Here is a 57,671-nt window from a genome sequence, read left to right as displayed (position 1 = left end):
ATAATAGTCATAGTAGGCATTGACTTTAAGGTGATTTGTCGCTTGGCTGAGGTCTTTTCCCACAGCAAAATCATTGTTATAAATTCCATAAAAGTTATAACTATTTCGGCTGTATTCTACCACTGCAGAAGCCTTTCCTTTCTCGCCATAATGCTTTGCAAAGGCTGCCAAATCGGCATTGTATTGCCCAGAATCCCAATCGTACTGCTTTTTAAGCCCACTGGTCGATAGGTAATGGATATCCCCTCCCAGCTCTATCTTGTTGTCCAGCATTTTGGATATATTTCCGTCCGCCAGCACCTTACCGTAGTTTCCAAAACCGATTCGGAAGTAGTTATTCTGACTTTCTCTCGAGAGCTTTAGGTTTATGTCTGTCCTCTGTATCGTAGATGTCTGGAAATCAGAAACCGAAGGCACATCAATAATATCATACTTCAGATTTAGCGAATCCTCCACCTTTTTTTCCTTAGGCGGATAGTTCTTTTCAAGAGGTGCAGCTGCCTTTTTCTTCTCAATTCTCTTCACTTCAGGCTCTCGTTTTCTTTCGAGTATAAGCTTCTCCTCCTTAATCTGAGAAAATGCCAGTGATGACAAAGCAATGAAAGCAAATGCCAGTATCTTATTCATTAATCTATCGATTTTGTTCTCTAATAATTGGTATAAAAACTTTATTCTGGGACTTTTATTGTATAGCCAATAGACCGCTCCCATTTTTTCCTTAATACAAAAATACATTCTTCCCCTAAATTTCCAAACAGTGCATCAGAGATATATTGATAATCATACTTTCTCCTGTTTTAAAAGATTACAAAAACATTAGAGAGTAAAGTGGCATAGATAATAATCACTCCGCTAATGAGTTTTAGAAAAAAACTTATTTTTGGGGATATTTTAAATGATATAGTGATGAAGACTGACGATAAAAGTGTGATGACAACTAAGGAGTTAATAAAAACCGCAAAAGAAATGGTAGACAGGGGATTTTCTACCGAAAGTCCAAAATATATCATAAAACAGAAGAGAAAAATACTCTTTCATAGTTTTCTAAATTTAGGTTTTGCCAAAAAGTGGTTCAGCTTTATCAGCCAGGAAGAAAACAAATGGCTTACTGAGAGCCGCCCACGACTTTTCTTTAAACCCTTTCGGGTATATCTTTCAACAAAGTGGGATAAAAATAGAAGATTAAAGGTTATCCTTGATTCATATGCCCTTGCAAACACCAATACCTTTCTTAGAAGAGTAGTAAAAAATTCATCTCCCATTAAAATCTCAGAATTTATCCTTAAAGACCAACAAACGAAAGGAGAAATCTATCTCGGCTACAATGAAAGATTCCGAAAAGAAGGTGAATTTGTAGCATCTATTAATTGCGAGCAATTAGGAGGGCTTATCTATGAAGTGGCATTCAGTATAGAGCGGGAAGAAAATGGAAATTATACCTGCCTTATCGGTTGTGTACAGGGCAACAGACTTTCAGCTGTGGAAAACAATGTAAAAGACCTTCAAAAACTGATGTATGGACTGCGACCAAAAGCTCTGGCTATCTTTATTGTTCAGGAAATTGCACGACAACTCGGTTGTTCCCAAATTTTAGGTACTAGTAACCGCATACAAGCCCATAATAAAAAGCACTTCATCCATATTGACTGGTTGCATAAACTGAGTTTTGATTATAACGCTCTTTGGAAAGAGGCAGGAGGAGAGGAATATACCGAAGGTTGGTTTAAACTCCCTACAACGCTCTACCGCAAGCCAATGGAAGAGATAAAAACCCACAAAAGAGCTCTGTATCGCAATAGATATGAGATGTTAGACGAAATTTCTAAACAGATTGCTCATCATCTATATCCTAATCAGGGATAAATTCTCACCATCAATATACTTTATTTATAATATTCATTCCCAAAACAAAAGCAAAAAAGCCCAATATTAGACTTAATACTATATAGAGGAACATTGTAATGACACTCCCCTCTTGCAGAAGGCTAATACTCTCTGCTGAGAATGTAGAAAAAGTAGTAAAACCACCGCAAAAACCTATCATTAAGAGAAGACGGAGAGATGTTGAATTTACATTAATACAAGATGATAGCAATCCCACAATAAAACATCCCAAAATATTTACTACAAGTGTTCCAATAGGGAAATGATGGAGTTGACAAAACTTCTGTGTATAATTAGACAGCCAAAATCTTAACAGACTCCCAACCCCACCTCCTATAAATACATAGATGAGTTGTTTCATTGAGTACAGATTATCTTTTTTCTATGATATAGATTTTTTTTCAATAACCAATTGTTAGCAAGAAGAACCTTGATACAGGTAATATTTCTGCATATAGTGTATTGGTTCTTTCCTTTAAGGATTCATCCTCTATCTATTGGATTTTTCACCTATGAAATCCATTGATTCTCTCCGAAATCGGGCTTTCTTTTTTCGAGGAAAGCATTTCTCCCTTCCTTAGCCTCATCCGTCATATAAGCAAGGCGAGTAGCCTCTCCTGCAAAGACTTGCTGGCCTACCATACCATCATCTGTCAGGTTCATAGCAAACTTAAGCATTCGTATAGAGGTAGGCGATTTTGCCAAAATCTCCTGAGCCCATTCATAGGCTGTGGACTCCAGTTTTTCGTGTGGTACTGTGGCATTTACCATACCCATAGCCTCTGCTTCTTTTGCGGAATAATTCCTCCCAAGGAAGAATATCTCTCGTGCCTTTTTCTGCCCCACCATTTTTGCGAGATATGCCGAACCGTATCCTCCATCAAAGCTGGTTACATCGGCATCTGTCTGTTTAAAAATCGCGTGCTCTTCGCTGGCAAGAGTAAGATCACAGACCACATGAAGCGAATGCCCGCCACCTACAGCCCATCCATTCACCACGGCGATGACTACCTTTGGCATAAATCGGATAAGCCGCTGCACCTCAAGGATATTCAGCCTATGCCTACCATCCTCCCCTACATATCCCTGATGCCCACGAGCCTTCTGATCGCCCCCACTGCAAAAGGCGTGGCCCCCATCTTTCGGGCTCGGGCCCTCCCCTGTGAGGAGAACTACCCCAATTGATGCATCCTCATACGCATCATAAAAAGCATCGTAAAGCTCTGAGGTTGTTTTTGGTCGAAATGCATTTCTCACCTCAGGCCTGTTGATTGCAATCCTCGCCACTCCATTACATTTCTTATAAGTAATGTCTTCGTATTCTTTCGCTGTTTTCCAATTGATGTTCATTATTATAAGTATTAATTAATGCGGTAAATATACTAAGAATTAAATGATTCACAAGGATGGCAAGGTTTATTTTGAAATGTTTATATTTGGGCATTAAACTTAATCTCTAAAAAAATAATCCTATGGAAATAAGATTTTTAGGTCAAAATTGCTTTTTGATTTCTTACAATGGAAAAACAATCATTACCGACCCATTTTATAACTATCAAAAGGAAAAATCGGGCTTTGATATCGCTACTCAGAGAATAGATTTCGTGCTGATTACCCACGCTCACGCAGACCATACCGCAGATGTGCAAGAGGTTTTGCAGCATCACCCCGATGCTTCTCTCATCGCTCAACCTGAAATCTGCGCTTATTTCTCTCATTCTAAATCAATAGACCTCAATATAGGAGGTACGGCTCATCTTGGTGAGCTGATGCTCAGTATGGTACCTGCTGCTCATACTTCTTCCTTTCCAGATGGGAGTTATGGAGGCACTGTGGCAGGTTTTGTATTGAGAATGCCAGAATATAACCTCTACCTCTCGGGAGATACTGGTGCTATCGCCGATATGGGCTTGCTCGAAGGGCTTTATGGAAAGATAAACCTCAGTATTTTGTGCATCGGTGGGCATTATACAATGTCTCCTCAAGAGGCTGCCTTTGCTGCATCAAAACTCATTAAAACTCCAAGAGTTATCGGTGCTCATTTTGATACTTTCCCTCCTATCAGCATAGATCATAAGGCTGCTGTACAGGTTTTTGAAGAGAATGGCGTAGAACTTCTCCTCCCAGAGCTTGGGCAAAGCTTTCATTTCTAATTATCGATAAAATTTTTCTGAAATAATGAAAAGGAAAGTGCTCATTATCTATACAGGAGGGACGATAGGTATGGAAAAGAACTACGAAACAGGTAGCCTTATGCCGTTTGACTTTGAACATATCTTCCGAAAGATTCCCGAAATGAATCTACTTGAGTGCGAAGTCTCTCTTTACTCCTTCCCAGAGCCTCTGGATTCGTCAGATGTAGGTACTGAGGAATGGAAACGCATTGCAGGCTGTATCCAAGAGCGATATGAGGATTACGATGGCTTTCTCATCTTGCACGGTACGGATACAATGTCCTACACCGCCTCTGCTCTTAGTTTTATGCTCAAAAATTTAAAGAAACCTGTGATTTTAACGGGCTCCCAGCTCCCGATCGGAGACCTCCGAACAGATGCTAAGGAGAATCTCCTGACGAGCCTCTACTACGCCAGTCTTTATGATGGTAACGAGGCTGTAATACAGGAGATCGCCCTCTATTTTGAGTATAAACTCCTGCGCGGAAACCGTTCGCTGAAGCATTCTGCCGAGTATTTTGATGCTTATCAAAGCCCAAACTATCCTGTGCTGGGGCAATCGGGGGTACATCTCAATATTGATAAAGAAGTGCTCTACCGCCCCCCTTCGGGTGAGGATTTTTATTGCGACTTCCACCTCTCCACTGATGTTTTATTCGTCCGCATCTTCCCAGGTATGAATCTTAAGCACTTCTCCATCCTTCCTACGGTGAAAGTTCTGGTGCTTCAAGTCTTTGGCTCTGGTACGATATTCAATAACAAAGATACTGAAGACACTTTAATGAAAATTAGAGATAAAGGGATAGAGATTGTCGTTATCAGCCAGTGTGTATCTGGCGGAATAGCCATTGGGAAGTATTCCAATTCAAATATTTTCCATAAAGTTGGGGCCATTAGCGGTCATAATATTACTGCGGAAGCTGCCATTACGAAATCTATGCACATTATGGGCAATCCGAACTATAAAAACCAGCCCTTTGCCAGCTTATTTGAGCGCCCACTCTGCGGTGAGATGGATATCATCAATATATAAGAGATATATAATAAATCTCCACTCAAAAAAACTGAGTGGAGATTCTACAACTATGAAATATAAATTATTTTACATTTTTAATGATTTCTTCTGCCTTTGCAGTAGAAATAAAGATGTTGAGCCCTAAACCAAATTTAATATTGTGGGTATAACCTCCATTACCAAAGCCCGCATTTGCATCATATTTAACAACTCCCTCTAGTCCGATGTTCGGTGTCAAGAAATAAGAGTATCCAGGTCCGAAGCCAAAGCCAAGACCGTTAGCAGAGTTTCCTCCTTTGGAAATTGATTCTCCACCTACGCCTACATTAGCCTCCAAGAACCATCTTCCGTGCTTTAGAAGGTTATCTACGCCACCTTGTCCTGGTGATAAGTAATATCTTCCCAAAGCTCCTACTGTATAAGTGAATTTTGTTTGTCCTCCGTTCGAGCCACTGAAACCTAAGTCTGCATATCCACCGACTGCTACATTATCTTCTACAAAATAAGCTGCTTTCGGTTGAAGATTGAAGTTATATCCTCCACCTTTGTTCAGTCCAAAATTAGCACCGAAGATGTCTCCACCAATTATCAAATTACCTTTTTGGATTTGTGCATTAGCATTGGAGAATAATCCTGCTCCTAATACTATAGCTCCAAGAATAATCTTTCTCATAATTCTGTATTATTAAAAATTTGAGCGGCAAAAGTATAAAATTTCATATAATCCTCCAAATCTAATGTATAATTTATAATTATAGATAGATTCTATAAGGTTTATTTGCATTAATCAGTCTTTGGTTTTGGGTAATATACAGGGCTAAGCATTGGTATGCCCGCTTCTTCGAAGGTTTTAATGAGATTTTCATTAAGGTCGGAGATGATGTAAAACATTCTATCGGGCTGTAGTGTATAGGCATTGAGTTGGTAGACTACATTGGTTTCCAGTATCTTATTTTTAAGGACATAGGGCGCGGGCGAAGGCTCTATTCCCACTGTTTCCAGCGCCGCTTTTATCATTAAATGGTTGATCGTGTGGTATGGGATATCGTGTCTCAGGCTCATTTCTACATTTAATATCAATCCCTTTTCTGGTGTGGAGGAACTGTAATTAATCGTCTTATTTGTGAGAATCATTGAGTTAGGTACGGTAACATCTTCGTTATTTATGGTTCTCAGCCTCGTTACAAGGGCGGTTTTTTCTATCACTTGGCCCGTAATATCGTTCACTTTAATCCAATCGCCCACCTTAAAAGGCCGCATATAGGTGATGATGAAGCCCGCAATGGTATTTGCGATGGCAGAGGACGAACCTAAGGAAAGAATGACCCCAAAAAAGACAGATATTCCCTTAAATGCGCTGGTATCTGCCCCTGGTAGGAAGGGGAAAACCATTATAATGGTGAAGGCAACCAGGAAAATCCTCATCAGTTGGTAAGTTGGCCTTGCCCATTCCGTGTGAAAACCTTTTATTCTCAGCTTTTCTCTCTCTATTTCTATGGTAATAAACCTCAGCAGCTTGTTTAAGTAGTTCCCGACGATAAGGATGATGATAATCCTCAGCATATTGGGAATATATTCCACAAATGAGTCAAAAACCTCCTTCAATGGGGCGGATAGCCAGTGCAAAAGCATCATCATCCAGTGCTCAGTAGCAGGGAAGACGATGAAAATAAGGCTAAGGCTCACGCCAAACAGGAAGATTTTTATGATGATTCTGAGCCATTTCAGGATTCTGACGAGGAATTTCTTCAGCTGGCGGTTGTTCATCACTTGATAGTTTTTCACCTCGAGGCCACCTTCTTTCCTCTCGCAAGAGCGGATGATTTTCCTTATCACAAAACCAAAAAGCCTGTCGGTCAAAAGGGAAAGGAGCACAAACCCCACGACAATGCCCAGCGCTTGCAGCCAACGGCTCACCGTATTCTCAAAAGTATGCGCCTCTCTGCTCGCCTCTACGCTTGTTTGTATGATGTTTAGGTACCTATCTGCAAGCTCTTCCTGAGTAGATTCTTCCCAGAGGGCATCTTCTTCGGAAATACTTGTAATAATATTTCCCGAGTATAGAATATTGATATAATTATGTGCTTTTTGTGCTTTCAGTGAGTCTTTTATATAAATTTTTCCCTCAAAAACTTTTTGTATCTGTTGAGTAGCATTGAGGGCTCTATCTTTTGCTGAGAAAGGTCCCAGACCAGAATATATTTTAAAGAGTATTTTGTGATCAAACTGTACTAAATGTGGCTCCACTTTCTCCCGAAGCCTGTTAATCTCCTCTTTCTCCTGTGCCAATCGCAGAGAATCATCCTCCCGAATCCTTCTAAGCTCTTTTTTATACTTTTCGAGCTCTGCAGACTTGGGTGCAGCCAGATTTGCAAACTCTTCCCTAAGCAAAACTTCTCTCAAAGAGTCTTTTTCCTTTAAAATATTGGTTTTCTTATGTATTTTTTTCAGTTCTACATTCAATGAATCCTCTTGCGCCTTTATCAAACTTCCCCAAAGGGCTCCAAAAATCAATATAAACCTAATTAATTTCATCTTTTTCTGTAAAAAAAATCAAAGTGCAAAAATAAAAAAGCCTCACCCTCCCACCAAACACAAACGGATAGCCTCTGAAGCATTTATCCACTGCACAGAGAGTTTTTATTTAACTAAGAAAATAAGATTATCTATTGATGACTTATTAAAATAGAAGTTTAATTAATTGCCACAATTGCCTACGGTATCTATTTTCATTTTTTATGAAATTAAACTACTTTTGCACCGCAAATAAGAGGAGAAATCGTGAATCAAACCGAACTTATATTCAACCCTGCCGATATTGCTGAAACTCTGAGCGAGCTTCACGCAGATGAGCGCGTACTTGCCTTTTTAAAAGTACCCAAAGAATATAAAGCAGAGGTTTTTTCTCATCTTGCACCAGATTTTCAAGAGGAAACCATTAGGAGAATCGGAAGTGAAGAGGTTTCGGAAATCCTTAATGCGATGACGCCAGACGACCGTACGGCACTCTTTGAAGACTTTCCCGATGAGTTGATAAAATACTCCATCAACCACCTTAATCCTCAGGAAAGGCGGGTTGCCCTCAAACTCTTAGGCTATGATGCCAATTCCATTGCCCGACTGATGACGCCCTACTACATCCAAATCCGAAAGGAATGGACAGTAAAAAGGTGCCTTGAACAAATTAAAAAGGTGGGAAAAAAAGTGGAAACAATGAACCACCTCTATGTGGTTGATGAAAAAAATAGACTGATTGATGACCTTACCATAGGTAATCTCCTCCTCGCTGAGGAAGACGCTTTGGTCTCTGATATTACCGATAACCACTTCGTGGCAATCACTACCACTACAACGAAGGAAGACGCCGTTTCCTACTTTGAGAAATACGACCGCTCTGCACTGCCCATCATCACCGAAGCAGGGGTGCTGGTAGGGATTGTAACCATAGACGACATCCTCGACCAGATAGAACAGCAAAACACCGAAGACATCCAGAAATTCGGGGGTTTGGAAGCTCTCGACCTGCCCTATACCGATACGTCTATCTGGGAAATGGTAAAAAAAAGGGGCTTTTGGCTCGTTATCCTCTTCCTCTCCGAGATGCTCACAGCAACGGCTATGGGCTACTTTGAAAACGAGATTGAAAAAGCAGTGGTACTCGCACTCTTCGTCCCTCTCATCATTTCCAGTGGGGGGAATTCTGGTTCGCAGGCAGCAACACTTATCATCAGGGCAATGGCTCTGCAAGAAATTTCATTAAAAGACTGGTGGTATGTAATGCGCAAAGAGATTATAACAGGCACACTCCTCGGAAGCATATTAGGCGCTATCGGTTTCTTACGAATTGCCCTCTGGCAAGAAGCGGGGCTTATAGATTATGGTCAGTTCTGGGTTTCCATAGGCTTCAGCGTAGGGATTTCTCTGGTGGCTATCGTACTATGGGGAGCGGTTTCTGGCTCTATGGTGCCTTTTATCCTGAAAAAACTGAAACTTGACCCCGCTACCTCATCTGCACCTTTCGTTGCCACTCTTGTAGATGTTACAGGGCTGATTATTTACTTCTCCGTAGCAGGGCTACTACTCTCTGGCAAGCTCCTTTAAAACTAAAACAGCGTTTTTTTATTGATTTAATAACAAAACAAGCAAAAACCCTTTAAATCTTCACGATTTTGATTTCGCAAAAAATTTTTGGAGCATTTTTTTTGTCATTACCCTACATAGAGCTCCCTCAGAGGGCATTTTTCCTATTTTTCTCATTATGCACACACTCTTTTTTGTATTGATAGGCTGTGGAGAGGCAGAATTAAAAAGAAATTTCTCTAATGTATCGAATAGAAAATTCCTGTAAAAAATAATTACTCCCTAAAACAACAGTATTAAAATAAAAATACCTATTTTTGGCGTATGGAAAATTTCATTGTTTCGGCCCGAAAATACCGCCCTCAAGAGTTTGAAACCGTTGTTGGGCAGGCACACATCACTGATACTTTGGAACACGCAATAGAGAATGGGCAGATTGCTCAGGCTCTTTTATTTTGTGGTCCTCGTGGGGTGGGTAAAACTACTTGTGCAAGGATTCTCGCAAGAAAAATCAATGAAAAAGATGGTTCTACATCAGAGGATGGCTTCGCTTATAATATCTATGAGCTCGATGCGGCTTCTAATAACTCGGTAGATGATATTAGAAATCTTATAGACCAGGTTCGTTTTGCTCCACAAGTAGGCAAATACAAAGTCTATATTATAGATGAGGTTCATATGCTTTCTCAGGCAGCATTTAATGCTTTTTTAAAGACATTGGAAGAGCCTCCTGCACACGCTATTTTCATTTTAGCAACTACGGAAAAGCATAAGATTATCCCGACCATTCTTTCCCGCTGCCAAATCTATGATTTCAAAAGAATAGGCATTGAGGATATTCAGAATCACCTTAAAAAAATCGCACAGGAAGAGAATATTCAATACGAAGATGATGCCCTCTACCTCATTGCACAAAAAGCCGATGGCGCTCTAAGAGATGCACTCTCTATATTTGACAGGCTCTCTACCTTTACCCAAAAGAATATCACATTACAACAAGCTGCAGAAGTATTAAATGTGCTGGACTATGACCAGTATTTGAAAATCGCTGATTTAGCCTTTGAAACCAAAATACCAGAGGTTCTCACCGCCTTTAATGAAATCGTAAAAAAGGGATTTGACCCGCATATCTTCATTGCAGGGCTTGGAAGCCATTTCCGAGATTTAATGATGGCTCAGAACCCCAATACGCTGAACTTAATAGAAGTTGGCGAAGTAACAAAAGCTAAATTTGCCGAGCAAAGCAAGAAATGGAAACCTCAACTGTTGATTGATGCCATAGAAATATGCAACGCTGCCGATATTAATTACAAAACCTCCAAAAACCCAAGGCTGACGGTAGAAATTGCATTAATGCAGCTCTCAAGCCTGATGGCAGAAACAGAAGGGCTTAAAAAAAAAAGTTTAGAATAATCGCTCCTTTCTTGGACCAAGCGGAACCTCATCAAGAGAAAACCAAGCCCACTAAAACAGAAAGTGCCCCAAAACCAGCAGCCGACCTCTCAGAGCTTAGAAAAGAAATCTCAATTCCTAAGGCATCAAAGCCGTTGGCGGGGAGCAAATCCGTTGCTTCCAAGTTTAATATACACAACAAGCTCAACAGCGAGGAGAAAACAGAGACTACAGAAACAGCGGTAAGCAACACTCCCCTACCCAATCAACACTTTTCCCAAACCGATTTAGAGACGGAATGGAATAAATTCTTAGAACTTCTGAAAGTGAAAAATATAGTAGTCTATGCGGCTATTAATGGCTTTGTCCTCACCAAAACTGGCGAAAATACAATTGAAATAAAGTATCCATCAGAGACGGCAAAAGATAAATTTGAAGCGATACAGCTTGAGTTCTTTAATGCTTTTAAGCACAAGACCAAGCATTTCAATATCTCTGTAGAATATACGCTTGATGTGAGTACTAAAAGAGAAATTGTAAGTGAAAAAAGTACTTTTGAGAAGTTTTTAGAGATTAATCCTCTACTCAAAAACCTGGATGATTTGGTTAAATTTGATTTCTCATAAGGTCGATCTTCACACTTCCGAAAACTTTATCAATTTCGTTTTTAAGCTGAGTGAGCTTCACGATTTTTAAGTAATCCTCCTCTTTATTTTCCGAATCTTCTAACTTCTTCTTTATCTCGTGTATGAGGCTTACTACATATTCTCGTTTGTGTCTGTAAATACTGTCGCTTATTATTTTAGGAACCACCTCTTCTTCTCGGCTGAAATAGATATTGTACTTTTCCCAATTGCTGGTATGGTATCTCTCTACCGATATATCGGCGATTTTCTTGGTAATATCTTCATCCATCAGGGTGAGAAAAAAGCTATCGGTACGGAGCTCTCCTTCTGCTAAACCCGCCTTAATTTCATTAATAATCATCTGATTTACGGGTGAGATTACCGAATAATCATCTTCATCAAAATAGTTAATAATCTCCTCTACTGCGGTTATTTTGTAGTCATTTCCCTCCTCATCTTTTCTTTGCAGTACATAATTGCCGTATTTGAGCATCAGCTCTACCAATTTTTCTTCAAGGACGAGAAGCGGATTTACCCCCAGCTCCGAACTTTTGGATTTTATAACCTCAAGTTTTATAGTGGGCTGCCTCTGCCTCTCGGCAGAAGAATTCCCTCTGAGTATCTGTTGCTGTACGCTCAATTCATTGAAGAGCGATGGCTCACTAATCTGAAACTTTGTAGAAACCTCCTTTATATAGACTTCCTGTTTCAGGATATTTTCTATATGGGCTATAGATTTTACGATATCCCGAATTGCTTCTGCTTTTTTTATCGGGTCATTATCGGCTTCTTTGAAGAGAATTTCTGCTTTAAAATCGATAAAATCCTGCGAATGCTTATCGATAAACGCCTCTACATAATCCCTTGGATGTTTCCTCGCAAAACTGTCGGGGTCATCACCGTCTGGGAATAGCAAAACTCTAATATTCATCCCCTGTGTAAGGAGTAAATCTATACTTCTGAAGCTGGCTTTTATCCCTGCTTTATCTCCATCAAAGAGAATGGTTACATTCTCAGTAAGCCTTTTAATGAGTTTTATCTGCTCTATGGTAAGGGCGGTTCCCGAGCTCGCGACCACATTTTCTATCCCCGCCTGGTGTAGGGAAATCACATCCATATACCCCTCAACCAAAAGGCATTTGTCATATTTAGAAATCGCTTGCTTGCTTTGGTTCAAGCCATAGAGCACATTGGATTTATGGTAAATTTCCGTCTCTGGCGAGTTAAGGTATTTCGCAGCTTTTGCATTGGACTTTAATATCCTCGCACCAAAACCTAAAACCCTCCCCGAAAAGCTATGAATAGGGAAGATTACCCGCTCGCGGAATCTATCAATCCCACTATTCTCCCTAAAAATAGAAATCCCAGACTTTTCAAGTATCTCTTTTGAATAGCCTTTGGAGAGCGCATATTCGGTAAATGCATCTTTTTTCTCTGGAGAATAGCCCAGCTGAAACTTCTGTATAATCTCGGTTTTCAGTTCCCTTTCCTTAAAGTATGAGAGCCCGATAGCTTTTCCTTCTTCCGTTTCCCAAAGTTGCTCTTGGTAGTAGGCATTGGCAACTTCATTTATTTTATAGAGCAAATCTCTCTCGGAGCGCTGATGTTTCTCCTCTTCGCTGAGTTCCTTTCGGTCTTCCTCTACCTCGATTCCATATTTTTTAGCAACAAATCTCAGTGCTTCGGGATAGCTAAAGCCCTCTATTTCCATAAGGAAAGAAAGTGCTGTCCCCCCCTTTCCAGAGGAGAAATCTTTCCAGATTTGCTTGCTCGGGGAGACTACAAAACTTGGCGACTTCTCATCCTGAAAAGGGCTAAGCCCCTTCAATGTAGTGCCTGCCCTTTTGAGCTGAACATACTCGCCAATAATCTCCTCTATCCGCATTGCAGAGAAAATCTTATCTATCGTAGCCTGTGAAATCATACCACAAATGTAACGGTTTATTCTTCTAAATTCTTACTTTTACGCAATGAAAACAATACAAATAAAAGCACCTGACTTTTTCGAACTCCTAAAACTAAAAGAAACTTCTATGTGGGATATTTTCTCTCAAATGATTGACGGTGAGGAAAAGCATATCATCTTCCTCAACTCCGAAAACACCCCAATTTTCAGCTATACCCTTCCCAAAACTTTGGAAAAACTCCGCAAAGACCGAGAAGTTTTCTCAGCAGAATTTCAAAAAAAGATTCAGCAGAACTAATAAGAAAACATAAAAAAGAGAGAATTTTTCTCTCCTCTCTATTTATTAATAAGTTCTGCTATTTTCAGGGCTACTTTCAGCGCTTCTGTACCGTCTTTTAAGGGGACTTGTATCGGTGTATTCTTTTCTATTGAGTCTGCAAAGGCATTAAGCTCATCGAGTATCGCATTATTAGGCTCTATCTTGGGATACTCAAAGAGAATCTGATTTTTTTCTCCTTCGGCATTTTCTATAATCATATCAAATTCGGAAGGTTCTTTCGGTGCTTCTTTCATTCGGATAACTTCTGCCTTTTTCTCAAAGAAATCAACCGAGATATAAGCATCTTGCTGGAAGAATCTACATTTGCGCATTGCTTTCATCGATATTCTGGAAGTCGTAAGATTCGCTACACAGCCGTTTTTAAATTCTATCCGTGCATTGGCAATATCCGGCGTTTTGCTCACCACACATACTCCGCTGGCGTGTATTTCCTTTATCTCAGATTTTACAATGCTAAGGAGAATATCCAAATCATGAATCATCAGGTCTAATACCACCGAAACATCGGTTCCACGAGGGTTAAACTCCGCCAAACGGTGGATTTCTATAAACATCGGATGGTGGATATAGCCCTTAGTCGCAATAAATGCAGGATTGTACCGCTCCACATGACCTACTTGCGCCTTAATTCCTTTCTCGGAGCTGGATTTCATTATGCTCTCTGCCTGCTCTAAGGTCTGGGTAACGGGCTTTTCTATAAAGAAATGAATACCTCTGTCTATCGCTTTTTGGGCATAATCATAATGATAAATAGTTGGGGTAACGATGTCTATTACCTCCACCTGAGAGAGCAATTCATCAAAATCTTCAAAGAATTTATAGCCAAACTCGGCTTCAAGGCGCTTACCAGTCTCCACATCTTTATCGTGAAAGCCTACAAGTTCATATTTTTCCGATTGATGGAGTAATTTCAGGTGAATTTTCCCTAAATGTCCTGCTCCTACTAATCCTACTCTTAACATTATCGGTGGAGTTAATTAAACCTCTGTATCTAAATCCCAGCTTTCCAAGTAATCATTCACTCTTTTTAGGAATAATCCGCCCAAAGAGCCATCTACCACTCGGTGGTCATAGGAATGAGACATAAACATCAAGTTTCTAATGGCAATTACATCTCCATCTTTGGTTTCAAGGACTGCGGGCTTCTTCACAATAGCCCCTACTGCCAAGATAGCAACCTGTGGCTGAGGAATGATAGGCGTCCCCATCAGATTTCCGAAACTCCCCACATTGGAGATGGTATAAGTAGCGCCTTGCGTATCCTCTGGTTTTAATTTCTTATTTCTTGCTCTATGTGCAAGGTCGTTAATCGCTTTTGCAAGCCCAGAGAGCGAGAGCTGGTCTGCATTTTTAATTACAGGCACGATGAGGTTACCGTCTGGCAGCGCCGTAGCCATACCTATATTGATATTTTTCTTTTTAATAATCTGGTCTCCATTTACAGAGATATTAATCATCGGATAATCTTGGATAGCCCTCACCACTGCTCTCACGAATATCGGCATAAAGGTGAGTTTCTCGCCCTCACGCTTTTCAAACAGCGATTTATTCTTGTTCCTCCATTTTACGACATTGGTTACATCGGTTTCAATAAATGAAGTTACATGCGGAGAAATCTGTTTAGACTTCACCATATTCTCAGCGATGATTTTCCTCATCCTGTCCATTGGGATAATTTCATCTCCAGCACTTGCAGAAAGTGTTTGTACAGTCTGAGTTTGAGGTTTAGCCTCCTCCTTAGGCGTTTCTTTCGTTTCCGTACGAGCTACCTCTGCTTTGGCAGGCTGGGAGCCTCTATTTTTCACAAAGGAGAGGATGTCATCTTTGGTAATTCTACCTTCCAGACCTGTACCTCTTACGCTGGCAAGCTCTGCTTCTGTAATTTTTTCCTGCTGGATGATGGACTTCACCAATGGCGATAAAAACTGCCCTGATTCCCCACTCGCAACTGCTTTGAGTGGCTCTTCCAATGCAGCAACTACCTCTACAGCAGGCACTGATTCTTCTTTCTGAGGTGCTTCTACGGCTTCTGCATCCGCTGTACCCTCTCCTTCAATTTCTAAAATGGCAATAGGCTCTCCTACTTTTGCTATTTCGTCTTTATTTTTTAGAATTTTTACCAATTTCCCAGACACGGGAGTGGGCACATCAGAATCTACCTTATCTGTTGCGATTTCTACTACGCTATCATCTTCATTTACCGTATCGCCCTCATTCACGAGCCAAGTAATTACTGTTGCTTCCATAACGCCCTCGCCCATAGAGGGGAGTAATAATTTATATTCTGCCATTTTCTTAATTTTTGATGATGCACAAATATAAACAAATTTGCGGAATGTATAATATTAAGCTGATTTTTTGAGAAAAATTGAAAATAAAAACGCGAGAAAGTCTATAAGCCGGATTCTGTACCTCGAAACCGAGATGCCTGTTATTTATCTACGCCATACATTGCTGCATAGCTTGAGCTGATTACCCCTCGGCATTCGGAGCGGGCACTCCTATTCTGGCTAAGCCAAAAGAACCGATATACTTATCATTGCTCCGCATAGAGTTTACCTGATTTCACTACAGCCGTACTGTACATTCTTTCTGTTGCACTTGTCCTCGCCTCGCGGCGGACGGATGTTATCCGCTATGCTTCCCTGTGGAGTCCGGACTTTCCTACCCTCCAAAGTGGAGAATCAACAGGCCAACTTTCTCGCGACCGCAAATATACTATTTTGCACCATAGCATACCCTAGCCAATAAAATAACCTCAACATCCCCCCTCCCCCCACCTAGCTAGCGAAGCAACCACTCGCGTGAAGAGCACCCTCCTAGCAGGGGAGGCAACCACTCGCGTGGCAGACGATTAGCCACAGCATAGCAGGCAATTATTTCTAAGTGCTCCCCACGCAGTGGGCTTGGATGAAACTAGAAACGCTCGAATTTTCCTCCAATGAGAAAAATATTGACAAGATTCACGCGAATTTTCCTCCGATGAGAAAAATATTAACAAGATTCACGCGAATTTTCCTCCGATGAGAAAAATATTGACAAGATTCACGCGAATTTTCCTCCGATGAGAAAAATATTGGCAAGATTCACGCGAATTTTCCTCCAATGAGAAAAATATTGGCAAGATTCACGCGAATTTTCCTCCGATGAGAAAAATATTGACAAGATTCACGCGAATTTTCCTCCGATGAGAAAAATATTGACAAGATTCACGCGAATTTTCCTCCGATGAGAAAAATATTGACAAGATTCACGCGAATTTTCCTCCGATGAGAAAAATATTGACAAGATTCACGCGAATTTTCCTCCGATGAGAAAAATATTGACAAGATTCACGCGAATTTTCCTCCGATGAGAAAAATATTGACAAGATTCACGCGAATTTTCCTCCGATGAGAAAAATATTGACAAGATTCACGCGAATTTTCCTCCGATGAGAAAAATATTGACAAGATTCACGCGAATTTTCCTCCGATGAGAAAAATATTGACAAGATTCACGCGAATTTTCCTCCGATGAGAAAAATATTGACAAGATTCACGCGAATTTTCCTCCGATGAGAAAAATATTGACAAGATTCACGCGAATTTTCCTCCGATGAGAAAAATATTGACAAGATTCACGCGAATTTTCCTCCGATGAGAAAAATATTGACAAGATTCACGCGAATTTTCCTCCGATGAGAAAAATATTGACAAGATTCACGCGAATTTTCCTCCGATGAGAAAAATATTGACAAGATTCACGCGAATTTTCCTCCGATGAGAAAAATATTGACAAGATTCACGCGAATTTTCCTCCACACCGTAGCCGGTGGGGCAATTATTTCTAAGTGCTCCCCATAATGAACTCATAAAATAAAAGAGGAAAAGATTAGAAAAAACTCCTTCTCCACGCTAAAAGGATAAGTCCCTCAGCTGGAAGCTGTGCATCACCTGCAAGGTGGGCTATCGCTTGAAACTATGCCTTACGAGAAGGATACCGATGATAAAAAGGAGAAAAGCAAGGAAAAATGGTGCTCCTGGGAAAACAAATGGTGCATTTTCGTGGGTGAAATAATAGAAGAGGTTGGTCATTAAGGGTGGACCAATGATAGAGGTGGCGCTCATCAGCGATGTGAGGGCTCCTTGGAGTGCACCCTGCTCATCGGAAGGTACATTTTTCGTAATTCGGGACTGCAATGACGGCCCGCTAACCCCACCCAAGCAGTAAGGAATGAGGAAGGCAAACATCATCCATCCCTGAGAGGCAAAAGAGAAGAGGAGCATACCTATGGTATACATCATTAATCCGTAGAGAATATTGTTTCGCTCACCAATCCGCCTTGTACTCCATCTGATAAGTACCCCCTGCACCAAACCAACCAGCAGCCCGATGAAACCGAGCGAAAGCCCGACCATTTTCTCCGTCCATCCGAATTGATACATCACGAAATAGCTCCAATTGCTCTGCACAGCGTGGAGGGCGATTTGTATAAGGATTAGAGCAACAACAAGCCGAGAAAGCGTAGGATATTTGGTGAGAAAATGCAACGAACCGACAGGATTAGCTCTCTTCCACTCGAATGGGCGGCGTTTTTCTTTCGGAAGACTTTCAGGGAGCACGAAATACCCATAAAGGAAGTTTAAAAAGCACAAAACCGCAGCAGCATAGAACGGCACCCGCGAGCCATACGCCCCGAGCAAACCTCCGAGCACGGGACCAATGATAAAGCCCAAACCAAATGCCGCACCTATCATCCCAAAATTCTTCGGCCTATTTTCATCATTAGAAATATCAGCGATATAAGCGCTGGCAGTAGTAATACTCGCCCCCGTAACCCCTGCGATAATCCGCCCAATGAAGAGCCACCAGATATTGAGCGAGAGGGCAAGGAAGATATAATCTACCGCAAAGCCAAAAAGCGAAAGCAAGATAATCGGTCGCCTACCATATTTGTCACTGAGATTCCCCACAATAGGCGAGAAAACAAACTGTACAAAAGCATAAGCAAAACTAAGCCATCCGCCATATTTAGCGGCTTGGCTTATATCGCCATTGATGAGTTCTTCTATTAATTTTGGTACTACGGGGATGATGATGCCCCAGCCTGTAATATCAATTAGCAGCGTGATGAAGATAAAGCCCATCGCTGCATTTTTCTGTGTGTTTTTCATAAAAATTGGGGCAAAGATAATCGTTTTCCTCTTATCAATTTTTACTGAAAGCTCTATTTTTGCACGAGAACAAATACGAATTTATGAGCATACTTAGCCTTACCTTCCACTGCCCAGAAGCTGTAATTAAAAACTGGGAAAAATACTTTAATCAGCAACTTCTCCAGTCTATTCAAGGGTTTAAAAGCGTTCATCAACATATCTTCTCCGAAATATATTCTGAAATGATAAACGAAGGCAAAAACTATAACCTCCTCTTATTCTTCAGTACCTCTTCCGACAGGGATGATTTCCTAAACTCTGAGCTCTTGCACCTAAAAGATACAATAGAGACTATATTCTCAGGAGAAGTAATGACTTTCGCTACCCTGCTAAATGCAATAAGTAGCAGTCTTTAAGCAGTAAGGTAATTAGGTTGTAAGTAAATACTCCCTACGCTATTGGGAAATTAAATTGAGGAATTCCTGCTCATCTAAAATCCTAATAGTCCCTATAGCTTGGGCTTTTTTGAGTTTGCTACCAGCCTTCTCTCCTACTACGAGATAGTTGAGATTTTTAGACACTGCAGAGATATTCTTTCCGCCGTGCTTTTCTACCATATCTTCGGCTTGCTCGCGGGTAAATAGACTGAGCTTTCCCGTAAAAAGAAAAGTTTTACCCTTGAGGACATTGCTAAGAGTTTCAGTGGTGCTCTCTTGCTTCTCCATCTGCACGCCATAGGACTTTAGTCGCTCTACGAGTAGGAGATTTTCAGCGTTTTTAAAGAAGCGTATCAGACTTTCGGCAATTTTATCGCCTACATCTTCTACCTGTATGAGTTCATCAAAAGAAGCGGTTCTCAGTGCATCTATATTGGGGAAAGTTTTTACGAGTTTTTTGGCTACGGTCTCCCCGATATGCTTTATACCAAGCCCAAAGAGAACTTTCTCGAAGGGAACTTCCTTAGATTTTTGTATTGCATCTATGATGTTTTGTGCGGATTTCTCTGCCATTCTCTCGAGTGGGAGCAGTTGCTCTTTGGTAAGGGTGTAGAAATCGGCAGGGTTCTCTACCAGCTGATGACGGTAGAGGAGCTCTATGGTTTCTTCACCGAGATTCTCAATATTGAGTGCTTTTCGAGAGACGAAATGTATCATTTTTCCGATGACCTGCGGTGGGCAGTGCATTTCGTTTGGGCAGAAGTGTACTGCTTGGGTAGGTATCTTAATAAGAGGTGTACCGCACTCTGGACAGTTTTTTATATAGCTCAATGGCTGCTGGAGGAGGCTTCGCTTTTCTGTATTTACCCCCACTATTTTGGGGATAATCTCCCCACCTTTCTCTACATAGACAAAGTCATCATTATGCAAATCCAGTTTCTTGATAATATCCTCATTGTGCAAAGAGGCTCGTTTCACGATAGTCCCCGCCAGTAGAACGGGTTTTAGATTTGCCACAGGGGTTATGGCACCCGTACGCCCCACTTGGTAATCTACACTAAGGAGCTCGGTTTCTACCTTTTCGGCTTTGAATTTATACGCCATAGCCCAGCGAGGAGACTTTGCTGTATAGCCGAGTAGCTGCTGATGTTTAAGAGAATTAACCTTAATGACAATACCATCTATTTCAAAAGGGAGATGATGCCTTTCTTTATCCCAATAATTGATAAACTCCTTTATTTCATCTAAATTTCTACAGAGCTTTGCCTGATCTTCTGAAACTTTAAAGCCCCATTCCTTAGCCTTTGCCAGAAGCTCCCAGTGAGTCTTTGCAGGAAATTCTTCCGCGATATACTGATAGAGTACAGCTGAGAGATTGCGCCTGCGAACCTCTGCAGAATCTTGTATTTTAAGACTTCCACTGGCAGTATTTCTCGGGTTCATAAACAAGTCCAAACCTTCTTCTCGCCGGCTTTCATTGAGCTTTTCAAAGTTCTTTTTTGTAAGATAAATCTCTCCACGAATATGGAATTTTTGAGGGAAATCACCCCTTAATACAAGAGGAATATCAGATATAGTACGAACATTTGCTGTAATCTCATCTCCCTGAATACCATCTCCTCTGGTAACGGCTTGGGTGAGTTTTCCATTTTCATAGGTAATGGAGATAGAGGCACCATCGTATTTCAGCTCTGCTACAAATGTAATGGGCTCATCTATCGCTTTTTCAAGGCGATTCTTCCAGTTTTTAAGGTCATCAAAATCGTATGAATTATCCAGAGAATACATCCTATACTGGTGCTGGACTGTAGGAAAATTGCGAGTAATGCCCCCTCCTACCCTCTGTGTGGGCGAATTGGGTGTTGAAAATTCAGGATATTGCTGCTCAAGCTCTTGTAATTCCTTCAACTTGGAATCAAATTCAAAGTCGGAAATCGTAGGCTCATCCAAAATATAATAGTTGTAATTATGCTGATGAAGTTCCTCGGCTAGCTGCTCTATTCGTTGCTTAATATCCATAAAATTCCACTATAATTTTGCAAGCAAATGTACAAAAACAAGGAGAAAACAAAGATGAAGAACCCTATATTTGCGCAAAAGTAAAGAGATGCCAATACATAAAAAAAGGGTTTGGAGCATAGCTCTATTAGTGCAGATTGCATTGTTTTACACATTGTCTAAAATCGGTTCTGCTATATACTTTTTTGAACTCCTTTTTGAAGTTCAGAAAGAAATACACACCAAAATATTTTCATTATTCCCTTTCTCATTTGGAGATACAGCCTACATCTTATTAGGAATTTATATTTTAATACTGATGAGCGGTTTATCAAAGCCTAAGAAGAGGAAGAAATCATTATTAAAACTTCTCATTACCTTAAATATTTTCTACTTTATCTACCAAATATTCTGGGGTATGCTTTACTTTCAAGAACCGATAATCAATAAACTCCCAGAAAAACAAATCACAACCGAAGAGCTGAAACAACTTAGCTTAAAATATCTCGAACTCTGCAAAAAAGAAAGGGAGAGGACAAAAGAGAATACACAAGGTGTCTTCATTATAGAAGATATAAATGCATTAAAATTAGAAATAATAGAGCTACAAAAGAGTCTCCCCAAGAATCTCATAGATAAGAAAGCGATTCAATCACAGAGTATTAAAAACAGCCTGTACTCTCCCATAATGAACTATGCGGGTATTCTCGGGTATTATAATCCTTTTAGTGGAGAGGCACAAATCTGCTCTACCCAACCCGATACCTATATCCCCTTTACCATTGCGCACGAAATGGCTCACCAAAGAGGCTATGCAAGGGAACAGGAAGCACACTTTATCGCATTTCTTACAGGAAAAGAGGCAAAATCAGCCAGTCTTCGTTACAGCACTTATTATTTTATACTGAAAAGCCTTCTGAAAACACTGTATGATAAACATACTGATTTTGTAGAAAGTGTATTGGAAAGCTATTCTCCTGCAATGAAAAGAGATCGGGCATATGAACTTGAATTTAATGCTAAATATGAGGGAAAAGCTGAGAACTTTTTTCGAAAAGCCAATGATATATTCCTAAAAACCAACCAGCAGGAAGGTGTCATCACCTATTCTTACTTCCTCGAGCTCTTTATTAGATACGAGTCTGAACAATAAAAATGGCTCATATTTTACAATATGAGCCCAAAAACACAAATGATGAAAAAAAAATTATTGCTCCTCAAGAATTACTCTTTCAAGCGGAGCAAAATTACAAAAAAAAACTAATGAAGCAAATGTTTATTAGAAAAATACCCACCCCTATAGAATTTTAACAGAATTTAAATAATTTTAAAGATATAAAAAAAATAAACTCCTTAACCTATTAAAAGTTAAGGAGTTTATTATATAGCCTTATTTTTCTTAGTCGAAAATATAATTTAGACCAACACTTAAAACCTGTTCGGATTTCTTTTTTTGGATATTAGGGTCTCCCCCATATTCTGTCATCAAGCCTTTATAAGTGTTAGAAAGTCCCAAATCATATCGTATACTCAGTTCTAACTTCCTTTTATAGCTAAAGCCTACACCTGCTCCAATAGCAAAGTTAAACCCATTAGCCTTCCCATTCGTATCAGAGGAAGTATGATTAGGGTCATAAATATCCTTCGCTGCATCTGTAACTTTTTGATCAATTAAAAAGTTGAATCTTGGACCTATCAATCCAAAAAACTCAGATTCTGCCTCTGAAAAGAAAGCCTTAAAATAAATTGGAATACTAATATAGTTATTAGCATAAAGAGCATTATAGCCATGTTTTCCTTTTGCTGCCTTATCTTTACCCGTTTCCCCAGCACCATAATAGACTATTTCTGGCTGAAAGTAAAACTGGTCATTTTTATCAATAGGAATTAAGGCCAAAGCTCCTGCTTGGAAAGTATATCTTGGCCCAGAAGGATTATGAGCATTCTTCACTCTTGAATAATTCATTCCTCCGATAACACCAAATCTCGTACTGCTAAAGTCTATCTGAGCAGAAAGAGATAAAGATGTAGCAATCCCAAGAACTAAACTAAAAAAAACTTTTTTCATTCTTTAATTTTATCCTAATACTTTAGCTACAGTAGAGCCTATATCGGCAGGAGAATCCACTACATGAATACCATTCTCTCTCATAATTGCCATTTTAGCCTGTGCTGTATCTTCTGCCCCACCTACAATAGCACCAGCATGCCCCATTGTTCTACCTTTAGGAGCAGTTTGCCCTGCGATAAAGCCTACTACTGGCTTAGTAGAGCCACTTGCTTTGTACCATCTTGCTGCTTCAGCTTCTAATGAACCACCAATCTCTCCAATCATTACAACTGCATCGGTTTCTGGGTCATTAATAAATAATTCCAAAGCCTCTTTTGTAGTAGTGCCAATAATTGGGTCGCCTCCAATACCAATGGCCGTAGACACACCAAAGCCAGCTCTTACTACCTGGTCAGCAGCTTCATAAGTAAGAGTTCCTGATTTTGAAACAATACCTATTTTACCTTTTTTGAAAACAAAGCCCGGCATAATACCAATTTTTGCTTCTTCTGATGTAATAATACCTGGGCAGTTAGGACCGATAAGACGGCATTCTTTATCTGCAATATAAGCTTTTACTTTTACCATATCAGCAACTGGAATACCTTCGGTAATACAAACAATAACCTTAATTCCCGCTTCTGCTGCTTCCATCACCGCATCAGCTGCAAATGCTGGTGGTACAAAGATAATAGATACATTAGCTCCAGCCTTTTCTACTGCTTCTGCTACGGTATTAAATACAGGCTTACCAAGATGCTCTGTACCTCCTTTTCCTGGGGTTACACCTCCTACTACATTAGTACCATATTCAATCATCTGGCTTGCGTGGAAAGTTCCTTCATTTCCTGTAAATCCTTGTACGATTACTCTAGAATCTTTGTTTACTAATACTGACATTTTATTTATACTTTTATTATAATTAAAATTTAGATTTTTTACCTGTTAAAAAATTTTGGTAAATGTAAGAATTTTTACTGAATAAGTCTTATGCTTGAGAAATAATATTTTTAAAGCCCATAATTCTGTGATTACAGGCTCTAAAATATACTTTAAAGTTCTTGAAGTTCTACCATTCGCTTAAATCTGTCTGACTTATCTATAAGGTCTTTATAGCTTCCAGAAGCTAATATTTTTCCTTTATCTAATAAATAAATAGTATCTACATTCTTAATTGTGGAAAGTCTGTGAGCTATAATAATCATAGTGAATTTTCCGTGGAGCATATCGATATTATCTTTAATATACTTTTCCGTTTCTGAATCTAAGGCAGATGTAGCTTCATCCATAATGAGGAGCTCCACATCTTTATAAAGCTCCCTTGCAATAGATATTCTTTGCTTTTGGCCTCCCGAAACCAATACTCCATTATTTCCTAATGTAGAATCTTCTTTATACTCCAAATTCTCCACAAAGTCTTTCATCGATACCATATCCATTACTTTATAAAACTTTTCAAGGGTCTGAGGCGTTTTTTCTGCCCAAAAAGTTACATTATTAAATAAAGTATCATTAAATATTACAGGCTCTTGGGTAATATAGCCTATCTTACTCCTATATGAGTTTAAATTAGATGTATAAAGGGATTTATTCTCTACAATTACCTCTCCCCTGTGTGGAATTTGAAGTCCGCAGATTACATTTGCCAAAGTAGTTTTACCAGCACCACTTTCTCCAACAAAAGCTATTGATGTTTTAGGAGGAATATTCATATTCAAGCCTTTTAATACTGGAGTATTTCCAAAAGTAATCTCTAAATCCTTAACTTGTATATCTTCTATCTTATGAATAGGAGTAGAATTTTGAGGTTCTTCATTCTCCTTAAACTCTTTTATAATGGTATCAATAGATTCAATAGCCGTAGAGTTTCTAACAAAACCTGCCCAAGCTCCCTGTAAATTAACCAGATAGCCTAAAGCCCTATAAAACAATAATAAGCTAACCAATATAGAAGCCAAATCCCCATTAAAAATCTTTATCTGAATAATAATAACAAGTGCAATAATCATTATAATCATTGGCTCACGGGCATTGACCATAATGGCCTCCAATTTTGCTATTCTTAAATTATATTCATCATTATCTATTATATTATCTCTTAAGCGATGATTATACTCTTTTGAGCTATTGGTTGCTTTCAGATATTTAAAATTATTTATTGCCTGAATCAGTATTTCATTAAAATTATTACCAAGATTAACTATTTTCCTTGAATATTTCCTAATAAGAGAATTAATATATTTATATATAAAATCAGTGACATAGCCTCCTATAGCAACCATAATGGCAAATTGCCAATTAGAAACCGCAGCTAATGCCAAGTAAGTAAGCAACATCGTGGCAAACTGGATAGAGTTAAGAAACATAGTCATCGCAGTGATTAGCCTACCCGCCTCTCCAAAAATATGATTCTGAATTCTCCCAACACTCATTGTAGTAAAGCCTTCATAAGAGAGTTTTTCTAAACTGTCTACAAGAGTAAATCTGAGTTTCCTTGTGGTAAGAACATTCACTTTTGCTATATAAGCAGTCTTTAAATAATTAATAACTCCCTTTGCTGTAAACAAGAAAATCATCAGCAGAAGCATATTAACAACCGTGAAACTTATTCCCAATGATTTTATAAAGTCTATAACCAATTGCAACTGACCGAGGGATTCATTCGCATTACTGCTGTCCGTAGCCGCTGAAAGTAGTGGAATAAACATCGTAAGGCCGATACCATCTAATATTCCAACAAAAGCGTTCAGTATAATAAAGGAATAGATATGCCAACCAAGGATATTTTTAAAGTACCTGAAATATCCTACTATTGAATGCCTCTTAAATCCGTCGTTTTTGCTCATTATCGCCACTTATTTATTAATCACTCTCCTACCAATACTCTTATAATAGAACCCTGTGCCTTCTACTTGCTCTAATGAGAAAACATTCCTTCCATCAAATATCGCTTTGTTCTTCATTTTTTCTGCCATCAGCTGGAAATTAGGGTTTTTAAACTCCGACCATTCAGTAGCGATGAGCAATGCGTCGGCATTTTCAAGGGCAGAATACATATCTCCCGCATAGCAGATGCTATCTCCGAGTATTTTTCGCACATTTCCCTCTGCTATTCGGTCATACGCGGTTATTTTCGCTCCTTTCCCGAGAAGAATCCTAATATTATCAAGAGAAGAGGCTTCTCTTATGTCATCTGTGTTTGCTTTAAACGCTAAGCCCCATAGTGCGATATTTTTACCATTTAGATCACCATTAAAATAGCTTTCAATATCAGAAATAAGGATGGTTTTCTGTGATTTATTAACATTTTCGGTTGCTTCAAGGAGTTGAAACGAGAAATCCTCTTCCTTACCTGATTTTACGAGGGCTTTCACATCTTTTGGGAAGCAGCTCCCTCCATAGCCAATACCTGGGAACAAAAATCTATTACCAATCCTGTCATCACTCCCCATCCCGAGGCGTACTTTATCTACATCCGCGCCTACTTTCTCGCAGAAGTTCGCTATTTCGTTCATAAAAGTGATCTTTACAGCGAGGAATGAGTTAGATGCATACTTCGTGAGCTCGGATGACTTCTCATCCATAAAGATTATAGGGATTCCTGTGTTAGTAAAGGGCTGATATATCTTCTCCATAACGATTTTTGCCTTTTCTGAGCTACATCCCACCACTACTCTGGCGGGGTTCATCGAGTCTTTTACAGCAAAACCCTCTCTCAGAAACTCAGGGTTGGATACTACATCAAACTCCACCGCCGTTTTAGCAGAAATCACTGCTTTTACCTTGTCGGAAGTGCCTACGGGAACGGTAGATTTGTTCACAATGACTTTATAATCGGTTATAATTTCTCCAATCTGCTCCGCCACATCGAGTACATACGAAAGATCGGCAGAACCATCCTCACCTGGAGGAGTTGGAAGCGCAAGGTAGATAACTTCGCTCTTGTCAACCGCGTCTTTTAAATCGGTTGTGAAAAACAGCCTCTGTGCCTGAATATTTCTTAGGAACATTTCTTCAAGGTTGGGCTCATAAATCGGAACGATACCCTGCTTCATTCGCTCCACTTTCGCTGAATCTATATCCACGCAATAGACTGAGTTCCCGAGCTCCGCGAGTGTAGTCCCCGTTACCAGACCTACATACCCTGTACCCACTATTGTAATATTCATTTGAATAAACTTTAAGAATCAAGTTGCAAAAATAACAATTTTCCAATAAAAGCCCATTGTATAAGGGCGATTAGAGACAAGCAGTAGATGGTAAATACATACTGCTAAACACTTACTCTACGGCTAATACCTGTCAATAAAAAAAGAGGCGATGCCTCTTAAATTCTTTGTATATCCGCGCCAAGGGCTCGTAATCTGCCGTCGATGTTCTCGTAGCCACGGTCTATTTGCTCGATGTTGTGGATGATGGACTTACCCTCAGCGGACAGAGCGGCGATGAGTAGGGCGTTGCCGGCTCGTATGTCGGGAGAAGTCATCGTTGTTCCACGAAGAGGAAACTCGTGGTTGAGCCCTACAACGGTTGCTCGGTGAGGGTCGCAAAGAATGATTTGCGCCCCCATATCGATGAGTTTATCTACGAAAAATAGGCGAGATTCAAACATTTTTTGGTGGATGAGAACGGTTCCTTTCGCCTGCGTAGCAACAACTAAGACGATGGATAGAAGGTCTGGCGTGAAACCAGGCCAAGGAGCATCGGAGACGGTGAGTATGGAGCCATCAATAAACTTCTGTATCCTGTAATTTTCCTGTGCGGGGATGATGATATCGTCACCCTGCTGCTCTAATTCGATACCGAGCTTGCGGAAGGTGGAAGGAATAACGCCCAACTGATTCCAATTGACATCCTTAATGGTAATATTTGATTTCGTCATCGCTGCTAAGCCGATCCAAGAGCCTATTTCCACCATATCGGGGAGCATTGTGTGGTCGGTACCATGCAAATGGCTTACGCCCTCGATGGTGAGCAGGTTAGACCCGATGCCTGAGATGTTCGCGCCCATTCGGTTGAGCATTTTGCAGAGCTGTTGCAGGTAGGGCTCGCAAGCAGCATTGTAAATTCTGGTTTTTCCTTTCGCCAAAACGGCTGCCATTATGATGTTTGCGGTTCCCGTTACGGAAGCCTCTTCTAATAAGATGAACTTCCCGTGGAGTTCCTTTGCTTTAAGGGTGTAGAAGGCGTTATCTTCGTCGTAGGAGAAGTCTGCACCGAGCTCTACAAAGCCCTGAAAGTGAGTATCCAGCCTTCGTCTGCCAATTTTATCGCCCCCAGGGGTAGGCATACAGGCTTCTCCGAATCTGGCAAGCATTGGACCGAGGAGCATTACGGAGCCTCTGAGGCGAGCGCCGTCTTTCTTGAATTCTGGGGATTTAATGTAGTTAAAATTAACTTCATCTGCCTTAAAAGTATAGTCCCTGTGGGCATTTTTGGTTACTTTAACGCCGAAATCGCCTAAAATCTCAATTAATCGGTTTACATCATGGATATCTGGGATGTTTTTTATCCTTACTTCCTCGTCGGTAAGGAGTACGGCGCAGAGAATTTGGAGTGCTTCGTTTTTCGCCCCCTGTGGTGTTATTTCCCCATTGAGTTGCTTCCCTCCCCGTATTACAAAAGTCCCGCTCATTCTGGTTTTCTCTTTTTATTATTGAAGTTTTTGTGCCTATTGTTCTGTGCTTTGTACTTATTATTTGAATTATTCTTGTTCGGATAGTAGATTTTGCTCTTGTCTAATGAACTGATATTGGTTAAATCCAATCTGTTGTCCGAAAGTTCTTTCAAATGGCGGAAAATCACCTCATCAGCCACATGCTCTTTATTATAGACATTGTAAAACTTCTTCATATTATTGGCTATAACGGCTACGAGGGCGTCTTTTTCGTCTCCATTTGCGAGAGAAATCGCTTTTTCTATGAGCTGAAGGATGCTTTTACCGTAAAATTTGTATTCCCCTTGTAGTTTAGGGTATTTCATTCGGTTCGGCTGAACATTGAAGTCCTCCTTTGAGGGAATCGGGTAGGGAGAATCTACATCTAAGTCGTAATCTGCAAGTATAAACAAATGATCCCAGAGTTTGTGCTTATAGTTTTCTGCATCTCGTAGGTGAGGATTGCGCTGTCCCATAAAATGGACAATTGATTTTGCTACTTCATTTCTTTCTTGACGGTCTTGTATGGCTTTGCACTGCTCTACAAGGTTTTGTATGATTCTTCCATACTCAGGGAGGTGGAGGTTGGTCCTCTGTGTGTTGTATTCCATAGTTGCAAATATATAAAAATTGTTTCCAACGGAGTAGAATGGATATGTCTGCGGTTATCATCAATATAAAAAGTGGTAAATATTGATGATGAAATGGTTTTTACGATGAGATAATGGGGCGTTGTTTATGGATTTTTGAAAATCGGTACATTGGAGCAGGCTTCTCCGAACATTAGGGACTTCACTATGGGTTTTAGGGCTTGCACCAGCTCTACATAGGCATTCTCTGGAATTTCTTGCTCGGCACAACCTTTAACCAAGACCCTTTTACCTTTCAGAGAGGTGAAATCGTAGGACAATATAGCGTCGTGCATCAGTAGATTTTCGAGTACTTCCCTCGTTCCAAAGATAATTTTTTCGGCTACCCCTGTGAGCTTTGCTGTTAGCAGGAAATATGCCCAAAGTGGTACGATAGCATCCGCTGAATTAAAGATATAAACGAAAGCTCCTCGGTAGTCCTCTGTAGCTATCTGGCGAATGCTCTCACGGAAGTCTTTTTCTTTAAGTATTAACCCCTGAAAGAGGAAATCTTTAAGGTCTATACCAATTCTTTTACCGGTAGGAATGAGGGTTGAAATATCAAAATTGATAAGTCCGCTCTCCGATACTCGATTTTTTATTTCAAGGTCTTCGCTCATTGCTTAATCCCTTTATTTTTCTTGTCATCTATCTGACAATGTCTCGTCCTTACCTTTTCTTTGATAATCCCCTCCACTTGGAAAAGCTTCAAAATCTGCTGTGGACTGAGAATTGCCTGCATTTCTTTTGCAAATTTCCTCCTGTTGGCAATCAACTGCTCCCCCACGATGAAGCCCTGCTCTATTTTAGCCTGAGCTTCGGCATCACTGAGCTTATGAACATCAAAAACGGGGTTAAAAGTCTTTTTAATCCTTCTATTCTCCTCGTGATATTGTTTATGAATCTGCTTAAAGGCGTCTTGCTTGTCTGGTGCTATGCCCAGCTCATCTATTAAAAGCTGCTCACGGTATTTCCAGAGCTCTTCTTTCCTCTCTTTTGGGTCCTGATTATGAGATCTCTTGTCTGTTTTCTGAGCATTAAGACTCATTGCGAAAAATAACAGAAATATTACAGCTGATTTTTTCATTTTTAATAAAATATATCTAAATATACATCGGGTTCTGACTCATTTACCAACTGATTAATCTCCACATTGGAGTAAGAAGAGATAAGTTCGTCTATATTTTTATCAATATTCTTATGCGTGATAGTATGTAGATTCTGAACAGGGGGATTTGTCTCGGGAATGATAGTTTTTACTACGGTATAATGGATTTTCTCCTCCTCAATTTCGGTATGAGGCTGTACTTCTATAGCCGTATCTTCTTGGTAAGTGAGCAATACCTCCTCTCTGTTTGCTGGTAAGGTTTCCTCTCCTTGATGCTTGAATAAAACAAAGCCTCCAATGCTAAAAATAAGGACAACTGCCGCTGCTACAGCATATTTCCCAAATAGCTCAATGACTTTAGCATTAGAAACACTACTCTTATGGAGCGATAACTGAGAAAATACGCGGGATTGCACCCCTTCAAATAAATGCTCAGGAGTTTGGTATATATTTTCCCTTTTCAGCTTTTCTAAATCCAAGTTTTTCATCTTTCCAAAATTTAAACATCCGAGTTTTGTTTGATGTATTCCTCTATTTTCTGCTTAGCATAGTGATAGTTGGTCTTCAAAGTTCCCACCGACATATTCAGTACCTTGCTTAATTCCTCATACGGCAGCTCATCATAATACCTCATCGTGAATACCAGCTTCTGCTTCTCCGGAAGGCTGTGTATTGCCTTTTGTAGCAAGATTTGTATCTCTTCTGCATCGTGTTTAGCATTATGAGCCACCCTATTCTGCAAATAAAAACTCACATCTCCATCTATTTTTTTCATTTTCTTCATCTTGGCAAGGTATTGAAGGGCTTCATTGGTAGCTATTCTGTATAACCAGGTGTAAAGCTGACTGTCCTGCTTAAACTGATGAAAATTGCGATAAACTTTGATGAAGGTTTCCTGTAAGATATCTTGTGCAGACTCATTTTCTACCACCATACGACGGATATGCCAGTACAAACGCTCCTGATAAGCATCCATTAGCATACGAAATCCCCTGTTGCTCGTCTTTTCCCGACGCATTAAGGAGATGATTTCCTCGTCTCTATGCTTCATACTAAGCTATCGCAAGTTTTGATTTGAGAAAAATGAAAAAGTTAAATAGAACTCTGTTCCTAATCTTGGAAATTTTGAAGTTCTACCAGTTTTTTATAGATACCCTCCTTTTGCAGAAGCTCAGTATGAGTACCCTGCTCTACAATTAGACCTTTTTCCATTACAACAATAAGGTCTGCTTTCTGAATTGTGGATAATCTATGGGCGATAATAAGCGAAGTGCGATTCTCCATCATTCTATCGAGGGCATTCTGAACCATCCTTTCAGATTCTGTATCCAAGGCAGAGGTTGCCTCATCCAAAATCATTACAGGAGGGTTTTTCAGTACAGCTCTGGCAATGGACACCCGTTGTTTTTGTCCTCCCGAGAGCTTGCTTCCATCGTCTCCTATGTTAGTATCATAGCCCTCCGAAAGCTGAGAGATAAACTGGTCAGCATTAGCGATTTTAGCTGCTTCTATCACCTCTTCTCTGGTGGCATCGGGCTTACCCATCAGGATGTTGTTATAAACAGTGTCATTAAACAAAACGGATTCCTGAGTAACCATACCTAAAAGACTTCTGTACTGGGCTAAGTTGAGATCTTTTATATTATTCCCATCAATCAGGATCTGCCCTTGGGAGACATCATAAAACCTTGCCAGAAGGTTGGCAACGGTAGTCTTCCCACTCCCAGACTGTCCCACCAATGCAATGGTTTTACCTTTCGGAATGCTGAGATTAAAATCTCTAAGGATTACATTATCCTTATCATATTGAAAAGTGATGTTTTTAAACTCAATCTTCTCCTTTAAATCTGAAATATAAACTGGGTTTTGAGGCTCTTCTATCTTTAAATCATAGTCTAACACCTCAGAAACCCGTTCCAAACTCGCTACCCCTCCTTGAATAGAAGATACTGCACTGGATAACTTCTTTGCCGGCTCTAATATCTGATAAAACATTCCTATAAATACCAGGAAAGTCTCTGGCTCCATAGATTGTTTCTCTATAATCTGAACCCCTGCAAACCACGCTATAAGGAGCATAGTAACAGAGCCCAAAAACTCACTCATAGGAGATGCCATTTCCCTCCTTCTGCTCATTCCTATGGCGTATTTCTGCCAGTTATCAGTCGTTGTATTAAAACGATTTTTAAGGATTTTATCGGCATTAAATATCTTAATCACTTTTGATGACTTCAAGGTTTCATCTACAAGTGAAAAAAGGTTTCCCAGTTCAGCTTGCGCTTGATGAGCCTGCCTTTTAAGGCTTTTACCTACCCAGGAAATCAGCCAACCCATTATTGGGAATACGATGAGGGAAAATAAGGTAAGATTAGGCGCAAGTAAAAATAGGGTAATAAGCGATGAAATAATCATAAATGGAGAGTTGATCACATCTACAAGGCTAGACATTATCCCACTCTCAACACTCCCTATATCATTTGAGATTCTCGAGAGCATATCCCCTTTTCGCTGTTCGGTAAAGAATGAAACGGGAAGTTTCAAGAACTTATCATACATCGCTGTACGGAGGTCTCGGGTAATCCCCACACGATAATTGACCAATAAAAACGCCCCTATATATCTAAACACATTCCTCAGCAGGAATGCTACTGCCGTTACGCTACACAAGACAGCCAAAACACTCACCGTACCATACTGCTCTATACTCAGCTGGATATGATAATACGCAGAATCTTTCAGATAAGAGAAATACCCACCATAATTTCCATTCCACTGAGGGGGTACAGAGGTATCAACTTTATCTACCGTACCAAACATCAGCCCTAAGATAGGGAGCATAGTACCGACGGAGAAAATATTGAGTACAGAGTATAGAATATTAAAAAACATACTACCCCAGAGGAACTTCTGATGAGGCTTTGCGAATTGTAAGATTCGTTTTGTGTATTTCATCGGGCAAAAGTACAATTTTTAATCTAAGCTCATCCCCATACCGTAAGTAATAGTATCGTTTACAAGGACGGGAATTCTTCCATTAATCGGTTGCTTGCCTTGCATAGATTGGGCAGTTGCCACCATAGAATCATCATTATTCTCATACGAGACCAATACGGTAGAAATAGGAGTGATATCAATATCTTTTAGAGCATAAGGACTACCAAATACATTCAGAATTACCTGATGATTCTCAGCTAAATTTAATAGCATCGCCTTACTCTTATCCGATATTTTATAAGGTTTATAGGCAGTAGAATTATCCTTATGAAGCCCCACAATGAGCTTTGAATTTCTTGGAATACTGGCTATTTCTTTTTCATTTTTAATGATAACGATGGTATTCTCCTTTGCGAGTTCATCAGCAAAGGTTTGATGAGGTGCTTCCTCTAATGGGAGATAATAATAAGTTTCATTTTTCCTGAGGGGGAGCAAATGCTCATCATTCTTTATCAATGTAAGCGCTGCCGAGTAGAGCTTTTGAGCTAAGGCTTTATGTGCTGGCGAGCTCAATTCTCTATCGATATTCTCTGCTGAGAGCGGTGTATACTCCTTATTCAAGCCCAAATAATATTTCGTAAGGAGGATTTTCTTCACGCTTTCTTCCAATCTTTTTTGAGGGATTTCCCCAGCCTCAATCGCTTTCCTGATAAGCCTCTTCCCCTCTGCTACTCCCTGCGAAAAGAGCATAATATCATTCCCTGCCTTAAATGCCATTGCATCGAGTTCCCCTGCTTTATACCTCTTCGCTACGGCTCCCATATTAAGGGCATCGGTAATAATCAGCCCCTTGTAGCCGAGCTTTTTCTTTAATAATCGGGTAACGATATCATAGGAAACCGAAGCAGGAACCCCTTTTTTCTTCTCTAATGCCGGTACATAGAGGTGAGCTACCATAACGCCACCAATACCTTTATTGATTAATGCCTTGAAAGGTGCAAGCTCTACTTCGTTTAATCTTTTGGTCGAATGGCTCACCAGCGGTAAATCCAAATGAGAATCTACATCCGTATCTCCGTGACCAGGGAAATGCTTTATCGCTGCCAGAATATTCTGCTCCTGCAAGCCTTTGGAATAGTGGAGTGCCGACTGCGATACATTCCCCACATCGGAGCCAAAACTCCTATTGCCAATAATCGGATTTTTAGGATTGGTATTTACATCCACCACAGGGGCAAAATCCCAGTGCACACCCACTTTCTTAGCGTCTGCAGCAATCTGTGCAGACATCTCGTAGAGCAATCGCTTGTCCTGAATCGCACCGAGTGTAATTGCCCAAGGGAGTTTATACGCGGTTTTTATCCTTTGGAAAAGCCCCCACTCAGCATCCATACCCACCAAAAGGCGGATTTTTGCCTCCGACTGAAATTCATTCAACAGCTCTATCTCCCGCCGCGCATCATCCTGCATCAGAATAAGCCCACCAATCTTCTCATTTTTTACAATTTTCCTTACCTCGTCTATATGCTCCTCGCCCTTGTTGGTATAGAGCGCGATAATGAACAACTGCCCCAGCCGCTCATCCATAGACAGCTGGCTATAAGTAGAATCTACCCACTTTTTTGCTTCCTTCATCTCCTTACGGCTGTAATTCTTCGGTACAAACTGCCCCCAAACCGCAGTGCTCTGCAATGCCAAACCTCCTACTATCAAAGCCTTGATAATACCTCTCATATCTAAAATTTCTTTTTATTAAGCACACAAAAATACAAATTCCCACCTCAATTAGCTTCTGGCTATTGGCTATTAGCTATTGGCAGTAAGCAGTAGGCGGTGGATGGCAATTGGCTTCTGGCTTTTAGCTACTCGCGGTGGGTGGTTTGTTTGTGGTAAGAGCCTCACCAGCTACGGTGTGCCTGCCGTGCTAATGAAAAGTTCCCAGAGCTATAGGCTCTGGGAACATAGGTAATAATAAAATTTATAAAATGAAAAAATACTATTTCTTAATGATTTTCTCTGTATAAGTGGCTTTTTCAGTGGTGATTTTAAGGATATAAAGCCCTTTTGGTAAGGTGAGTGCAACCGAAAAATACGCCTGTTAGGTCTTTTGCCCAAGTGATATCTCCCCACTGCTGTATCTCTTTAAACTGCTCTTGGGTAGGCTTATTTTCATCTCCATAAGAATTAGTACAGTGCATACTAAATAAAATTGAAGTTTTTATCTATTTTTTATTATAAAAATCGTGGGCAAAAGTAAGAAAAATAAATAGAAAGCAATGCTGACTCTCCAAAACAATGCCCCAAACCATCTCGGTTTAGGGCATCCAACCTTAAAAACATAATAATATGAAAACGAAGGGAACTCGTCCCAAACCAAATTACTTTCTTTTTATTCGTTAAACAGCGCTCTGCCGTCCATTAGTTGATTTACTTTTGTTTTTACTTCGGCTACTATGGTGTCATTATTCAGATTATCTACCACAGTGGAGATAAGCTCGGCTATGGTATCCATATCATTTTCTTTGAGACCGCGAGTGGTAATAGCTGCCGTACCTAACCTGATACCAGAAGTTGTAAATGCCGATTTATCATCAAAAGGAACCATATTTTTGTTGCAGGTAATATCTGCTTTTACGAGTGCTTTTTCGGTTTCCTTACCATTTACACCTTTATTTCTAAGGTCAATGAGCATCAGGTGGTTTTCGGTGCCTCCACTTACGATTTCAAAGCCTCTATCCATCATTGCCTTTGCAAGAGCTTGAGCGTTTTTAATGACTTGCTTTGCATAGATTTCAAATTTATGGTCAAGTGCCTCACCGAAAGATACCGCCTTACCCGCAATGATATGCTCCAAAGGCCCTCCCTGAACACCTGGGAATACCGCCCCATCAAGAACCTGGCTCATCATCTTCAGTTCGCCTTTCGGAGTTTTATGCCCATAGGTATTAACGAAGTCTTTCCCCATAAGAATCATCCCACCACGAGGACCTCTAAGGGTTTTATGAGTAGTAGTAGTTACGATATGGCAATGCTCAAACGGATTATTGAGGAGCTTCTTCGCTACGAGACCAGCAGGGTGAGCGATGTCTGCCCAAAGGGTTGCCCCTACCTCATCTGCCACCTCACGGAATTTCTTATAATCCAAATCTCGGGAGTAGGCAGAAAAACCTGCAATAATCATCTTAGGTTTTACTTCAAGGGCTTTTTGCCTCATCGCTTCGTAGTCTATAAGCCCAGTTTCTCTCTCTACTCCGTAGAACTGAGCATTATACTGAATACCCGAGAAATTCACGAAAGAGCCGTGTGTAAGGTGCCCTCCCATAGATAAATCTAAGCCCAGAACGGTATCACCAGGTTTAAGACAAGCGAGATATACCGCAGCATTTGCCTGAGAGCCAGAGTGTGGCTGTACATTCACATAATCCACCCCGAAAAGCTCCTTTGCCCTGTTGATAGCGAGGGTTTCTACCTCATCTACCACCTCACAACCGCCGTAATATCTCTTACCTGGGTAGCCCTCTGCATACTTATTGGTAAGCACGCTACCCATTGCTCTCATTACATTATCAGAAACGAAATTCTCGGAAGCTATAAGCTCAATCCCGTGAGATTGTCTCTGTCTTTCCTGTTCAATTAAGCTGAAAATAGGATCTTGATTCATATTTACTTTTTTTTAGTTAATAAAATGGTTTTAAAATCTATTGTCTCTTTGATTAATCTTCTTTATCATTAAACTTCTCTTGCCACTGCTGTACCCAGTTAGAGAAAGTCTGCGTACCAAAGGTTTTATTTCTAATTCTGGTAACGGAATAAAGCCCTTTTTCATCTGAAACCAGAAGGATTTCATCTGCCTTTTGAGACTCAAAAGCCGCCATCTCTACCTGATCTACCTCTGCAAGATTCTGGCGATGAAGGAAGGTTACAAAATTCTCCATTAAAGGGGATATTAATGCGCCTTCGGTTTGTTTAGGGACTTTTATCCTCCCCTCTTGTAGGAAAAGGAGGTTCCCAGATATACTCCTCGCGATTCGCTTATTTGCATTGAGCAGAATCACTTCATCCAAATCATTTTCCTCCGCGTAGATGCCTGCATAGATATTCTCCGGGCAGTGCGTCCTTATATTACTGAGGAGGCTGGTATTCACAATAACTTCTTTTATAATGTCTAATGAATACTCACCCTGTATTTTGAGGATATCATCAATCGGGCTCACATCAAAATAATAAGATACATTTCTCTTCTTAAGGAGAGTATCTTCCACATTTCTATAAACGATTAGGTTAATGATTGCATTCTGTACGCCCTTTGCTAAAACTTCGGTATCAAACAAGTCCTGAAAATACTCCAAGGTATAGGTAAGCGGTATTCGCATACGCATCTTTCTCATAGACGCCATAAGGTAGAAGTAGCATTCTTCTGCCATAATGACAGCTCCATTTCTCACAAAAAATGAAACTTTAACGGCATCGCCAAATAAGAAAGCGGTATTAATAGCTGAAAAATCTTCTGATGTATAACTCATCTTCATTTCAATAAATAAAAATATGAACGAAAAAACAATTTCGTTCATTTATCTTAATTATGAGATGCTTAACCAGCACCCAATTTTATTCTCAAATTCTCAATGAGGTTTTCCCAGTAGATTCTGTTTTCTTCTTCATCGTCCTCATCGCAGAAATCAATAATATTAAGGGAAAGGTCTTCTGTAATCTCGTCTATATTTATGGACATCTCAAAGAAGTTCTTCGTGCCTTCGTCTTCTTCCCAACGGAATCTCACAAAACCCTCTGGCTTATATCGTATGAGTGTAGCTCTCTCTGGCTCACTGCCACCCCAAGAAAAATAAAAATCATCTCCTTTCTCTACCACCTCATCTGCAAACCACTCAGAAAGCCCTTCTGCAGTTGCCATATACTCGTACAAAATCTCTGAAAGACAATGCATCGGAAACTCATATTGAACTTTGATTTTCGCCATAATATTCTTCTTTTTTAAGCGGTCGCAATATATAAATTAATTTGATAACTATACAAAAAAGCCTATTATTTTTTTATATTTCTAAAATATCAGAAATCCTCACTGAGTAAATCTGGGCGACGCTCACGGGTTACTCTTAAAGCTTCCTCATACCTCCATTCTTCTATCTTCCCAAAATTACCACTGAGTAAAACTTCTGGAACTTTCAGTCCCTTATACTCCTCTGGTCGGGTGTATATCGGTGGAGAGAGGAGGTTATCTTGGAAACTATCGGTAAGGGCACTCTGCTCGTCATTAAGAACCCCTGGGAGCAGTCTGATAATAGCATCTGCCAGTACGCAAGCGGCAAGCTCCCCACCCGTGAGTACATAATCCCCAATAGAAATCTCCTTCGTGATGTGCAAATCCCGAACCCGCTGGTCTATCCCCTTATAATGCCCGCAAATAAGCATTAAATTCTCCTTTATCGAGAGGGTATTGGCAATTTTCTGATTAAGAGTTTCTCCCTCTGGAGTTAGATAAATGATTTCATCGTAGTTTCTTTGAGATTTAAGCTCAGAGATACATTTATCCAGTGGTTCTACCATCATTACCATACCTGCACCTCCACCATAGGGCTCATCATCTACCTGCCTGTGCTTACCTGTGCTCCAATCTCTAAGCTGGTGAAAATGCACCTCTGCCAATCCTTTTTCCATCGCTCTTTTTAAGATAGAGGTCTGGAATGGACTTTCCATTAATTCTGGAAGTACGCTTATAATATCTATTCTCATTTTTGTATTGATGATTTAGGCTTTCTTTTTTGGTTGAACGGTGATGAGCCTTAGTGATGAATCTTTATTAAAGTAGCTCCACATCCAGTTAAAGAATATCGCGAGCTTGTTCCTCACACCGAGGATGAGCATCAGGTGGAGAAACATCCAGAAATACCACGCAAAAGTCCCCTGGAATTTCCATTTAGGGAGGTCCACTACCGCCCTGTGCTTACCAATGGTAGCCATAGAACCTTGGTCATTATACTCATATTCTTTCCACTGAGAAAGTTGGGCTCTAAGGAAGTTTTCTGCCAAGTTTTTTGCCTGATTAATCGCCACATTTGCTACCTGAGGATGCCCCTGAGGGTATTTCGGTGTCTCCATATAGGCGATGTCTCCTATGGCGTAAATATCTTCATAGCCTTTTACTTTATTGAATCGGTCTACGGTATATCGGTTTCTTACGATGATGTCTGGGTTAAGTCCTGGAATTATATTTCCTGTAACTCCTGCTGCCCAGATTACATTTTTTGAGGGGATGACCATCCCACTCTGCATTTTCAGATTTTCGCCATCGTAGTCGGTTACTATTTCTCCGCTTACGAGCTCTACACCAAGCTGCTTCAGGTAGAGTTCAGATTTTTCCTGTGCCTCCTTGCTCATCACGCTCAGAGGTTTTTCAGTGGCACTTACGAGGATAATTCTCAGCTTTGAGAAATCCATTTTAGGATAGTCTCTCGGTAGGGTTTGCTTCTTCATCTCGGCAAAAGCCCCAGCGAGCTCCACTCCCGTAGGCCCACTCCCCACGATGACGATATTCCAGTTTCCCTCTGCACTTCGGCTTTTTTCAATGATAAGTTTCTCAAAGGTGAGGAGAATTTTATTTCTGATATTAATCGCCTCCTGCGTATTCTTCATCCCGTATGCCATTTCCTCCATATGGGTATTTCCAAAGAAATTGGTCTTACAACCTGTGGCGATGACGAGTTTGTCGTAGCTAAAAGTACCATCTTCACAAATGACTCTATGCTCTTCGGGGCGAATTTCCTTCACCTCCGTCATTCTAAACTGGATATTTTTAGACTTCTGGAAAATCTTTCTAAATGGGAATGATATGTTCGACGGCTCTATCCTACCGCTCGCCAGCTGGTAAAACAGTGGCTGAAACATATGGTGATTTACCTTATCGATAATCATTACTTTCTGATCTTTTCTCCCGCTGAGCATCCTTGCGAGCTTTAGCCCTGCAAAGCCTCCTCCTATCACGATGATTTTATCTCTTTTGTCCATTTTGTTTTTAAATTTCCCACAAAAGTAGTGTTTTCTTTTAAGCTTAATAACACCTCTTCTAATGATGAAAGAAAGGATGATTTTATGGATTTAATAATTAAACAAAGGTTTTATTGAGAATAATTCACGTGAAAGCACCAACCTTTTTGTCGGGAAGCTGTCAGGCGGCCTGAAAACCCCAAAACTTTTGTCGAGAAGGTTTCTCGCGTGTGACTGTTTATTTTTTCCTTTTATGGAGATTTATTTATAAAAAATCACTTGGATTTATATGGCTAAAAGAGCCTCATCCCCTCATATCGCCATTTGAAGAGCTTAAAGCCAAGGTAAGTGGGCAGAGAGCAATAGAAATCCAGCTTTTTTGTGTTTTTGGAGTAGTTGGAAGAAAAATAATCCAAAAAACGAAGGCTACTGAGCGTTTTATAATTAGCGTAGGACTCCTTCCAAAGGGACTCATTCTGCTGCGCCTTCCAATTCATTTGAAGGGTGAGGTACTTATAATTGATGAAATAGGTAAGAATCCAGCGCTTTCGCGTCTCATTTTTTTCCTGTTTCAGTGCCTGATCTATGTGCTGTGCGATGGTAAACCAGTTGTCAAAATTCCTCTTATTACGATTATGAATCACCGATTTTTTATGTAGATAATAGGTATAAGTAATCCCTTTATGAATGGCGACTTTACTCATTTTTAGCATAAGGTGGAAAGTCCAAAGCTCATCTTGTGCAAAGAGACCTTTCACAAAATAAAGTTTATTTTTTCTGAGATAATCTACGATAAACAGCTTATTCACAGCATAAGTTACCATCTTTCCCTCAGAAAATGCTTTGAGCAAATTGTCATTACCATTGATAACGCTTTCTTCTGCCTGAATTTTTATACAAATGGATTTTTCGCCCGTTTCCAACTGCTCACATTCGAGCTGAGAGACTGTCATTTCAGCACCTGTTCGTTCCGATATAGCCACCAAAGTTTCAATACAATCAGGGGTAATGGTATCATCGCTATCCAGAAAAAAGATGTACTTGCCCTGTGCGGTATCTATACCCTTATTTCTAACAACTGAGAGCCCAGAATTTTCTTTCAGATGATATATTTTCCAATTTTTAAGGTTATACTTACGGATAAACTCCTCTGCAATCTGCACTGAATGATCTGGCGTTTGGTCATTAATTAAAGTTACCTCTAAATTCTGATAGGATTGATTTAAAACTGATAGAAGACATTTTTCTAAGAAGTCTTCACACTTAAAAACGGGGATAGAAACGGTAACTAATGGTTGCATAAACGAATTTTTGAACGGCGAAAATAACGAAAAATAAAGGGAGAGCAAAAGACTGCTTAGATAGAGTTCGTTTATTGAGTGGATTTGGATATTTTAAAATTAATTGTATATTTGCAGTCCGATATCGCGGGGTGGAGCAGTAGGTAGCTCGTCGGGCTCATAACCCGAAGGTCGTAGGTTCGAGTCCTGCCCCCGCTACTAAATATCGCGGGATGGAGCAGTAGGTAGCTCGTCGGGCTCATAACCCGAAGGTCGTAGGTTCGAGTCCTGCTCCCGCTACTAAGTAAGAGAATCTGTAAGGGTTCTCTTTTTTTGTGCTCATTTTTATAGGATTTTAAAGGTGAATTTTGATGAGGGAGGCATATAATTAGGTTACCCAAAATCAAAATAGGTTACCCACTTTAAATACTATTAATTCTATGAAAATAAAAATCCTATTCCTTTTAAGAAAAACAAAACTAATACGAGAGGAGTCTGCCCAATAGAATGCAGAATAACCTATCAAAGTAAAAGAAAGCCTTTCTATTTAAAGGAAAAGTAAGAGTATAAAAGGCAGTCCACAACAGGATTCTACACCAATGGAAAAGTAGGATTCAGGATTGGAGGTTTTAGAAAAGAGAACAAAAAAGAGAGAAACTCCTACTGCACCGCTAAAAGCAGTAGCATAAGGATTGGGTAGATAGAAAAAACCGAGTATCTGCGCTGCGAGAAGCATCAGCAGAGCGAGAATTTTAGTATTCCTCACCCCAATAATCTTTGGAAAGGTAAGCACCTCGTCATCATTCATATCCCGAATATCAAAGGGGAGCACCAATGCCGAAACAAAGAAAAAACTAATAAAAAATACAGGGATATTCAGTGCCTCAAAGACCAGCCAAGAATTGACCAATGCCCAAACCAATCCCACATAGAAGATTTTCAGCAGAGGAATCCTCCTGATGTATATCGCAAGGAAAGAAGAGTTATAAAACAATCCCAAAATTACGATAAACACCCATTTCAGAAGAGTGGGCAAGTTGTGATTATAGATGATGAAAGCAATGCAGACAAGGGCAGAAAAGCCACAGAGCAAGAGAACAGCAAGGAAATATTTCGAGCTCTGGTACTTGGTATAGAGGTAGCCACAGAGGTAAGTAATGAAGATAAGCAAAGTAGCTGGCAAGCGGAAAACACCCTGCTGTAAAAAGAAAAATACCGCAAGGGAGGTGCCCATAAGGGAGACGAAAATCTGGCTATCTATAATAAGCCTCTTGATGAGTTTATAGAAATTCATTTGAGAATAAAAAACGGCTAACGAGAAGATTTCTGTTAGCCATTTTAGGAGTTATTTTACAATCTTCATTTCGTCTATCAGCCATTTAGAATCGGCGTATTTATCTATAATGAAGAGGATGTACTTGGTATCTACCATTATGTTTCGGCAGAGGTTGGGGTCGTAGTTTATATCGCTCATCGTGCCCTCCCATTGCCTGTCAAAATTCAGCCCAATGAGGTTTCCGTACGCATCAAGAGCGGGGCTTCCAGAGTTGCCCCCCGTAGTGTGGTTCGTCGCTGTGAAATTCACTGGAACATCGCCCGTTTTATCCTTATAAACGCCATAATCTTTGGCATTATAAAGATTGATGAGCTTTTCAGGGACATTAAATTCATAATCGTTAGGAATGTACTTTTCCATCACCCCTTTCAAGTGGGTTTGATAGTTATACGAAACGGCATCTCGAGGGGAAGAACCCTTTATCTGACCGTAAGTAACCCTAAGGGTAGAATTAGCATCTGGGAAGAATTTCCTGTCTTTATCGGTCTCCATTTGCTGAGCCATAAAGGTCTTTTGGAGCGCATCAATCTGGGTTTGATATTGTGCGAAATTAACATCAGTCGTTCGAGAATAAACCGCTTTTAAATCTCTCACCAGCGTAATGAAAGGATCTTTTTCTAATACTTCTAAGAGCGCCTGTTGATTGCTAAATACCTTATCAATATCCGAATAAACGGTGCTTCCGTTGAGTGCCTTCCTCCCTGTGATGATGGAATTAACAGAAAAACGCTCCATATTCTCCAAGATAGCAGCTTGATTTGATGATTTAAAATCATTCTTAAAGCTTGATGGCAGGTATTCCTTCGGAGTTTTCTCTCCGTAGAGAACGAGGAGTTTTGCGGTAACCTGAGCATCAAGCTGAGCATCATAATCTTTGTAGAAAGATTTAAGGTAGCTCTTTAATCTATTCAGATATTGAGCATCTGCTCTTCCATCCTTAGCATTTTGGAGGTATCCCAAGTAGATATTTGCCAGAGTAAGGGTCTCAGCATTTCTTAAAAGTTCCAAGTAATATGCACGGTTGAGGGCATACGGCGCCTGCTCATTATAAAGCCTGTTGAGCTGCTCTATGGTTGGTTTTATGGCAGGATTTTTAGCGATAAGCTGCTGTTCGTACTGCTTTTTCTTCTCTACGGCACGGGATTTTTTTAGCCCCTCTACCTCGCCAATCCATTTTTTCCAGTAGTTGGCAATCCTCGCATATTTAGATGCATATTTAATTCTGGTAGTATCATCAGCGCGCATTTTTTCATTCAAGGTTTTGAGGGCTACATCTCGCACGGAAATCATCGCTGGGTCGGTTTCATTCATTATTTTCTCTACCGCAATGGCTGGGAGATACTCGGTAGTCCTCCCTGGGAAGCCAAACACAAAAGTAAAGTCCCCCTCCTTCTTGTCTTTTATGGAAATAGGGAGGTAGTGCTTAGGCGTAAAAGGCACATTGTCCTTAGAATATTCCGCGGGTTTATTGTCTTTACCCGCATAGATTCTAAACAGAGAAAAGTCGCCCGTATGTCTCGGGAACACCCAGTTATCGGTATCCGAGCCGAACTTCCCAATGGCAGACGGCGGAGCGCCCACCAAGCGAATATCCTTGTAAGTATCAATTACATAAGCGTAGTATTTATTACCGTAGTACATTGATTTCACTACGATTTTCTGATAGCTTTCTATCTTCTGAGAGGCTTTATAATTCTGAATATTCTGATTGATTTTATCCTCTAAATCCGCCCCTGAAAGCCCTTTCGTACCTTCTAAAATCTGAGAGGTAACCTCCTTTATATCGGTAATGAAATCTACCGTTACACCAGGGTTGGGAAGCTCACCAGACATATTCTTTGCCCAAAAACCATTGGTCAGCAAATCATTTTCTACGGTGGAGTGCGACTGAATCTCTCCATACCCACAGTGGTGGTTGGTCAATATCAAGCCTTTTGGTGAGATCACTTCGGCGGTACAGCCTCCATCAAACTGCACTACGGCGTCTTTTATGCTTGGCTTCTCGGTGTTATAAATATCCTTTGCGGATATCTTCATCCCGAGCTGTTTCATTTCTTTTTCGTTGAGTTCGGTAGGCATCCACATCCCTCCATACTGCTGTGCAAAAGCGATAACCGCAGGTAATAATGCCGATGCTATAAAAATTTTTCTAATCATTAGATACTATTTTTAAATGGTTAATTCGTATAATCACTATCGTCTGTCCAAGAATTTTTCAATTGCCTTTTTTCTGTGGCTCATCTTATTTTTCTCCTCAGGAGGCATCTCCGCAAAAGTGATGCTGTGCCCTTTGGGAACGAAAATTGGGTCGTATCCAAAGCCTTTATGCCCTCTGTTTTCGGTGAGTAAATCTCCATAGACCTCGCCTTTGTAATAGGTAGCACCTGTTTCATCATAATAGCAGAGAACAGTGATGAAGTGTGCATTTCTATTCTCTTCTCCTTGCATTTCTTCGAGGACTTTAGCGATGTTTTTCTCAAAATTATGGTCTCCCGCATAGCGCGCAGAGTAGATACCAGGTTTTCCATTCAGCGCCTCTACCGCCAGACCTGAATCATCTCCAAGGCTGGGGATTCCCGTTTTCTCATAGCAGTATTTTGCTTTGATAAGGGCATTTTCTTCAAAGGTCTTCCCGTCTTCTACAATCTCATCGTGGAGGTTATAGTCGGCAAGGCTCTTTACCGTATATCGGCTACCGAGAATCTGCTGTATTTCGTCTTTCTTGTGCTGATTATGTGTGGCTACTAAAAGCTCCATTCTTAAAACTTAATTTTTTAAAGAGATAATAAAATATTCCAAAGATACTCACCCCAGCGGCGAAAAGAACCAATGGCGATACACCCAAGATTTTGCTAAAACTCTCCTCATCGGTCAGTTTGACAAGAAGGATAGAGCTGAGGTTATTAAAAGCGTGAAGTAAAATAGGCAATAATAAAGAGCCCGTCCTGTGATAGACTACCCCCAAGACATATCCGAGCAAGACTCCTCCCACAAACTGCCAAGGGTTGGCGTGTACAATGCCAAACAAAAGAGCCGATATCCAGATTGCCGCTTGTGGATTCATATTTCCATTGATGAGCCCTTTCTGAATGATTCCTCTGAACACCATCTCCTCAAAGAGCGGTGCCATTATCACCGCTGCAATAAACATCGCTGAGAAGCTGGACTGCATCCTGCGCATCATCTCATCAAACGACTTATACAGCGCTCCCAATATCTCTCCTTCGGTGGGGATCAGCCCTGCAATCACATCGCCGATGAGCATCATTCCGAGCATCATTGGGAAGATAATAAGGTAGGACTTAAGGCTTACAGAGGAGAAATCAAACTTCAGCCTCCTTCCCGTCTGATTTTTACAAATAAGAAAGTCAAATGCGAGGATTATCGTGAGCCACATTATCAGATTAGACACCACCATCCCGATGGGCGAGGTGAGAAAATCCTTCCCTCCTGGCACAAAAAATAAAAGGGCAAGCCCGATATTGGGAACAAGCCCCCCCATAAATAAAATCCCGATTCCTGCTAAGTCCAGTTTATACTTCGGTAGTTTGTCGTCTGTCATTTACTTTATCAATTGTTTATATACGGTTATAATCATCTTCTATACGGACAATATCATCCTCTCCGAAGTAGGTGCCGTACTGTACTTCTATAAAGACCACAGGCATTGAGGTTCTGTTTTCTATCCTGTGCTTGCTTCCCTGAGGGATCTGTGCCACTTCCCCTGCGGAGTAGTCCTTCACCTTATCGTCTATTGTTACAGTGCCTGTTCCAGAGACTATCGTCCATACCTCTCCTCTCTTATGATGGTATTGTAGGGAGAGCCTCCCCCCTGGGTTCACTAAAATTCTTTTCACTTTGTGGGTTTCTGCGTCTTCCAAGACCCAATACTCTCCCCACGGTCTTACATCGTGCTCCATATATTCCTACTTGTCTTTAATGTATTTCAAAAAGCTATAAAGTCTCCTTCGTTTCAGATAATCTCCATCGGTTTCGTGAGCATAGGCTTCTCTTTCAAAACTAATGTTCAGATAGGCTTTGTGTCTGTCTTTATACTGCACATAGCGGAGCATAAATTCCACTATATACCAAATATAAAAGGGGATTATCAAGAGCTCAATCTGCTGCCGTAGATGGATTTTTTCATGGCTTAAAACTTTTTCATCCTGTTTAAAAGCTATATTTCTCAAGATAATAAACGGAAAAATCGTAATACCAATAAAATTTGTATTTTTGAATAATCTTTGGCAGATAATTATCATTGCACAAATATAATATTTTATTCCAAACCTGAGGGCACAATGCAAGCGAGTTTAAAAGAAAACGAAGACTTTTACTACAACCAAGAGGGCTACAGAGTCTTCACCGAAAAACACCACCTAAAGCGCGGCTACTGCTGCAAAAGTGGATGCAAACATTGTCCCTATGGTTATGATAAAAAAACCGATACATTTAAAAAGAACAACAATAATAAATAATCGTATGAAAAAGTTTTTAATTTCAAGTTTCGCAATGGCTACACTCGCTCTTAGCACCTCTTGTAGCCCGTTTCAGGTAAGAACCGACTATGCGGTAAGCGCTGATTTTACCGCCTACAAAACCTATAAACTGAGGATTGATGACCTCAAGCTGAACGATATCGACAAAGACCGAGTGCTCAACGAAGTCTCAAAACAGCTACAGCTCAAAGGGCTCTCCGTAGGCGATTCCCCAGACCTCATCGTCAATGTAAAGGCAGAGCACAAGCACATCACCGATGTACAGCGCACCTCCCCCTACGGCGCTTGGGGCTGGGGCAGCGCAGGCTGGGGCTTTGGCTTCGGTATAGAGCGCAGCTGGGCATCTGAGCACAACACAGGCAGCCTCATCATAGACCTCATCGATGCCCAAAGCCAAAAACTCATCTGGCAAGGAATAGGAAGCGGGCTTTCAGTAGATTCCCCAAAAAGAAAACAAAAAGAAATCCCAGCACTCGTCTTTGAAATGATGAAAACCTATCCTCCACAAGCCAAGTAACTAATACATAAAATAATTTACCCACAAAGCCCTCTATGAGTTTTTTTTTCATAACCCACTCCCTATCATTTTAGGCTACCGCTTAGAAAAAATCTGCCCAAGGATAATGGAAGTAGCGATGGAGACATTGAGGCTCTCGGTGCTTTGGTGCCTGCCAAAGCGAGGGATGTTCAGCGTCTGGTGGAGGAGCTGCTCGGTAGCGGGGCGGATGCCATTGCCCTCGTTGCCCATAATCAGGTTGATGTTCTCAGGATAGTGGGCGGTGTAAATATTCTGCCCCTGCATATCGGTGCCGAGATTGAGATTTTGGGTATTTTGGAGGAAGTGGGTAAGGTTTTGATAAACGATATTCACTCGGGCGAAACTGCCCATCGTAGCTTGTATTACTTTTGGGTTGTAGAGGTCTGCGGTGTCTTCGCTGCAAACGATTTGCTCTATCCCGAACCAATCTGCCAAGCGAATGATGGTACCGAAATTACCTGGGTCTTGTATGCCATCCAGCACGATATTAAAGCGGCAGTTTCTCAGGTGCTGCTGTGGAATCTCGCAGACGGCTACGGAATCCTTAGGGTGCTGGAGGAAGGAGATTTTCTTGAGCTGGTGAGCATCGATTCTGTGTATGGGTGCATTGATTTTGTGCAAAGATTCTGGGTGGGTAGAAAATATTTCTTTGATTTTAATGTTTGAATGTAGGAGTTCGCGTATGGTTTTATTACCTTCGACCAAAAACAAATTGTATTTTTGCCTGAATTTTTTTTTATCTAAAGACTGTAAAATTTTTATTGTATGGGCTGTAAGCATATCAAGAAATATTTCCAAAAGTATTATATATTTTTCTGTTCCGCAAGTACGGTATTAGCGCTCCTCGCCTGCTCTACGACGAAGAAAGTGCCCAAAGGAGAATTCCTCCTTACGAAAAATAAAATTTCGTTTAAAGACGGTAAAGTCCTTTCAAGTGAAATCCCTGATTATATCATCCAAAAGCCGAACAAGAGCGCGATACCCTTTTTGCCCTCGAGGCTTTTGTTCTACAATATGACGAATCCTAAGTATGATACCATTCTTAATGATTATATGGCTTTCCCTTCGGATATGAGGAATAGGAACCTACTGGATTCATTATTTATCAAATACAATCACCCCGAGTACAGAGGAAAATCATTGTGGGGGCAGAGATTCCTGCACAACCTCGGCTCCCAGCCCGTAATATGGAATGCCGGGAAGACAAAGGCTTCGGCAAACAACATACGGAAGATGCTCATCTACCACGGATATTGGGACGCGGAGACTACCTATAAGGAAGATTTGGACTCATCGGCCAAGAAAGCGAAGATAGATTACATCATCACCCATAAAGACCCGACGATGATTAGCGAGTATCATTACCGAATTTCAGACCCTGGGATTCGAAGTATCTACGAGGGTTCGCTGCATAAAACCATCGTTCGCGCAGGGCACAGGCTCGACCAAAGCAAACTGGAAAGCGAAGCCAAAAGAATCTCCGAACTAATGCAAAATGAGGGGTATTATAAATTTAATGCGTCCAACGAAGAAATATTCTTCACCGCCGATACCCTCAGCAGCCGAAAGAAAGTTCCCCTCTTCTTAGAGATAAGGAAGGATTCATTAGACTCGCCTTACCACAAAACCAAGATCGGAGACATCAAAGTAGTGCTGAAAGATAACGACGACAATACCCCCCTGAAAAAGGACTCGATAAGAGGAATATCATTTGAAAAAGCAAACGACCACTACAAAAGCAGTGCGCTCTGGAGAGCCGTAATCCTGCAACCTGGCGAAGTCTATAAACAACGGAACTTTGACCTGACGAAGAGAAACTTCACCCTGATGAACAACTTCAACATAAGCCAGGAGATTAAGGAAAGAGCGGGTGCCGACAGCATTTTGGATGTGCGCTATACCCTCAAACCACTACCCCGCTATGAATTTAAAGTTTCTACGGATGCTACCTATTCTCAAATCCTCAACTTTGGTCTCTCCCCTGCGCTGGACTTCACTTCCCGTAATATCTTCAGGGGTGCAGAGAACTTTAATGCCAACTTCTCTGGGGTTTTCGGATTTGTAGAAGACACCAAAAATACCGACAAACGAACCCTCGCTTCCGAGATATCTGCTCAGGTGGGCGTTAGCTTCCCAAGGCTATTGCTCCCCTTTAAATACTATAAACTCATCCCGAAACGCTACTCTCCCACCTCATCCATCACATTAGGAACCTCCATACAGAATAATCTCGGCTTAGGAAGGCTAAACTTCAATGCAGGGCTTAATTATTACGCAGATGTAAATGAAATCGTCAGCCACAAACTCTCGCTCTTCAATACCCAACTGAGCTTTACTCGAGACAAAGACAGTTTTTATAACTTCTTCCCACGAGATAGAGAGCTGAGGAACTCTATTTTCAAGCTGTATGATGCCGCGCTGTACCAACAGTTTGAGCAGGGGCTTATCTCTTCTAATGATTTTACAGAGAGAGTCCTCAGCGACCCTAACTTCGCCCAAACGCTCTCCAAAGAGAACCAAGAGACCTATACCTCTTTCCTTCAATCTTTATATAATAAGGAGAGGCAGACTCAGGATGTGATTATCTCCTCCATACTATACAATTTTACTTACAATGAAATTGGGAAGCAGGACTACAAACACCCATTTTACTTTAATGCTCGGGTGGAAACCGCAGGAAATCTTTTAGGGCTCTTCAGCAGAAGGAATAAATCTTCTGATGCTTTTGAATCGGAGAGCAGAAACATTTTCGGCGTGCCATATTCACAATTCGTAAAGCTCGACTTTGATATAAGAAAGTACTTTAAGCTCTACCGTAACCAAACCCTTGCGATAAGACAGCTCATCGGTATTGGGATTCCTTACGGAAACTCTCGTTCTATGCCATTCGTCCGAAGCTACTTCACTGGAGGCTCCAACGATATACGAGCGTGGAGGGTATATGGCGGATTAGGACCCGCAGACTCCCAAATAGACCCTAAAATCCGTGCCTATGTAATGGAAAACCTGAAACTCACCACCAATATAGAGTACAGAATCTCATTCAACAAAATGTTTGAAGGGGCTCTATTCGCAGATGCAGGTAATATTTGGAGCTTAAACAATAATGACTTTGGAGGGCTCTTCAAGTTTAATAAATTCATCAGCCAGATGGGGATAGGTACGGGCTTTGGACTGAGGATAAACATCGCTTACATCACGCTGAGGATAGATACCGCATACAAGGTCTATGACCCCAACCTCCCTGTGGGCAATCGCTGGGTGTTTAAGGACTGGCGCCTGCTTGATGGTATTGTGAACTTTGCTTTTGGTTATCCTTTCTAAGAAAATATTTAGAATGAGGCAAAATTAGCTACCTTTGCCAGAAAAAACCTCATTATGAATTTCAAAAAACACATCATTTTCGGGCTTGTAGCCCTCTCGCTACTCGCTCAGGCACAGAAAAGAGACAAGCAGGAAATCATTTCGGATGACAACCTCAAGTCAAGCCTTGTCTATCTCGCATCAGACGATCTACAAGGACGGCTCACAGGAAGTGAAGGCGAGAAAAAAGCCTCTGCTTTCCTCGAAAAAAAGCTCAAATCTTTTGGATTAAAAACCGAGCTTCAAGACTTTAGCTATTCGGTAAGACCCGACAGAAATCCGCACTCCACTCCCGTGAAAGTAACGGGCAGAAATGTGATCGGCTACCTAAACAACAAGGCAGAGCGCACCATCATTATCGGAGCACACTACGACCATCTCGGGCTTAATGAGCACAACAACTCTACCCTACCCAACTCCAAAGGAATGATACACAACGGTGCTGATGATAATGCCTCTGGCGTATCATCGGTATTGGAAATTGCGAGGATGTTTAGTAAAAACAAGACAAAGGAAAAAGCAAACTTCGTCTTTGTACTCTTCTCTGGCGAAGAAGATGGACTGATGGGCTCAAAAGCATTCGCAGAAACCGTAAAAGAAAAATATCCTAAGCCCATAGCGATGATCAACCTCGATATGGTGGGTAGATTAAATGCAGAAAAAGCCCTCACAGTGGGCGGAGTAGGCACTTCTCCCCTTTTCGGAAGCCTGATTGAGAAACATCGCCCCGAAGGAGTTAAAATCGCAATTGATAGCTCAGGAGTAGGACCAAGCGACCATACTTCTTTCTACTCGAAAGACCTCCCCGTACTCTTTTTATTCACAGGCGTACACTCAGACTATCATAAACCGAGCGATGATTCCGATAAAATCAACTACGAAGGGCTAAAAATCATTACACAATATGTTTTTGATATCGCCAAAACACTTTCGCAACGGGAAGAAATCCCCTTCACTAAAACAAAAATGAAGAAAACAGATGTACCGAGCTTTAAAGTAACCATCGGTGTAATGCCGAGCTTCATAGATGCCGATGATGGGCTACATATAGAGGGTGTTTCAGAAGGTAGACCCGCAGATAAAGCAGGAATACAGCAGGGCGATATTCTGATAAAACTCGGCGAATGCCAGATTACCAACATTTATACCTATATGGAATGTCTCTCTAAGCTGAAATCTGGCGATGAAGTCCCCGCACAGGTAAAACGAGGCGACAAAATCCTCAACCTAAGCATCAAACTCTAAACTCATTACACAATAATAAAAATCAGAAGGCAAATGCTTTCTGATTTTTTTGTGATTTATTGCAAAAGAGAGAATTGAAATTCTCCTGCTCAGTCTCATTCTTTCAGATTATCTACAAGATATTGCTTAATTGCAAGGTATTTCAATTTAAAATTCCGATTTTTGCACGCATTTAAAATACAATATGTCAGATTTAATAAAAGAAATACAGAAAAGAAAGACTTTTGGAATTATCTCCCACCCCGATGCAGGGAAAACTACCCTTACAGAGAAACTCCTCCTCTTCGGTGGGGCTATTCAGGAGGCAGGAGCGGTAAAATCCAACAAAATAAAGAAAGGCGCGACTTCCGACTTTATGGAAATCGAGAGACAAAGGGGGATTTCGGTGGCTACTTCCGTGCTGGCGTTCAACTATCGCGGGCATAAGATTAATATCCTCGATACTCCTGGGCACAAGGACTTTGCGGAGGACACCTACCGTACCCTTACGGCGGTAGATTCGGTGATTGTAGTCATCGATGTGGCAAAAGGGGTGGAGGAGCAAACCGAAAAGCTCGTTCAAGTATGCCGAATGAGAAGCATTCCGATGATTGTCTTCATCAACAAGCTCGATAGAGAGGGTAAAGACGCTTTTGACCTCCTCGACGAAGTGGAGCAAAAGCTCGGGCTCTCCGTAGTGCCACTCTCCTTGCCGATTGGTATGGGAGCGGACTTCCAAGGGATTTATAACATCTGGGAGAACAACATCCAGCTCTTCCTCGAAGAGAAAAAACAGAAAGTAGGCGAGAGCATTACCTTTAATGATATTAATGACCCTGCCATCGCAGAAGCCATTGGCGAAAAGGCTGCACAAACCCTCCGCGAGGAGCTGGAGCTCGTGCAGTCCGTCTATCCAGAGTTTAGCCGAGAGGAATATATGTCAGGCACTCAGCAGCCCGTGTTCTTCGGTTCGGCATTGAATAACTTCGGTGTGAGGGAGCTCCTTGATGCGTTTATAGACATTGCCCCAAACCCTCAACCTAAGGAGTCTGACACCCGAATCGTAAAGCCAGAAGAGAGCTACTTCACGGGATTTGTCTTTAAAATCCACGCCAATATGGATCCTAAGCACAGAGACAGGCTCGCCTTTGTGAAAATCGTTTCGGGGACATTCAAGAGGAATGAAAATTACCTACTCGTAAGGGAAGGCAAGAAGATGAAATTCTCCTCACCGAATGCCTTTTTCGCCGATAAAAAGGAGGTAGTAGATGAGTCCTTCCCTGGCGATATCGTAGGGCTACACGATACGGGAAACTTCCGAATTGGCGACACGCTTACCGCAGGAGAAAAGCTCAACTTTAAGGGAATACCGAGCTTCTCACCAGAGCATTTCCGATACATTAATAATGATGACCCACTCAAAGCAAAACAGCTCGCAAAAGGTATCGACCAGCTGATGGACGAAGGAGTAGCACAGCTCTTCACCCTCGAGATGAACGGCAGAAAGATTATCGGAACAGTGGGTGCCTTGCAGTATGAGGTAATCCAGTACCGATTGGAGCACGAGTACGGCGCAAAATGTACCTACGAACCTATCAGCATCCATAAAGCCTGCTGGGTAGAGGCAGACGAAAAGTCCGAAGAGTTCAAAGAGTTTGCAAGACTAAAACAACGCTTCCTCGCGAGGGACAAGTATAACCAGCTTGTATTCCTTGCCGACTCCTCCTTTACCATTACAATGACCCAAGAGAAATTCCCAAATGTAAAACTCCACTTTATCAGTGAGTGGGGGGAGTAGAGAGAATCAATAAAAACAATTATAGAAAAAGAGAAGTAAAATTTACTTCTCTTTTTTCTTAACAAAAACGGACACCACCCCAAGCACTTGGGTGATATCCGTAATTAGTTTAGCTTTTACCTAAACCAGTTTAGCTTTTTGGTGAACTGGTTTCTCTTTTAGGTTAATTAGTTTACCTTTTGGGTTAGTGAGTTTAGGTCTTAGTAGAATTAGTTTAGGTCTAAGCTGAATTAGTTTACTTTTTACCTAAACCAGTTTAGCTAAAACCTAAACTAGTTTCCCTTTTTTATAAACTCATTAGTTTTTTGGGGGAGTTTTTTTAGTTTTTCCCTGACCTGCAAACCTCTTCCCTAAATCCTCTTGGATGGTTTTGGCGTCTGGGCTGCCTGTTTTGGCTGCCATTTTTACGGTAGCGTAGTAGAGTAGGGCTTGCGCATACGCCTCGTGACCTGTGAGCATAAGGGTTTCGCTTACATTTTCGGACAGCTGTTTCAGAATCTTGAAGACTGGCTGAAGGGATTGATTGAGTTTGAAATCTTTCTCCATTTCCTCCTTGTCCATCATCGGTGGGATGAGGTCGGGATTGGTTTTGATGTATTCCATCACTTTGGATACGAAGGATACGGATTTGTCGCTCATTTTTGGCAATTTAGTTCGCTCTTCTGGGGTTAGATTTACCAGATAAGGGCTAAGCAGCTGGCGAATTTCACTGATTTTTGTTTCGATTTGTGCTAGCGTTTGATCTGAAATGGTAGCACTGATTTGGTTTTTTGGCATAATTTTAAAATTTTAAATTGAGCCCTAAAAGTAATAATAAAATTTTAATAGCCAAATTTTATTTAATAAGATATTTTATTATTAATTTCTGAATTGTAACTGTAGCTATGGCAACCGTATCCCATTAACCGCTCTACCCAGCACAGGGTCTTTTTTCATTATCAGGTCTTCTAAGGTAGTTGGTACGGGGATATCGGGAAGTACGCCTCTACCGATGAGCTTTCGCTGGGCGTTAGGTTTTATGGTCATTACTCCGAAACAGAAATTGGTGTGAGAGTTTCTGAGTTTTGTACATCGGGAGTGCCCTGCTACGGTACCATTGAAGTCGCCCCCTGTTTCTTCGCCTATAAATGTAGCTCGCCCCTCTGCCTGCAAGGACGCCGCAAGGACTGCCGACATAGAGTAAGTAGCACCATTGGTAAGCACATAGAGCTTGCCAGTGTATTTATTCAGAGGCTTGGCTTTGTGGTCACTTTTGCTCATCATTTTGTAGTAGTAGCTCCCGTCTTTTCCTTTTTTGGTATTAAAAATTTCGGAAGTAGAGAATGCAAGGGTAAGAGGCAAGAATACGGTATGCTGAAAGGCATTAAACTCAGTGAAATTCAAGCCTGCCATAGCGGTTTTGGAGACCACTTTTGCAGAGTCCATTATTACGGGGTGGGAGTCCTTGCTCAGATAGCTGTAGAGGGTGTTCCCGTGCCGTACATAGCCTCCGCCATTGTTTCTAAGGTCTAAAATCAGATGACTCACTTTGCGCTTATGGAGAGAGTCGAAGATGAAAGCATAACCTTTCTTTGCACTCCCTCGCTTGAAGTCCCTTATTTTGAGCACAGCAATGCTGGAATCTGCCTTTACCGGGAATGAAATCTCCCTACTGTACTGCTTAGTTGCAGGGTTGTAGCCCAAATATTTCTTCACCTTATTCTGGTACTTTTCTAAGGCATTCCTCTTGATGATTTCCTCCCTTGTGGGGTATTTCACTGGGGTTTTCTTTACGATTTTCTGCTTCTGAGGGGTAGGGGCTTGCTTGCTTTTGGTGTTCTTATGCTCCAAAAACTCCCTTTTTACAACTTTGGTATAAACCGAACCGTTCTTTTTCAGAGTGAGGATAATCGCATCCTGCACACCCAAGACTCTGGATACATAGTTCAGATAGTTTTTTGAAATGATGTAGGAATCCATTGTCTTGATGTATCCATCACCAGGTCTTGTGCCTTTGTAGAGGTTGTAATAGTCTTTATACTTAATATCATCTATGCTAATGAGCTCTGCATAGACATCTTGGGAAGATTTCTTGCCTGTGATTTTTTTGAGCATCAGCCTATCACCTGCCCCCTCTACGCTGAGCTGAGAGAGCGGACCTTTGGAGCCTTTGGTATGGTGGCGCTCTACTTTGGTCATCTTGTACGGGCGAGAAGTGAGGTAGATATGCCCGTGCCCAAACTTGGAAACCACTTTAAACAGCTCACGGGAGAAGTCGGCGGACTTCATCGGTTTTTTTACTGTCTTTTTAAGGCTGTCCAGCTTGTGAGAAATCTGCTCTTTGGTCAGGTACATATCAATATCTGGGTGGTGGGCAAAGAGGTTCTTCCTTACCTTATCTATATCTTGGTGTAATTCTTCTGGGGGGATATCTCTGTTCGTTACCGCATTGTATCTCTCGGCTGTAACGCAGGAGACGAGCAGAATACTTAAGCATATTAAGACTTCTATCTTCTTCACAAGTACTTTATTTCAATGGCGAAAATATCAAATAAAATCTAAACCCACCAAGACAAAACCACTGAGGAAAGAATGCACAAAATAATAATCCCCACTGATAAAGTCGTGGGGATAGGTATTCAAGTTTTAAAGATTGCTGATGATGTAGTCTTTCGGGTAGCGAACTTTATAGCTTACGCGGTATTTCTTGGTTTCGGAGGGCGAGAGTTTGGTTGTCCAGAGGAGGAAGCCTTTCTCGTCGTCTTTCTTAGCACCGCTTTTTTCGAGGAGCTCTACTTTCACAGCATCGTTATTGCTTAGTGGGATACGGTCTTTCACCTCAATATTCACAGCGTCTTTCTTATTATTCTTGATGATAATGTCATAGGTTATGGTTTTCTCACGATAGGAGGAGAGGAATTTTTCGCCCGACTTATCCTGAATATTTTCCCTTCGGATGCTGATTTTAGGGTCGTTTCCGAGCGTAATGTTCAGCTCATTGGTCGTAAGATTTGGGCTAATGGTCGTCTCACCGATATACATATTCTCAAAAATCACGCTTGCAGGCGCTCCTACCAAGTGATAATTACTAAAATCCTTAATCTTCGCTAAAAGAAACGCCTCACGGGTATAGTTTGGAGCGGTGTAGTACTGATATTCTGCTGGTATTTTCTGGTTAAACAGGCTGATGAGGTGGTCTTCGCCATTGGAGAGAATGTCATAAGGCACATCTACATCATAGCTGGTGTTAAGTTGATTGGCATTCACTGAGAAATTAGCCCCTAC

55 protein-coding genes, 2 tRNA genes and 1 other RNA gene (2 of these 58 only partly in view) are annotated in these 57,671 nt (G+C 40.9%); 17 read left to right on the top strand and 41 right to left on the bottom strand.

Features of this window, described 5'->3' with window-relative positions:
• Positions 1–627, bottom strand: partial view of a TonB-dependent receptor gene (locus tag DBX24_RS07500; RefSeq protein ID WP_160224459.1) — the start only. 1,128 nt of this gene lie to the left of the window's left edge; the window shows 627 of its 1,755 coding nt (coding positions 1–627); its start codon is at positions 625–627; the stop codon falls past the left edge of the window.
• Positions 628–855: 228 nt separating this feature from the next.
• Between DBX24_RS07500 and DBX24_RS07495 the strand changes: the two genes are divergently transcribed.
• Positions 856–1,863, top strand: a complete 1,008-nt coding sequence (locus tag DBX24_RS07495) for a VirK/YbjX family protein (RefSeq protein WP_260392803.1) — start codon at positions 856–858, stop codon at positions 1,861–1,863.
• A gap of 10 nt (positions 1,864–1,873) precedes the next feature.
• Here DBX24_RS07495 and crcB read toward each other — a convergent pair whose 3' ends face one another.
• Entirely contained in the window at positions 1,874–2,245 is a 372-nt protein-coding gene (crcB, locus tag DBX24_RS07490) for a fluoride efflux transporter CrcB (RefSeq protein WP_160224458.1), read from the bottom strand.
• Between the two features lie 149 nt (positions 2,246–2,394).
• Complete coding sequence (locus DBX24_RS07485; protein ID WP_120489262.1) at positions 2,395–3,234, bottom strand: 1,4-dihydroxy-2-naphthoyl-CoA synthase; 840 nt, start codon at positions 3,232–3,234, stop codon at positions 2,395–2,397.
• 122 nt (positions 3,235–3,356) lie between these two features.
• Between DBX24_RS07485 and DBX24_RS07480 the strand changes: the two genes are divergently transcribed.
• Both DBX24_RS07480 and DBX24_RS07475 read left to right on the top strand, forming a co-directional pair.
• Positions 3,357–4,037: a metal-dependent hydrolase gene (locus tag DBX24_RS07480; RefSeq protein ID WP_160224457.1), complete on the top strand. Its 681-nt coding sequence runs from the start codon at positions 3,357–3,359 to the stop codon at positions 4,035–4,037.
• 25 nt (positions 4,038–4,062) lie between these two features.
• Positions 4,063–5,091, top strand: coding sequence for an asparaginase (locus DBX24_RS07475; RefSeq protein WP_120489264.1), 1,029 nt, complete (start codon positions 4,063–4,065; stop codon positions 5,089–5,091).
• 64 nt (positions 5,092–5,155) lie between these two features.
• Here DBX24_RS07475 and DBX24_RS07470 read toward each other — a convergent pair whose 3' ends face one another.
• Entirely contained in the window at positions 5,156–5,746 is a 591-nt protein-coding gene (locus tag DBX24_RS07470) for a hypothetical protein (protein ID WP_120489265.1), read from the bottom strand.
• A 110-nt stretch (positions 5,747–5,856) separates the two neighbouring features.
• Positions 5,857–7,608 carry a mechanosensitive ion channel family protein gene (locus DBX24_RS07465; RefSeq protein ID WP_160224456.1) on the bottom strand — a complete coding sequence of 584 codons (1,752 nt, stop codon included), beginning with the start codon at positions 7,606–7,608 and terminating at the stop codon, positions 5,857–5,859.
• Between the two features lie 246 nt (positions 7,609–7,854).
• On the opposite strand from DBX24_RS07465, the gene mgtE reads away from it, so the two are divergent.
• From mgtE to DBX24_RS07450, 3 genes are all read left to right on the top strand, one after another.
• A complete protein-coding gene (gene mgtE, locus DBX24_RS07460; protein WP_374210801.1) occupies positions 7,855–9,174 on the top strand; it encodes a magnesium transporter in 1,320 nt (439 codons plus the stop codon).
• Positions 9,175–9,477: 303 nt separating this feature from the next.
• Positions 9,478–10,566, top strand: coding sequence for a DNA polymerase III subunit gamma/tau (gene dnaX / locus DBX24_RS07455; RefSeq protein ID WP_160224455.1), 1,089 nt, complete (start codon positions 9,478–9,480; stop codon positions 10,564–10,566).
• 11 nt (positions 10,567–10,577) lie between these two features.
• Positions 10,578–11,171, top strand: a complete 594-nt coding sequence (locus DBX24_RS07450; RefSeq protein WP_160224454.1) for a DUF8439 domain-containing protein — start codon at positions 10,578–10,580, stop codon at positions 11,169–11,171.
• On the opposite strand, the gene dnaG is transcribed toward DBX24_RS07450, so the two are convergent.
• Positions 11,152–13,095 (bottom strand): DNA primase, encoded by a 1,944-nt coding sequence (dnaG, locus tag DBX24_RS07445; protein ID WP_160224453.1) that lies wholly within the window; start codon positions 13,093–13,095, stop codon positions 11,152–11,154. The genes DBX24_RS07450 and dnaG overlap by 20 nt on opposite strands.
• 46 nt (positions 13,096–13,141) lie before the next feature.
• On the opposite strand from dnaG, the gene DBX24_RS07440 reads away from it, so the two are divergent.
• Complete coding sequence (locus DBX24_RS07440; RefSeq protein WP_120489271.1) at positions 13,142–13,375, top strand: hypothetical protein; 234 nt, start codon at positions 13,142–13,144, stop codon at positions 13,373–13,375.
• A gap of 38 nt (positions 13,376–13,413) precedes the next feature.
• On the opposite strand, the gene DBX24_RS07435 is transcribed toward DBX24_RS07440, so the two are convergent.
• The 4 genes from DBX24_RS07435 to DBX24_RS07420 form a co-directional block, all read right to left on the bottom strand.
• On the bottom strand, positions 13,414–14,379 hold the full coding sequence (locus DBX24_RS07435; RefSeq protein WP_160224452.1) for a Gfo/Idh/MocA family protein: 966 nt from the start codon (positions 14,377–14,379) through the stop codon (positions 13,414–13,416).
• 15 nt (positions 14,380–14,394) lie between these two features.
• Positions 14,395–15,708 (bottom strand): dihydrolipoamide acetyltransferase family protein, encoded by a 1,314-nt coding sequence (locus tag DBX24_RS07430; protein WP_160224451.1) that lies wholly within the window; start codon positions 15,706–15,708, stop codon positions 14,395–14,397.
• 88 nt (positions 15,709–15,796) lie between these two features.
• Positions 15,797–16,121: RNase P RNA component class A (gene rnpB, locus DBX24_RS07425), an RNA gene on the bottom strand.
• A gap of 1,243 nt (positions 16,122–17,364) precedes the next feature.
• The gene (locus DBX24_RS07420) at positions 17,365–18,573 is read right to left on the bottom strand and encodes a TCR/Tet family MFS transporter (protein WP_160224450.1); all 1,209 of its coding nucleotides are present in this window, start codon (positions 18,571–18,573) and stop codon (positions 17,365–17,367) included.
• 83 nt (positions 18,574–18,656) lie between these two features.
• Here DBX24_RS07420 and DBX24_RS07415 point away from each other — a divergent pair, with 83 nt between their 5' ends.
• Positions 18,657–18,971, top strand: a complete 315-nt coding sequence (locus DBX24_RS07415) for a DUF4286 family protein (protein ID WP_160224449.1) — start codon at positions 18,657–18,659, stop codon at positions 18,969–18,971.
• Positions 18,972–19,010: 39 nt separating this feature from the next.
• Here DBX24_RS07415 and ligA read toward each other — a convergent pair whose 3' ends face one another.
• A complete protein-coding gene (gene ligA, locus DBX24_RS07410; RefSeq protein ID WP_160224448.1) occupies positions 19,011–21,011 on the bottom strand; it encodes an NAD-dependent DNA ligase LigA in 2,001 nt (666 codons plus the stop codon).
• 88 nt (positions 21,012–21,099) lie between these two features.
• Here ligA and DBX24_RS07405 point away from each other — a divergent pair, with 88 nt between their 5' ends.
• A complete protein-coding gene (locus DBX24_RS07405) occupies positions 21,100–22,143 on the top strand; it encodes a DUF3810 domain-containing protein (protein WP_160224447.1) in 1,044 nt (347 codons plus the stop codon).
• A 2-nt stretch (positions 22,144–22,145) separates the two neighbouring features.
• The gene (locus DBX24_RS07400) at positions 22,146–22,301 is read left to right on the top strand and encodes a hypothetical protein (protein ID WP_160224446.1); all 156 of its coding nucleotides are present in this window, start codon (positions 22,146–22,148) and stop codon (positions 22,299–22,301) included.
• Between the two features lie 88 nt (positions 22,302–22,389).
• On the opposite strand, the gene DBX24_RS07395 is transcribed toward DBX24_RS07400, so the two are convergent.
• From DBX24_RS07395 to DBX24_RS07300, 20 genes are all read right to left on the bottom strand, one after another.
• Positions 22,390–23,058, bottom strand: coding sequence for a porin family protein (locus DBX24_RS07395; protein WP_120489278.1), 669 nt, complete (start codon positions 23,056–23,058; stop codon positions 22,390–22,392).
• 9 nt (positions 23,059–23,067) lie between these two features.
• The gene (sucD, locus tag DBX24_RS07390; protein ID WP_120489279.1) at positions 23,068–23,940 is read right to left on the bottom strand and encodes a succinate--CoA ligase subunit alpha; all 873 of its coding nucleotides are present in this window, start codon (positions 23,938–23,940) and stop codon (positions 23,068–23,070) included.
• 152 nt (positions 23,941–24,092) lie between these two features.
• Positions 24,093–25,886, bottom strand: a complete 1,794-nt coding sequence (locus DBX24_RS07385) for an ABC transporter ATP-binding protein (RefSeq protein WP_120489280.1) — start codon at positions 25,884–25,886, stop codon at positions 24,093–24,095.
• 9 nt (positions 25,887–25,895) lie between these two features.
• Positions 25,896–27,209 (bottom strand): UDP-glucose dehydrogenase family protein, encoded by a 1,314-nt coding sequence (locus DBX24_RS07380; protein WP_160224445.1) that lies wholly within the window; start codon positions 27,207–27,209, stop codon positions 25,896–25,898.
• Positions 27,210–27,367: 158 nt separating this feature from the next.
• Positions 27,368–28,675, bottom strand: coding sequence for a UDP-N-acetylglucosamine 1-carboxyvinyltransferase (gene murA, locus DBX24_RS07375; RefSeq protein ID WP_120489282.1), 1,308 nt, complete (start codon positions 28,673–28,675; stop codon positions 27,368–27,370).
• On the bottom strand, positions 28,672–29,307 hold the full coding sequence (locus tag DBX24_RS07370; RefSeq protein WP_160224444.1) for a DUF4290 domain-containing protein: 636 nt from the start codon (positions 29,305–29,307) through the stop codon (positions 28,672–28,674). The genes murA and DBX24_RS07370 overlap by 4 nt, the downstream gene beginning before the upstream one ends.
• A gap of 125 nt (positions 29,308–29,432) precedes the next feature.
• On the bottom strand, positions 29,433–29,945 hold the full coding sequence (locus DBX24_RS07365) for a DUF2480 family protein (RefSeq protein WP_120489284.1): 513 nt from the start codon (positions 29,943–29,945) through the stop codon (positions 29,433–29,435).
• Positions 29,942–30,412: a hypothetical protein gene (locus DBX24_RS07360; protein WP_160224443.1), complete on the bottom strand. Its 471-nt coding sequence runs from the start codon at positions 30,410–30,412 to the stop codon at positions 29,942–29,944. Before DBX24_RS07360 ends, DBX24_RS07365 begins: the two co-directional genes overlap by 4 nt.
• 2 nt (positions 30,413–30,414) lie before the next feature.
• Positions 30,415–30,921 carry a hypothetical protein gene (locus tag DBX24_RS07355; RefSeq protein WP_160224442.1) on the bottom strand — a complete coding sequence of 169 codons (507 nt, stop codon included), beginning with the start codon at positions 30,919–30,921 and terminating at the stop codon, positions 30,415–30,417.
• 11 nt (positions 30,922–30,932) lie between these two features.
• On the bottom strand, positions 30,933–31,484 hold the full coding sequence (locus DBX24_RS07350) for an RNA polymerase sigma factor (protein ID WP_160224441.1): 552 nt from the start codon (positions 31,482–31,484) through the stop codon (positions 30,933–30,935).
• Between the two features lie 59 nt (positions 31,485–31,543).
• The gene (locus tag DBX24_RS07345; protein WP_120489288.1) at positions 31,544–33,385 is read right to left on the bottom strand and encodes an ABC transporter ATP-binding protein; all 1,842 of its coding nucleotides are present in this window, start codon (positions 33,383–33,385) and stop codon (positions 31,544–31,546) included.
• Positions 33,386–33,403: 18 nt separating this feature from the next.
• Positions 33,404–35,002 (bottom strand): glycoside hydrolase family 3 protein, encoded by a 1,599-nt coding sequence (locus DBX24_RS07340; RefSeq protein WP_374210827.1) that lies wholly within the window; start codon positions 35,000–35,002, stop codon positions 33,404–33,406.
• Positions 35,003–35,363: 361 nt separating this feature from the next.
• Complete coding sequence (locus DBX24_RS09545; protein ID WP_374210826.1) at positions 35,364–35,411, bottom strand: hypothetical protein; 48 nt, start codon at positions 35,409–35,411, stop codon at positions 35,364–35,366.
• 1 nt (position 35,412) lies between these two features.
• Complete coding sequence (locus tag DBX24_RS07330; protein ID WP_160224439.1) at positions 35,413–35,565, bottom strand: hypothetical protein; 153 nt, start codon at positions 35,563–35,565, stop codon at positions 35,413–35,415.
• Positions 35,566–35,756: 191 nt separating this feature from the next.
• Positions 35,757–37,028 (bottom strand): serine hydroxymethyltransferase, encoded by a 1,272-nt coding sequence (glyA, locus tag DBX24_RS07325; protein WP_160224438.1) that lies wholly within the window; start codon positions 37,026–37,028, stop codon positions 35,757–35,759.
• A 52-nt stretch (positions 37,029–37,080) separates the two neighbouring features.
• On the bottom strand, positions 37,081–37,890 hold the full coding sequence (locus DBX24_RS07320; RefSeq protein ID WP_374210800.1) for an aminotransferase class IV: 810 nt from the start codon (positions 37,888–37,890) through the stop codon (positions 37,081–37,083).
• A gap of 68 nt (positions 37,891–37,958) precedes the next feature.
• Positions 37,959–38,345 carry an START-like domain-containing protein gene (locus DBX24_RS07315; RefSeq protein WP_160224437.1) on the bottom strand — a complete coding sequence of 129 codons (387 nt, stop codon included), beginning with the start codon at positions 38,343–38,345 and terminating at the stop codon, positions 37,959–37,961.
• A gap of 89 nt (positions 38,346–38,434) precedes the next feature.
• Positions 38,435–39,118 (bottom strand): tRNA (guanosine(37)-N1)-methyltransferase TrmD, encoded by a 684-nt coding sequence (trmD, locus tag DBX24_RS07310; protein ID WP_160224436.1) that lies wholly within the window; start codon positions 39,116–39,118, stop codon positions 38,435–38,437.
• A 15-nt stretch (positions 39,119–39,133) separates the two neighbouring features.
• On the bottom strand, positions 39,134–40,390 hold the full coding sequence (locus tag DBX24_RS07305; RefSeq protein ID WP_160224435.1) for an NAD(P)/FAD-dependent oxidoreductase: 1,257 nt from the start codon (positions 40,388–40,390) through the stop codon (positions 39,134–39,136).
• A gap of 272 nt (positions 40,391–40,662) precedes the next feature.
• Complete coding sequence (locus DBX24_RS07300; RefSeq protein WP_120489296.1) at positions 40,663–41,670, bottom strand: glycosyltransferase; 1,008 nt, start codon at positions 41,668–41,670, stop codon at positions 40,663–40,665.
• 125 nt (positions 41,671–41,795) lie between these two features.
• Between DBX24_RS07300 and DBX24_RS07295 the strand changes: the two genes are divergently transcribed.
• Together DBX24_RS07295 and DBX24_RS07290 are read left to right on the top strand one after the other, a co-directional pair.
• Positions 41,796–41,868: transfer RNA gene (locus tag DBX24_RS07295), tRNA-Met, on the top strand.
• 8 nt (positions 41,869–41,876) lie between these two features.
• Positions 41,877–41,949, top strand: a tRNA-Met gene (locus DBX24_RS07290).
• Between the two features lie 247 nt (positions 41,950–42,196).
• On the opposite strand, the gene DBX24_RS07285 is transcribed toward DBX24_RS07290, so the two are convergent.
• The 6 genes from DBX24_RS07285 to DBX24_RS09520 are packed head-to-tail and all read right to left on the bottom strand — an operon-like array spanning position 42,197 to position 47,058.
• The gene (locus tag DBX24_RS07285) at positions 42,197–42,943 is read right to left on the bottom strand and encodes a UbiA prenyltransferase family protein (protein ID WP_160224434.1); all 747 of its coding nucleotides are present in this window, start codon (positions 42,941–42,943) and stop codon (positions 42,197–42,199) included.
• Between the two features lie 51 nt (positions 42,944–42,994).
• Positions 42,995–45,142 (bottom strand): S46 family peptidase, encoded by a 2,148-nt coding sequence (locus DBX24_RS07280; RefSeq protein ID WP_160224433.1) that lies wholly within the window; start codon positions 45,140–45,142, stop codon positions 42,995–42,997.
• Positions 45,143–45,178: 36 nt separating this feature from the next.
• On the bottom strand, positions 45,179–45,742 hold the full coding sequence (gene rdgB, locus DBX24_RS07275) for an RdgB/HAM1 family non-canonical purine NTP pyrophosphatase (protein ID WP_160224432.1): 564 nt from the start codon (positions 45,740–45,742) through the stop codon (positions 45,179–45,181).
• The gene (locus DBX24_RS07270; RefSeq protein ID WP_160224431.1) at positions 45,717–46,547 is read right to left on the bottom strand and encodes a CPBP family intramembrane glutamic endopeptidase; all 831 of its coding nucleotides are present in this window, start codon (positions 46,545–46,547) and stop codon (positions 45,717–45,719) included. Before DBX24_RS07270 ends, rdgB begins: the two co-directional genes overlap by 26 nt.
• A 16-nt stretch (positions 46,548–46,563) precedes the next feature.
• Entirely contained in the window at positions 46,564–46,905 is a 342-nt protein-coding gene (locus DBX24_RS07265) for a phosphomannose isomerase type II C-terminal cupin domain (protein WP_160224430.1), read from the bottom strand.
• Positions 46,906–46,911: 6 nt separating this feature from the next.
• Positions 46,912–47,058 carry a hypothetical protein gene (locus DBX24_RS09520; protein ID WP_309568988.1) on the bottom strand — a complete coding sequence of 49 codons (147 nt, stop codon included), beginning with the start codon at positions 47,056–47,058 and terminating at the stop codon, positions 46,912–46,914.
• A gap of 228 nt (positions 47,059–47,286) precedes the next feature.
• Here DBX24_RS09520 and DBX24_RS07255 point away from each other — a divergent pair, with 228 nt between their 5' ends.
• Both DBX24_RS07255 and DBX24_RS07250 read left to right on the top strand, forming a co-directional pair.
• Positions 47,287–47,463: a C1orf53 family protein gene (locus DBX24_RS07255; protein ID WP_160224429.1), complete on the top strand. Its 177-nt coding sequence runs from the start codon at positions 47,287–47,289 to the stop codon at positions 47,461–47,463.
• A 4-nt stretch (positions 47,464–47,467) separates the two neighbouring features.
• The gene (locus tag DBX24_RS07250; RefSeq protein WP_120489304.1) at positions 47,468–48,001 is read left to right on the top strand and encodes a DUF4136 domain-containing protein; all 534 of its coding nucleotides are present in this window, start codon (positions 47,468–47,470) and stop codon (positions 47,999–48,001) included.
• A gap of 75 nt (positions 48,002–48,076) precedes the next feature.
• Here the strand turns inward: DBX24_RS07250 and DBX24_RS07245 are convergent, their stop codons facing one another.
• Entirely contained in the window at positions 48,077–48,802 is a 726-nt protein-coding gene (locus DBX24_RS07245; RefSeq protein ID WP_160224428.1) for a TrmH family RNA methyltransferase, read from the bottom strand.
• Here DBX24_RS07245 and tamL point away from each other — a divergent pair.
• From tamL to DBX24_RS07230, 3 genes are all read left to right on the top strand, one after another.
• On the top strand, positions 48,788–51,346 hold the full coding sequence (gene tamL, locus DBX24_RS07240; RefSeq protein ID WP_120489306.1) for a translocation and assembly module lipoprotein TamL: 2,559 nt from the start codon (positions 48,788–48,790) through the stop codon (positions 51,344–51,346). The genes DBX24_RS07245 and tamL overlap by 15 nt on opposite strands.
• A gap of 54 nt (positions 51,347–51,400) precedes the next feature.
• Positions 51,401–52,630 carry a M20/M25/M40 family metallo-hydrolase gene (locus DBX24_RS07235; protein WP_160224427.1) on the top strand — a complete coding sequence of 410 codons (1,230 nt, stop codon included), beginning with the start codon at positions 51,401–51,403 and terminating at the stop codon, positions 52,628–52,630.
• Between the two features lie 184 nt (positions 52,631–52,814).
• Positions 52,815–54,407: a peptide chain release factor 3 gene (locus tag DBX24_RS07230; RefSeq protein WP_160224426.1), complete on the top strand. Its 1,593-nt coding sequence runs from the start codon at positions 52,815–52,817 to the stop codon at positions 54,405–54,407.
• Between the two features lie 297 nt (positions 54,408–54,704).
• On the opposite strand, the gene DBX24_RS07225 is transcribed toward DBX24_RS07230, so the two are convergent.
• The 3 genes from DBX24_RS07225 to DBX24_RS07215 all read right to left on the bottom strand — a co-directional run.
• Entirely contained in the window at positions 54,705–55,184 is a 480-nt protein-coding gene (locus DBX24_RS07225; RefSeq protein WP_160224425.1) for a hypothetical protein, read from the bottom strand.
• Positions 55,185–55,289: 105 nt separating this feature from the next.
• Positions 55,290–56,906 (bottom strand): S41 family peptidase, encoded by a 1,617-nt coding sequence (locus tag DBX24_RS07220; protein WP_160224424.1) that lies wholly within the window; start codon positions 56,904–56,906, stop codon positions 55,290–55,292.
• 126 nt (positions 56,907–57,032) lie between these two features.
• Positions 57,033–57,671, bottom strand: partial view of a DUF4139 domain-containing protein gene (locus DBX24_RS07215; RefSeq protein WP_160224423.1) — the 3' end only. 1,020 nt of this gene lie beyond the right edge of the window; the window shows 639 of its 1,659 coding nt (coding positions 1,021–1,659); the start codon falls outside the window, past its right edge — the gene reads right to left on this strand; its stop codon occupies positions 57,033–57,035.

Origin of the sequence: Bergeyella cardium (assembly GCF_009914665.1) — a bacterium.
GTDB classification, from domain to species: domain Bacteria; phylum Bacteroidota; class Bacteroidia; order Flavobacteriales; family Weeksellaceae; genus Bergeyella_A; species Bergeyella_A cardium.
The sequence above is the reverse complement of the archived record's forward strand: the minus strand, read 5'-3'. Positions and strand labels throughout refer to the sequence as shown.

Coding starts and splice junctions, on each gene's coding strand:
- DBX24_RS07495 (WP_260392803.1), top strand. CDS start 856: ATGAGTTTTAGAAAAAAACTTATTTTTGGGGATATTTTAAATGATATA.
- crcB (WP_160224458.1), bottom strand. CDS start 2,245: ATGAAACAACTCATCTATGTATTTATAGGAGGTGGGGTTGGGAGTCTG.
- DBX24_RS07485 (WP_120489262.1), bottom strand. CDS start 3,234: ATGAACATCAATTGGAAAACAGCGAAAGAATACGAAGACATTACTTAT.
- DBX24_RS07480 (WP_160224457.1), top strand. CDS start 3,357: ATGGAAATAAGATTTTTAGGTCAAAATTGCTTTTTGATTTCTTACAAT.
- DBX24_RS07475 (WP_120489264.1), top strand. CDS start 4,063: ATGAAAAGGAAAGTGCTCATTATCTATACAGGAGGGACGATAGGTATG.
- DBX24_RS07470 (WP_120489265.1), bottom strand. CDS start 5,746: ATGAGAAAGATTATTCTTGGAGCTATAGTATTAGGAGCAGGATTATTC.
- DBX24_RS07465 (WP_160224456.1), bottom strand. CDS start 7,608: ATGAAATTAATTAGGTTTATATTGATTTTTGGAGCCCTTTGGGGAAGT.
- dnaX (WP_160224455.1), top strand. CDS start 9,478: ATGGAAAATTTCATTGTTTCGGCCCGAAAATACCGCCCTCAAGAGTTT.
- dnaG (WP_160224453.1), bottom strand. CDS start 13,095: ATGATTTCACAGGCTACGATAGATAAGATTTTCTCTGCAATGCGGATA.
- DBX24_RS07440 (WP_120489271.1), top strand. CDS start 13,142: ATGAAAACAATACAAATAAAAGCACCTGACTTTTTCGAACTCCTAAAA.
- DBX24_RS07435 (WP_160224452.1), bottom strand. CDS start 14,379: ATGTTAAGAGTAGGATTAGTAGGAGCAGGACATTTAGGGAAAATTCAC.
- DBX24_RS07430 (WP_160224451.1), bottom strand. CDS start 15,708: ATGGCAGAATATAAATTATTACTCCCCTCTATGGGCGAGGGCGTTATG.
- DBX24_RS07420 (WP_160224450.1), bottom strand. CDS start 18,573: ATGAAAAACACACAGAAAAATGCAGCGATGGGCTTTATCTTCATCACG.
- DBX24_RS07415 (WP_160224449.1), top strand. CDS start 18,657: ATGAGCATACTTAGCCTTACCTTCCACTGCCCAGAAGCTGTAATTAAA.
- ligA (WP_160224448.1), bottom strand. CDS start 21,011: ATGGATATTAAGCAACGAATAGAGCAGCTAGCCGAGGAACTTCATCAG.
- DBX24_RS07405 (WP_160224447.1), top strand. CDS start 21,100: ATGCCAATACATAAAAAAAGGGTTTGGAGCATAGCTCTATTAGTGCAG.
- DBX24_RS07400 (WP_160224446.1), top strand. CDS start 22,146: ATGGCTCATATTTTACAATATGAGCCCAAAAACACAAATGATGAAAAA.
- DBX24_RS07395 (WP_120489278.1), bottom strand. CDS start 23,058: ATGAAAAAAGTTTTTTTTAGTTTAGTTCTTGGGATTGCTACATCTTTA.
- sucD (WP_120489279.1), bottom strand. CDS start 23,940: ATGTCAGTATTAGTAAACAAAGATTCTAGAGTAATCGTACAAGGATTT.
- DBX24_RS07385 (WP_120489280.1), bottom strand. CDS start 25,886: ATGAGCAAAAACGACGGATTTAAGAGGCATTCAATAGTAGGATATTTC.
- DBX24_RS07380 (WP_160224445.1), bottom strand. CDS start 27,209: ATGAATATTACAATAGTGGGTACAGGGTATGTAGGTCTGGTAACGGGG.
- murA (WP_120489282.1), bottom strand. CDS start 28,675: ATGAGCGGGACTTTTGTAATACGGGGAGGGAAGCAACTCAATGGGGAA.
- DBX24_RS07370 (WP_160224444.1), bottom strand. CDS start 29,307: ATGGAATACAACACACAGAGGACCAACCTCCACCTCCCTGAGTATGGA.
- DBX24_RS07365 (WP_120489284.1), bottom strand. CDS start 29,945: ATGAGCGAAGACCTTGAAATAAAAAATCGAGTATCGGAGAGCGGACTT.
- DBX24_RS07360 (WP_160224443.1), bottom strand. CDS start 30,412: ATGAAAAAATCAGCTGTAATATTTCTGTTATTTTTCGCAATGAGTCTT.
- DBX24_RS07355 (WP_160224442.1), bottom strand. CDS start 30,921: ATGAAAAACTTGGATTTAGAAAAGCTGAAAAGGGAAAATATATACCAA.
- DBX24_RS07350 (WP_160224441.1), bottom strand. CDS start 31,484: ATGAAGCATAGAGACGAGGAAATCATCTCCTTAATGCGTCGGGAAAAG.
- DBX24_RS07345 (WP_120489288.1), bottom strand. CDS start 33,385: ATGAAATACACAAAACGAATCTTACAATTCGCAAAGCCTCATCAGAAG.
- DBX24_RS07340 (WP_374210827.1), bottom strand. CDS start 35,002: ATGAAGGAAGCAAAAAAGTGGGTAGATTCTACTTATAGCCAGCTGTCT.
- DBX24_RS07330 (WP_160224439.1), bottom strand. CDS start 35,565: ATGCACTGTACTAATTCTTATGGAGATGAAAATAAGCCTACCCAAGAG.
- glyA (WP_160224438.1), bottom strand. CDS start 37,028: ATGAATCAAGATCCTATTTTCAGCTTAATTGAACAGGAAAGACAGAGA.
- DBX24_RS07320 (WP_374210800.1), bottom strand. CDS start 37,890: ATGAGTTATACATCAGAAGATTTTTCAGCTATTAATACCGCTTTCTTA.
- DBX24_RS07315 (WP_160224437.1), bottom strand. CDS start 38,345: ATGGCGAAAATCAAAGTTCAATATGAGTTTCCGATGCATTGTCTTTCA.
- trmD (WP_160224436.1), bottom strand. CDS start 39,118: ATGAGAATAGATATTATAAGCGTACTTCCAGAATTAATGGAAAGTCCA.
- DBX24_RS07305 (WP_160224435.1), bottom strand. CDS start 40,390: ATGGACAAAAGAGATAAAATCATCGTGATAGGAGGAGGCTTTGCAGGG.
- DBX24_RS07300 (WP_120489296.1), bottom strand. CDS start 41,670: ATGCAACCATTAGTTACCGTTTCTATCCCCGTTTTTAAGTGTGAAGAC.
- DBX24_RS07285 (WP_160224434.1), bottom strand. CDS start 42,943: ATGAATTTCTATAAACTCATCAAGAGGCTTATTATAGATAGCCAGATT.
- DBX24_RS07280 (WP_160224433.1), bottom strand. CDS start 45,142: ATGATTAGAAAAATTTTTATAGCATCGGCATTATTACCTGCGGTTATC.
- rdgB (WP_160224432.1), bottom strand. CDS start 45,742: ATGGAGCTTTTAGTAGCCACACATAATCAGCACAAGAAAGACGAAATA.
- DBX24_RS07270 (WP_160224431.1), bottom strand. CDS start 46,547: ATGACAGACGACAAACTACCGAAGTATAAACTGGACTTAGCAGGAATC.
- DBX24_RS07265 (WP_160224430.1), bottom strand. CDS start 46,905: ATGGAGCACGATGTAAGACCGTGGGGAGAGTATTGGGTCTTGGAAGAC.
- DBX24_RS09520 (WP_309568988.1), bottom strand. CDS start 47,058: ATGCTCCGCTATGTGCAGTATAAAGACAGACACAAAGCCTATCTGAAC.
- DBX24_RS07255 (WP_160224429.1), top strand. CDS start 47,287: ATGCAAGCGAGTTTAAAAGAAAACGAAGACTTTTACTACAACCAAGAG.
- DBX24_RS07250 (WP_120489304.1), top strand. CDS start 47,468: ATGAAAAAGTTTTTAATTTCAAGTTTCGCAATGGCTACACTCGCTCTT.
- tamL (WP_120489306.1), top strand. CDS start 48,788: ATGGGCTGTAAGCATATCAAGAAATATTTCCAAAAGTATTATATATTT.
- DBX24_RS07245 (WP_160224428.1), bottom strand. CDS start 48,802: ATGCTTACAGCCCATACAATAAAAATTTTACAGTCTTTAGATAAAAAA.
- DBX24_RS07235 (WP_160224427.1), top strand. CDS start 51,401: ATGAATTTCAAAAAACACATCATTTTCGGGCTTGTAGCCCTCTCGCTA.
- DBX24_RS07230 (WP_160224426.1), top strand. CDS start 52,815: ATGTCAGATTTAATAAAAGAAATACAGAAAAGAAAGACTTTTGGAATT.
- DBX24_RS07225 (WP_160224425.1), bottom strand. CDS start 55,184: ATGCCAAAAAACCAAATCAGTGCTACCATTTCAGATCAAACGCTAGCA.